Origin of the sequence: Lunatibacter salilacus, from assembly GCF_009797935.1 — a bacterium.
Taxonomy (GTDB): domain Bacteria; phylum Bacteroidota; class Bacteroidia; order Cytophagales; family Cyclobacteriaceae; genus Lunatibacter; species Lunatibacter salilacus.
The window spans coordinates 229,185-286,855 of record NZ_VOLC01000007.1 but is presented as its reverse complement, the minus strand read 5'-3'; the positions used below and the strand labels follow the sequence as shown (position 1 = coordinate 286,855).

General features: G+C 41.7%; 51 protein-coding genes and 1 tRNA gene (2 of these 52 cut by a window edge). 26 read left to right on the top strand and 26 right to left on the bottom strand.

Annotated features, from left to right (window positions below; translation table 11 throughout):
* The 7 genes from FQ608_RS12100 to FQ608_RS12070 all read right to left on the bottom strand — a co-directional run.
* Positions 1-606, bottom strand: the 5' portion of a protein-coding gene (locus FQ608_RS12100) for a DUF6843 domain-containing protein (protein ID WP_158858486.1). It extends 72 nt beyond the left edge of the window; 606 of the gene's 678 nt are visible here — the first part of the coding sequence; the start codon lies at positions 604-606; its stop codon lies beyond the left edge, outside the window.
* A gap of 448 nt (positions 607-1,054) precedes the next feature.
* Positions 1,055-1,558 carry a GNAT family N-acetyltransferase gene (locus FQ608_RS12095; protein ID WP_158858485.1) on the bottom strand — a complete coding sequence of 168 codons (504 nt, stop codon included), beginning with the start codon at positions 1,556-1,558 and terminating at the stop codon, positions 1,055-1,057.
* A 148-nt stretch (positions 1,559-1,706) separates the two neighbouring features.
* Entirely contained in the window at positions 1,707-2,015 is a 309-nt protein-coding gene (locus FQ608_RS12090) for a nucleotidyltransferase domain-containing protein (RefSeq protein WP_158858484.1), read from the bottom strand.
* A gap of 295 nt (positions 2,016-2,310) precedes the next feature.
* The gene (locus FQ608_RS12085) at positions 2,311-3,108 is read right to left on the bottom strand and encodes an alpha/beta hydrolase (RefSeq protein WP_158858483.1); all 798 of its coding nucleotides are present in this window, start codon (positions 3,106-3,108) and stop codon (positions 2,311-2,313) included.
* An 11-nt stretch (positions 3,109-3,119) separates the two neighbouring features.
* Positions 3,120-3,272, bottom strand: coding sequence for a hypothetical protein (locus FQ608_RS12080; protein WP_158858482.1), 153 nt, complete (start codon positions 3,270-3,272; stop codon positions 3,120-3,122).
* Positions 3,273-3,578: 306 nt separating this feature from the next.
* Positions 3,579-3,947, bottom strand: a complete 369-nt coding sequence (locus tag FQ608_RS12075) for a helix-turn-helix domain-containing protein (RefSeq protein ID WP_158858481.1) — start codon at positions 3,945-3,947, stop codon at positions 3,579-3,581.
* A 17-nt stretch (positions 3,948-3,964) separates the two neighbouring features.
* Entirely contained in the window at positions 3,965-4,261 is a 297-nt protein-coding gene (locus tag FQ608_RS12070) for a type II toxin-antitoxin system HigB family toxin (RefSeq protein WP_158858480.1), read from the bottom strand.
* 301 nt (positions 4,262-4,562) lie between these two features.
* On the opposite strand from FQ608_RS12070, the gene FQ608_RS12065 reads away from it, so the two are divergent.
* The gene (locus FQ608_RS12065) at positions 4,563-5,396 is read left to right on the top strand and encodes a phytanoyl-CoA dioxygenase family protein (protein WP_158858479.1); all 834 of its coding nucleotides are present in this window, start codon (positions 4,563-4,565) and stop codon (positions 5,394-5,396) included.
* A 168-nt stretch (positions 5,397-5,564) separates the two neighbouring features.
* Here the strand turns inward: FQ608_RS12065 and FQ608_RS12060 are convergent, their stop codons facing one another.
* The 18 genes from FQ608_RS12060 to FQ608_RS11975 all read right to left on the bottom strand — a co-directional run bounded on the left by FQ608_RS12060 (position 5,565) and on the right by FQ608_RS11975 (position 24,096).
* Positions 5,565-6,119, bottom strand: a complete 555-nt coding sequence (locus FQ608_RS12060) for a hypothetical protein (protein WP_158858478.1) — start codon at positions 6,117-6,119, stop codon at positions 5,565-5,567.
* Positions 6,116-6,592, bottom strand: coding sequence for an RNA polymerase sigma factor (locus FQ608_RS12055; protein ID WP_158858477.1), 477 nt, complete (start codon positions 6,590-6,592; stop codon positions 6,116-6,118). The genes FQ608_RS12060 and FQ608_RS12055 overlap by 4 nt, the downstream gene beginning before the upstream one ends.
* Positions 6,593-6,790: 198 nt before the next feature.
* Positions 6,791-7,321 (bottom strand): dihydrofolate reductase family protein, encoded by a 531-nt coding sequence (locus tag FQ608_RS12050; RefSeq protein ID WP_158858476.1) that lies wholly within the window; start codon positions 7,319-7,321, stop codon positions 6,791-6,793.
* Positions 7,322-7,434: 113 nt separating this feature from the next.
* A complete protein-coding gene (locus FQ608_RS12045; protein ID WP_158858475.1) occupies positions 7,435-8,319 on the bottom strand; it encodes a hypothetical protein in 885 nt (294 codons plus the stop codon).
* Positions 8,316-8,690 (bottom strand): hypothetical protein, encoded by a 375-nt coding sequence (locus FQ608_RS12040; protein ID WP_158858474.1) that lies wholly within the window; start codon positions 8,688-8,690, stop codon positions 8,316-8,318. The genes FQ608_RS12045 and FQ608_RS12040 overlap by 4 nt, the downstream gene beginning before the upstream one ends.
* Positions 8,691-9,095: 405 nt before the next feature.
* Complete coding sequence (locus FQ608_RS12035; protein WP_158858473.1) at positions 9,096-9,599, bottom strand: ClbS/DfsB family four-helix bundle protein; 504 nt, start codon at positions 9,597-9,599, stop codon at positions 9,096-9,098.
* Positions 9,600-9,752: 153 nt separating this feature from the next.
* The gene (locus FQ608_RS12030; protein WP_158858472.1) at positions 9,753-10,607 is read right to left on the bottom strand and encodes an alpha/beta hydrolase; all 855 of its coding nucleotides are present in this window, start codon (positions 10,605-10,607) and stop codon (positions 9,753-9,755) included.
* Between the two features lie 26 nt (positions 10,608-10,633).
* Positions 10,634-11,599 carry a ThuA domain-containing protein gene (locus tag FQ608_RS12025; RefSeq protein ID WP_158858471.1) on the bottom strand — a complete coding sequence of 322 codons (966 nt, stop codon included), beginning with the start codon at positions 11,597-11,599 and terminating at the stop codon, positions 10,634-10,636.
* Positions 11,600-11,777: 178 nt separating this feature from the next.
* Positions 11,778-14,204 carry an ABC transporter permease gene (locus tag FQ608_RS12020; RefSeq protein ID WP_158858470.1) on the bottom strand — a complete coding sequence of 809 codons (2,427 nt, stop codon included), beginning with the start codon at positions 14,202-14,204 and terminating at the stop codon, positions 11,778-11,780.
* 53 nt (positions 14,205-14,257) lie between these two features.
* Positions 14,258-14,950 (bottom strand): head GIN domain-containing protein, encoded by a 693-nt coding sequence (locus tag FQ608_RS12015; protein WP_158858469.1) that lies wholly within the window; start codon positions 14,948-14,950, stop codon positions 14,258-14,260.
* A 439-nt stretch (positions 14,951-15,389) separates the two neighbouring features.
* Entirely contained in the window at positions 15,390-16,205 is an 816-nt protein-coding gene (locus tag FQ608_RS12010) for an enoyl-ACP reductase FabI (protein WP_158858468.1), read from the bottom strand.
* A 109-nt stretch (positions 16,206-16,314) separates the two neighbouring features.
* A complete protein-coding gene (gene recN / locus FQ608_RS12005) occupies positions 16,315-17,967 on the bottom strand; it encodes a DNA repair protein RecN (protein ID WP_158858467.1) in 1,653 nt (550 codons plus the stop codon).
* A gap of 42 nt (positions 17,968-18,009) precedes the next feature.
* On the bottom strand, positions 18,010-18,915 hold the full coding sequence (gene porD, locus FQ608_RS12000) for a type IX secretion system protein PorD (protein ID WP_394351659.1): 906 nt from the start codon (positions 18,913-18,915) through the stop codon (positions 18,010-18,012).
* A 63-nt stretch (positions 18,916-18,978) separates the two neighbouring features.
* A complete protein-coding gene (gene coaBC, locus FQ608_RS11995; protein ID WP_158858466.1) occupies positions 18,979-20,202 on the bottom strand; it encodes a bifunctional phosphopantothenoylcysteine decarboxylase/phosphopantothenate--cysteine ligase CoaBC in 1,224 nt (407 codons plus the stop codon).
* A 6-nt stretch (positions 20,203-20,208) separates the two neighbouring features.
* Positions 20,209-20,523, bottom strand: coding sequence for a DNA-directed RNA polymerase subunit omega (locus FQ608_RS11990; protein ID WP_158858465.1), 315 nt, complete (start codon positions 20,521-20,523; stop codon positions 20,209-20,211).
* A gap of 16 nt (positions 20,524-20,539) precedes the next feature.
* Positions 20,540-21,472: an outer membrane protein assembly factor BamD gene (locus FQ608_RS11985; RefSeq protein WP_158858464.1), complete on the bottom strand. Its 933-nt coding sequence runs from the start codon at positions 21,470-21,472 to the stop codon at positions 20,540-20,542.
* A 76-nt stretch (positions 21,473-21,548) separates the two neighbouring features.
* Positions 21,549-22,262, bottom strand: a complete 714-nt coding sequence (locus FQ608_RS11980; protein ID WP_158858463.1) for a T9SS type A sorting domain-containing protein — start codon at positions 22,260-22,262, stop codon at positions 21,549-21,551.
* 202 nt (positions 22,263-22,464) lie between these two features.
* Positions 22,465-24,096 (bottom strand): OstA-like protein, encoded by a 1,632-nt coding sequence (locus tag FQ608_RS11975; RefSeq protein WP_158858462.1) that lies wholly within the window; start codon positions 24,094-24,096, stop codon positions 22,465-22,467.
* Between the two features lie 50 nt (positions 24,097-24,146).
* Between FQ608_RS11975 and tilS the strand changes: the two genes are divergently transcribed.
* The 5 genes from tilS to FQ608_RS11950 all read left to right on the top strand — a co-directional run bounded on the left by tilS (position 24,147) and on the right by FQ608_RS11950 (position 31,586).
* On the top strand, positions 24,147-25,466 hold the full coding sequence (gene tilS / locus FQ608_RS11970) for a tRNA lysidine(34) synthetase TilS (protein ID WP_158858461.1): 1,320 nt from the start codon (positions 24,147-24,149) through the stop codon (positions 25,464-25,466).
* Between the two features lie 2 nt (positions 25,467-25,468).
* Positions 25,469-25,984 carry a Crp/Fnr family transcriptional regulator gene (locus FQ608_RS11965; RefSeq protein WP_158858460.1) on the top strand — a complete coding sequence of 172 codons (516 nt, stop codon included), beginning with the start codon at positions 25,469-25,471 and terminating at the stop codon, positions 25,982-25,984.
* 84 nt (positions 25,985-26,068) lie between these two features.
* On the top strand, positions 26,069-27,007 hold the full coding sequence (gene mdh / locus FQ608_RS11960) for a malate dehydrogenase (RefSeq protein ID WP_158858459.1): 939 nt from the start codon (positions 26,069-26,071) through the stop codon (positions 27,005-27,007).
* Positions 27,008-27,097: 90 nt separating this feature from the next.
* Positions 27,098-29,827, top strand: a complete 2,730-nt coding sequence (locus tag FQ608_RS11955; protein ID WP_158858458.1) for a hypothetical protein — start codon at positions 27,098-27,100, stop codon at positions 29,825-29,827.
* A 97-nt stretch (positions 29,828-29,924) separates the two neighbouring features.
* The gene (locus FQ608_RS11950; RefSeq protein ID WP_158858457.1) at positions 29,925-31,586 is read left to right on the top strand and encodes a mechanosensitive ion channel family protein; all 1,662 of its coding nucleotides are present in this window, start codon (positions 29,925-29,927) and stop codon (positions 31,584-31,586) included.
* 59 nt (positions 31,587-31,645) lie between these two features.
* Here FQ608_RS11950 and FQ608_RS11945 read toward each other — a convergent pair.
* Positions 31,646-31,716: transfer RNA gene (locus FQ608_RS11945), tRNA-Cys, on the bottom strand.
* Positions 31,717-32,086: 370 nt separating this feature from the next.
* Between FQ608_RS11945 and FQ608_RS11940 the strand changes: the two genes are divergently transcribed.
* The 20 genes from FQ608_RS11940 to ispG all read left to right on the top strand — a co-directional run.
* Positions 32,087-33,346 carry a c-type cytochrome gene (locus FQ608_RS11940; RefSeq protein ID WP_158858456.1) on the top strand — a complete coding sequence of 420 codons (1,260 nt, stop codon included), beginning with the start codon at positions 32,087-32,089 and terminating at the stop codon, positions 33,344-33,346.
* Between the two features lie 34 nt (positions 33,347-33,380).
* Positions 33,381-36,473, top strand: a complete 3,093-nt coding sequence (locus tag FQ608_RS11935; RefSeq protein ID WP_158858455.1) for a TAT-variant-translocated molybdopterin oxidoreductase — start codon at positions 33,381-33,383, stop codon at positions 36,471-36,473.
* A 19-nt stretch (positions 36,474-36,492) separates the two neighbouring features.
* Positions 36,493-37,857: an NrfD/PsrC family molybdoenzyme membrane anchor subunit gene (gene nrfD, locus FQ608_RS11930; protein WP_158858454.1), complete on the top strand. Its 1,365-nt coding sequence runs from the start codon at positions 36,493-36,495 to the stop codon at positions 37,855-37,857.
* 2 nt (positions 37,858-37,859) lie between these two features.
* On the top strand, positions 37,860-38,387 hold the full coding sequence (locus tag FQ608_RS11925; RefSeq protein WP_158858453.1) for a DUF3341 domain-containing protein: 528 nt from the start codon (positions 37,860-37,862) through the stop codon (positions 38,385-38,387).
* A 14-nt stretch (positions 38,388-38,401) separates the two neighbouring features.
* On the top strand, positions 38,402-39,025 hold the full coding sequence (locus FQ608_RS11920; protein WP_158858452.1) for a c-type cytochrome: 624 nt from the start codon (positions 38,402-38,404) through the stop codon (positions 39,023-39,025).
* Positions 39,026-39,028: 3 nt separating this feature from the next.
* Positions 39,029-40,315, top strand: coding sequence for a quinol:cytochrome C oxidoreductase (locus FQ608_RS11915; protein ID WP_158858451.1), 1,287 nt, complete (start codon positions 39,029-39,031; stop codon positions 40,313-40,315).
* Positions 40,316-40,339: 24 nt separating this feature from the next.
* Positions 40,340-41,365 (top strand): cytochrome c oxidase subunit II, encoded by a 1,026-nt coding sequence (locus FQ608_RS11910; protein ID WP_158858450.1) that lies wholly within the window; start codon positions 40,340-40,342, stop codon positions 41,363-41,365.
* Positions 41,366-41,392: 27 nt separating this feature from the next.
* Entirely contained in the window at positions 41,393-43,285 is a 1,893-nt protein-coding gene (locus FQ608_RS11905) for a cytochrome c oxidase subunit I (RefSeq protein ID WP_158858449.1), read from the top strand.
* Positions 43,266-44,345: a COX15/CtaA family protein gene (locus FQ608_RS11900; RefSeq protein WP_158858448.1), complete on the top strand. Its 1,080-nt coding sequence runs from the start codon at positions 43,266-43,268 to the stop codon at positions 44,343-44,345. Before FQ608_RS11905 ends, FQ608_RS11900 begins: the two co-directional genes overlap by 20 nt.
* A gap of 10 nt (positions 44,346-44,355) precedes the next feature.
* Entirely contained in the window at positions 44,356-45,261 is a 906-nt protein-coding gene (cyoE, locus tag FQ608_RS11895; protein WP_158858447.1) for a heme o synthase, read from the top strand.
* Entirely contained in the window at positions 45,261-45,842 is a 582-nt protein-coding gene (locus FQ608_RS11890; RefSeq protein WP_158858446.1) for a cytochrome c oxidase subunit 3, read from the top strand. The genes cyoE and FQ608_RS11890 overlap by 1 nt, the downstream gene beginning before the upstream one ends.
* 19 nt (positions 45,843-45,861) lie before the next feature.
* Positions 45,862-46,632, top strand: coding sequence for a cytochrome c oxidase subunit 3 (locus FQ608_RS11885; protein WP_158858445.1), 771 nt, complete (start codon positions 45,862-45,864; stop codon positions 46,630-46,632).
* Between the two features lie 17 nt (positions 46,633-46,649).
* On the top strand, positions 46,650-46,976 hold the full coding sequence (locus FQ608_RS11880; protein ID WP_158858444.1) for a cytochrome C oxidase subunit IV family protein: 327 nt from the start codon (positions 46,650-46,652) through the stop codon (positions 46,974-46,976).
* A gap of 207 nt (positions 46,977-47,183) precedes the next feature.
* Positions 47,184-47,852, top strand: a complete 669-nt coding sequence (locus FQ608_RS11875) for an SCO family protein (protein ID WP_158858500.1) — start codon at positions 47,184-47,186, stop codon at positions 47,850-47,852.
* Positions 47,839-48,393 (top strand): DUF420 domain-containing protein, encoded by a 555-nt coding sequence (locus FQ608_RS11870; protein ID WP_158858443.1) that lies wholly within the window; start codon positions 47,839-47,841, stop codon positions 48,391-48,393. The genes FQ608_RS11875 and FQ608_RS11870 overlap by 14 nt, the downstream gene beginning before the upstream one ends.
* A 31-nt stretch (positions 48,394-48,424) precedes the next feature.
* Positions 48,425-48,673 (top strand): hypothetical protein, encoded by a 249-nt coding sequence (locus FQ608_RS11865; RefSeq protein WP_158858442.1) that lies wholly within the window; start codon positions 48,425-48,427, stop codon positions 48,671-48,673.
* Positions 48,674-48,738: 65 nt separating this feature from the next.
* A complete protein-coding gene (locus FQ608_RS11860) occupies positions 48,739-52,449 on the top strand; it encodes an ATP-binding protein (RefSeq protein WP_158858441.1) in 3,711 nt (1,236 codons plus the stop codon).
* Between the two features lie 56 nt (positions 52,450-52,505).
* A complete protein-coding gene (locus tag FQ608_RS27475) occupies positions 52,506-55,982 on the top strand; it encodes a hypothetical protein (protein ID WP_234364179.1) in 3,477 nt (1,158 codons plus the stop codon).
* A 77-nt stretch (positions 55,983-56,059) separates the two neighbouring features.
* The gene (locus FQ608_RS11850) at positions 56,060-56,764 is read left to right on the top strand and encodes an SDR family oxidoreductase (RefSeq protein ID WP_158858440.1); all 705 of its coding nucleotides are present in this window, start codon (positions 56,060-56,062) and stop codon (positions 56,762-56,764) included.
* Positions 56,765-56,766: 2 nt separating this feature from the next.
* Positions 56,767-57,671 carry the 5' portion of a (E)-4-hydroxy-3-methylbut-2-enyl-diphosphate synthase gene (gene ispG, locus FQ608_RS11845; RefSeq protein WP_158858439.1) on the top strand. 1,081 nt of this gene lie beyond the right edge of the window, so only the first 905 of its 1,986 coding nucleotides appear in the window; its start codon is at positions 56,767-56,769; its stop codon lies off the right edge, out of view.

Genomic DNA, 57,671 nt, shown 5'->3' with positions numbered 1-57,671 from the left:
TCTATATTTTCCAACTGTAAATGCAGTGAAAATGTATTGCTTTTCATTTTTCGATGTAGTTGTTTGTCCCATAGTTCCGGGATTGAAAACCGCTAATCTATCTCTTGAAGGTTCTGATGGGTTAAGATTCGTAGTATGATTTTCATTGAAATCTCGAACATCTAATACATCAATTTTTTCTCGGCTTCCATCATTTTTAATAAAGTAAAAGTCTTGATTCAAGAGTCCTTGATTTTCACTGAATTTTGTAAAAAGAACTCCGTTGTTAGGAATCCTATAAATTCTACGAAATCCTTCATATTCCTTTTCCTTTCCATCTTTTTGGTCAAATACCACATAAACAACTCCACGAAAGTCTTCTGGAATTAAAAACCTTTCTGGAATAGCGATAGCGTTAATAAAAGCAAAAACCACAAATCCAATAGGAAGTCCAATTACCAATGCTTGATACTTCCAGTTTTTCTTTGATAGAAGACTTAAAATTATTCCAACTCCCATCAAGCCAAAACCAAATAGCATTAGCCAAAATGTCAAAAAGAAAAAAATTCCGATAGCAAATAACACTATTGAAATTCCTAATAAGGTATTTGATTGTGATTTTGTCATTCTTTCAATGCACTACAACTTCTTTCTTGGTCTGGGTTTTCCAGACTCTATATCTAATATTGGCTACCTTGGTCTGGTTTTTACTCCTTTTATTTTAATTCGGCTCTTGCGAGTAATTACAAATCCGGTCACTTTGTTTTACATCTTTAAAAAGCAGCAACCCTCTAAAACTACCTTACTCGTTTTTAAAGATAGGCCTTTCTTTTTTGAGAAAAAATACCCTAATCGCGGTATTTTTAATTACAGATACATTTATTGTTTTAGAGGATATTTAGATAACCTAATGTCGTTTTGTTTAATCTCGAAAAAAGAATACATTAAATGGGTATAGTTTTATCAGAAGTCCACAAATGGGTTGTTTATTAAAGGAAAAATAATTCCGAAATTCTTCGGAAGGATATCGCCTATTATCCAATACTCAAAAACTTATTCTCTTTCAGCGATTTTGTCACCTCAGGAATGCCTTTACCGTTTTTCTTCTCAATTCAAACACGAAACAAACGGTTTCCTCAAATATCCTTTCTTCGATAAACTCAAACCCAAGCCGCTTATAAAACCGGTGTGCTTTGACATTTGATTTTAAGGGGTCAATAAGAATTCCATCAACAGCGGGGTCTTGAAAACATCTTTCAATAGCAAGTTCCATAATCCTTGTGCCATAGCCTTTGTTTAGATTGTTTTCCTCCCCCAGCCAAATATCGATTGCCCTTTTGCTTGGCTCCACATCTCCCCAATAATGGGTTTCTTCCAGAAATGGATCGATGATCTGTAAAAATCCGATTGGCTCCCCATCCAATTCAGCCACCAACTGTTCCCTCCATGCCGGGTTTCTGCGTAGCTCTTCTTCCCAATTCCAATCATCATCAGGATCACAATCAATGACGTGTTGTTTTGTTTCCCAGTATTCAACCAATTCTAGGTCATTTAAGGTAGCTGGCCTTAGTGTTATCATGGCGTAGGTAAGATTTCTACTAAATTAGATAAACAACGATTAATTCAATTTACTTTAATTGGTTTACCTCTATGTCAATTTTTGAAAAGAACCACAGAGGTAACACGGAAGACACAGAGAATTTTCAAAAAAAAAACCACTATTTAAGTTATGCCGCTAACTCAATTCCTGTTTTTTTTATTTCATTGACCAATGGATTTCCTGAATTAAAATCCTCCTTGGAAATTGGATCGATCCTTGAGTCAATTTTTGCTGCCAACAACATTAACTGAACTTGTATGTCAAATCGTATTGAATCATCTAAAGTTTTAAAAATCACTGCTAAATCAATATCACTATCTTCTGTTGATTTCCCTGTTGCGTATGAACCGAATAAATAAACCCGCTCGATATCCGGGAATTTCTCGTTAATCAAGTCAAGATATGTAGTTACTGCGAAATCAATACTTTTATCCATTGAATCAAATGTACAAAAAATCCAAGAAAAGTTGGGTGTCAAATTATGGAATGCACTTTTTCTATTAGGCACCAGAGATCCCGCGCCGTTGGCGCTGGGGGGCTATTGATTTATTTATACCTAGGGCTTCACCCCTGATTTTGCACCTTTGGTGCTAGGCTTTAAAAAAGCGCGACGGCGCGTTGATCATTAACTTGGCCCTGTAGGTCGAAGGAAATATAGGTACACCAGTGCCAAAGATGCGGGATAAAAACCACAACTATCGTTCAAAATATTTACCGTGTATTTTCTCCTTTTAATCCCCTAATATTTCCCGAAGAGATTCTAGATACGCCGCATTATAAGTCATCCCATTATGTCCTTCACCTTTCAGGGTAACCAATGTGTCTGACGCTTTTAGTAGCGGTTTCAGTTTTAAAGACTGTTCGTATGGAATGACCTCGTCATTTGTGCCATGGAAAATCACAATCGGCATCGTACAATCCGGAATGTATCTGTTGTTCTCAAACCTATACTTAAGTAGGAATTCCGGAAAAATTGGAAACATATTCTTCATCATATCAACTAAGCTGTAAAATGGAGCTTGGAGTATAAGGAGTTTGGGATTGTTCGCAGAAGCCAGCTTGCTTGCTGGTCCGGTTCCCACTGAATATCCCAGGATAATAATATCTTCCTCATTGTATAACTTCTTAATGTAATCGTATGCGATTTGAACGTCAGAAAATAACTGGTCTTCGCCCGTAATCCGGCCATCACTTTTTCCGTAGCCCCTGTAATCCAGAATAAACGTATCATAACCAAAATTGTCATAGGTTTCCCCGACTCTTCCCCAAGCTTCCAAGGATCCGGCGTTACCATGAAGGTAAAATATCAAGCCTTTGGAATTGACACTTTTAAAGAGGAGAGCATGGAGATTTACGTCTTCTTCGACTGGAATATTAACTTCTTTAAAATCCCCATCGAATTCAAATTCATAATCCGCATCCAACTTTCCAGGAAAGAATAATAACTTCTCTTGGAGCACATACGCAAGTAGGCATAATAGGATGTATAAGCCTGAAATAATTAGCAGAATTTGAAAGGTACTCTTCATGGTATTTCGACTTATAGATACTTTTTATCTGAAATCATTTCCTGATAGTTATCGGTAAAGATCTTTTTATTTATTTTGATAAATTCACTGAGTTGATTGGCCAAGAGAAAAACAGCTTCTTTGTCGGCAATAGTTGCATTTCGAAAACTCAGTTTTTGGTCCATATAAGCATATTTGTTTATCATTGTCCGAAGGAATCTCTTTGACAAGCGCCTCTAATTTATGATTATATTCATAAATCTCCTCCTCGTATTCGTTGATTCTTCTTAAATGGTTTGGTAGATGGTTTCTTAATGCCGGAGGAAGACGTAACCAACATCCTGAAAAACAACGGCAAGCTGGGGTGAGTTTGTGGTGACAAATCTGTCAGGGCAACGCCACACTGTTTACCGTATCCAATTCGATTTTAGATTTTACTTTCACTAATAGAGGCCTTATATTTTCCAGCGCTGATTTACATGCCGTACTTTTTATCTGACCAATTTATAATCATTTATTAATAGTCCCGGCGAAAGATTTAACCTTTTTGTAAGATTTCTAATCATATCTACTGTTAACTTCCTTTTGCGGTTTAAAACCTCAGAAACCCTACTCTTACCACCAATTGCATCCACTAAATCTATTTGCTTCAGTTTCATTTCTTCCATCCTAATCTTGATGGCTTCTATTGGGTCCGGTGCTTCAATCGGGTAATTTTTCTTTTCGTATTCATCAACTACCAATCCAAGAACATCCGCTTCATCACTTTCGGGAGTTCCAATTGCAGCATCGAAGATAACTTCCAGTCTTTTTAAAGCAATTTTATAATCCTCCGCTGTTTTTATAGGTTTTATGGTCATTTCCTTATGGTTATAATTTATATGGTATTTGCGTCAATTTTATCGTACTCATCATGAGTCCCGATAAAACGTATAAAGATCCATTGTTTTTCAAAATTTATTTTAGCTACTAGTCTGTACGAGTTACCTTTTATATTAAATACAATTCTGCTATCTTTTAAAATACTGGCATTTGCGTAGGCTTCTTTAACATCATTCGGAGTATTCCAATCTGCATTTATCGCCGTATCATACCAGGTCTTTAGATATTGCTCTGCATCAGTATGTTTCTCCCAATATTCTCTTAGTGTACTTTTCGAAAATATTCTTTCCATGTATTCGTAAATATTCTGTAAATATAAGGTAAAATTCTCATTTTGGGAACCCATTTTTTAAGCTGCGATTATGCACATTTCTTTGATGGTTTGCTAGTTTACGAAAACTTTTTAATTTTGCAGTATGCGAATGACTGTAATGTTATAAATTCTCTTTTCTGGCTTAGTTCTTAAGCAATACGCTATTTTCTTTACCTAGCGTACCTTTTCTATTATTCGATAGTCTATTAACAATCTTCACCAGGTCGATTGGGCAGCAGATTTCTGATGCCCAAATACTGGTTTATAAATCAAAAACATCATGTCGGAAATCCTAAGTAAAAATGAAATTGAGCAGTTTATTCTTGACGGCTTTGTGCGCATTGATAATGCGTTTTCTCAGGAGGTCGCGGGTGCGGCTTTGGATATTCTATGGGAGGATCTACCTTGTGACAGATCAGATCCGACTACTTGGACGGAACCTGTTATCCGTTTGGGAATGTATACGGATCAACCTTTTATTGATTCCATCAGCACGCCGAAGCTTCATAATGCTTTCAATCAGTTGGTTGGAGTAGATAAATGGTTTCCTTGCCGGAGTGTGGGAACATTTCCTGTCCGTTTTCCCTCTAGTCAGGTCCCGATTGATACCGGGAAACATGTAGATGCAAGTTTTCCGGGAACCGATCCGGGTAATTATATGGAATGGCGTGTCAATATAAAGTCAAAAGGGCGGGCATTATTGATGTTGGTTTTATATTCTGATGTCAGCGATGCCGATGCACCAACGGTCATTTATAAAGGTTCTCATCTTGATGTTGCTAGGGTTTTGTCTAAAGAAGATGATTGGGGTCTTTCTTTTATGACCCTTGCAAACAAGTTAGAGTTATTACCCAAAAGGGAAGAGGTTTACGCAACTGGCAAGGCGGGAACTGTATACCTATGCCATCCCTTTCTGGTTCATTCAGCACAAGCCCACAGGGGAAATATTCCCAAGTTTATGGCACAACCGCCTTTGTTGTTAAAGCGGGAATTGTCTATTGGGGATTCTGATGTCGATCATTCGCCCGTTGAAAGGGCTATTCGTTTAGCGTTAAAAAAGCAGGAAAGAGGCGGACACTACAAGAGGCTGTTTTTTGACAGCCTCTTTTTTTAGAAATTATATTCAATATGAAGTCCTGGTTCTCCCCATTTGAGATGAATTTAAATAGTAAGTGTGGCATTTTTGGCTGGTTGTCTGTGTGTCGTCGTATAATGGATGTTACGGAAACGGGTTTTTAAGACTTTTAGAGATTAGGTGGGAGACTAACCCTAGATTCTCCTTTTATGAGTTATTTACCAGTTCTTTATATTTCAAATTGATAATCTTGATCCGTTTTGACCAGATTTGCCAAAGCAAATAAGCCTGTGTAGAAACCAGCAGTAACAGAAATGCGAAACTCCAATAGTGTCGAATTTCAAAGACATCCATTGCGGATAGAAAGTATCCAAAAAGAATTAGAATTGCAAGAATCCTCGCTGAAATAGATAGATAGGCATATCTTCGAAGTTTAAGCAGATAGTTGCTGAGTGACTCTAAAATATTTATGCCGTTAATCGGATTGTTGGTGACCTGGTATCCCAGTAGATTGTGGATTAGCAAGAGGCAAATTGCTACTACAAGAAGACCATTCCATATTCCCGATCTAAGGTGACCATCAAAGAAATCATAGTAGACTGCCAGAAAAGCGGACCAAGCAATACTTTCTATGATTAATTGAGTTTTGATTCTTTTCAAGACCTTATGTTTGTTGACGCCTAACAGGCCAACCAGTGTTTCTTTGCTGATCTGCTCGTCCGCAAAAGAAGCGTTACTCCATTTTAATTCGTCTAAATTCATAACTTTAAATTTAACAGTTCTTTGATTTTTTCTTTTATCCTATTGAGTCTTACACCCACATAATTTTCATTAATACCAATGATTTCGCTGATTTCCTGATAGCTTAAGTCATCGAGATAGAGTGCCACGATGGCCCGGTCCGCATCATTCAACTGTCTTATAGCCCAAAGTAGCTGATCCCTTTGGTCATGATCAACATCATTTGATTTGTCCACAAAGTCTTGTTGATCTTGCAGTGCTGAAAAGGCGAGTTTCTGCTGTCTGAAGGTAGCGATGGCGGTATTTAGGCCAATGCGGTACATCCATGTGGTGATCTTTGATTTTCCCTGAAATTTTGGATAGGCTTTCCAAAGCTGATAAACGATATCCTGAAACAGATCCTCACGCTCTTCTCTAGTATCCCGGTATATGTGGCATATTTTGTGAATAAGTGCCTGATGGCGAATTATCTCTTCCTGAAATTTTTCTTTCATATGCCCGTATTCTATTTTTCAAATGAGTTGAGAAAATGGGGAAAAACTTACAGTTAAGTTAGAAAATGTTTGAAATATAATGTGGTGGACGATAGAGGCGTTTAAATGGAGGCATCCCCAGCATAGCCGGAAACCGATTTGTTTAATTTTCTTAAAAATGTACCTGGAGAGATTTCGACTTAGTATATAGCTTTCTAATTAGTTAGGCCGTCTATAATGCAGTTGGGCTAATCCTTTGTCAAACTGTTTCACAGAAATCAGGTCCAACCGTTGTTCCGGCCGACCGTCCTTGAAAAGCTTTGTTCCGTCACCCACAAAAATGGGGATTATTGAAATAATAAACTCCTCAACCAGGTCATTCCGCAAAAGCTCGTTTACAATTTCCGCACCGCCGTCACAGAAGATATTTTTTCCTTTCGTTGATTTTAAGGTTTCAATCAGGTGTTTCAGCTCCCCAGTATAGAATTTAACATGACCTTCATCCGGTCTTGGGGTGCGCGTAATAATGTACACATCTTTATCAGCGTATGGAAAGTCGACACCCATTGACAGTACTTTGTCGTAGGTCCTTCTTCCGACGATGACAGTATCTACGGTCTTTACGAACTCCGAATACCCATAATCTTCCCCTTCCTGTTCGACCATAGAAAGAAAATCAAGATTGTCGTTCGGCTGTGCAATGTAACCGTCCAAGCTTGTTGCGATAAATAGGAATACTTTTCTGTTCATAATAATTTTTTCCTCTTTATATGAAGGACAAAATTGTATCCAAATACCATTACAAATGATGATACCCTTGAGTTACCAGTCGTTTTGAAATCCACCCAATCGATTTTTTGTTGTTACAATTTAACCTTCAAACTTATAGCATAAAAGGATTGCTGTTCAAAATTTCTTGTCGGATTTTCTCCGTTGGTGTAGTCCAATCCGATTTTCGCTGACTTGTTGCCGTCATCTTCTGAGAAGAAAGTATAATTAAAACTACTGGTAAAGTACTTATGGTAGGCCGCTGTCAAATCAGCTACAGTTTCTCTAAAGTTGTTTCTATACTGCCAGTCCAAATAGAATTCGAATTTACCTCTCCACAGTTCATTCTGAGGAAAAAGAGAAACTTCGGACGTTATTCGAAAGACCGCCCTATAAATACCCCCCGATGAGGCATCGATTTCTGTATTTATCCGGTTCTCATTTTCCAACCCGATATACGGCGTATAGGAAAACTGAAAGGCCCGACCGAAATTTGACCTATTGTTTGGAATCCAAAAATAAAGGGGATTCATCGCCTTGCCCTTAAAGAGTGGGGTGAAGTAGAAGTTACCTTGGAAGGAGGTATTGTTCTTGATTTTGTCTTCATTGTACTTTACAGCGGTAATGAAAATGGGGGACCATTCTTTTTGGGGAAGCTTCCTGCTTTGCCATTCCGAAGAAACCCCGACCTGCCAGTTGTCCTGCACTCTATCAATTAAGGTGTTTTTATGGTATTCAAAATATGGGTTTAAAGTCAGGACAGTATTGCTGCTTTCCAGCAGGTTAACCCCAATGGCGGCGTTGAGCAGCCAAGAGGCTTCCTTTTCTTTTGGTTTTGTAAAGGTAAAAATTGCAGGTTCAGCCTTGGCGTTTGTACTTTGAAAGGACTGCCTCAATGTAAATCTATCCAGAAAACTGTCTTGACTGCGTACCGTAAACGCTACACAAATCAACAGTACGACCGTAAATAAAAACTTCATATTTTCGACTTTACCAGTTTTAAACAGTCATTTACCTTCTTCAATTTCTCACATTCCGATACGGTGATAGTTTTGTCTGAATCCAATTCTGCAATAATTTTTTGAAAATAGTTTTTTAGGGCTCTTTTATGGTAGAGACTTAATCCAAGGTCATATTTCAAATCACTGTCATTATTGAATTTTTCGGGTTCAAATCCACTAATATCGGATAAGGCCAGATAGACATGATGCTCAATATATTTGTTTTTATCTTCCTTGTCAGTCAGTAGCTTGATCAACTTATTCAAATCGTCGGATTCGCCAGATTCAACAACTGCCTTGAGCTTTTCCAGATCTTCATCTGTCAGGGATAAATAGACTTTATGTTTCATACGCCTGGTCGTTTGTGTTTCCAAAGCCAAAGATTAATAATATAAATATAAATAGATGGTTTATCATTATAAAAAACATTATCAAGAATTTTAATGCCACGAAATTAATCACAGCGATGGCAATTGCATCAAGCCCATTTTGCGGTAAAGTGGCCCATCCCGGGCGTGGATATCTTAATACGGAGGAATGTTTTCAATTTGCGGAGATGCATATGCGGCATCATTTCAGACCAAAGAAACAGATTGATAACTACTTTAATCGGATGTCTAAACGGGAGAAGGAAACTGTGTGATCATTTTTTATATGGATCACCGCAATATTCCGTTCCTTAGATGATCCTTTTTTTTTAATAGTAACCTTCTTATTCTTAACGTCTGTATTTTCGAAATGTCGTCAAAACTAAGTCAGCGCACCTTTTTTGCTCTCTTAATTAGTTTCAAGGCCCAATCGTAATGGCTCGAAGTGGCAGAAACAAGATAGGCACCCAAGGAGGTAGTTCCCGTCCATTTATATCTTTTCTTTTCAAATAATTGCTCGTCAGTGAGGTTCTCAATTATCTTTCGTATTTCCTCATAACTGGATTTGAAATGTTTTTTTGCTTCTTCAAGACCTGTTTTACTATATTTCTCCCTGATTATTTTGTTCAGTTCAGGCATAGTTTTCCAGGTATATCCTTTTGCGGGTATTTCTGGCTTCCCTCCATCTATTCCGGTTTTGTACCAGCCCAAGGTCATTTTATGCCACTCATAAAGATGCATCAGCACATCTCTGATATTTCTATTCAATGTTCCCGGTGGAAACTCCTTGTGTTGCTCTTCGACTTCCATAGAATTTATGAAGTCATTCAATTTATCGAAATTTAGTTTGCTTAGGTGCAGCAGTTCGGATTTAGTTTGAGGTCTTGGCATCTAATTTGAGATATTTTGTCTATTGAAAACGAACGCAATATTCCGGGCATTATCAGGTACGCTTCCAAATAGGGAGAAAATGAAAATTATCGTTAATACAAATCCTAGAATGACGACTCTATCTACAACCATAATTCCATGTATAAGAAACATTCAATTCAAAATACCCTTATCCACCGGCCTAAACAACAACTGGGAAAAATTATACAGCCCGTTTTTCCACACCTTAAAGTCATGGCTTCCCGGTTCTATATGGTAAATATGGGGCACATCGTTTTTGACTAAGTATTCGTGGGTTCGTTCGCTGAACCGGATTAACCGATCCTCGTCCCCGCAGGATAGCCAAAGCAGTTTTAAAAGCTCACGTGCTTCCTTGGGGTCTGGAACCAGAAGTGCGGGCTCCTTGGTGTTCGGAGCGGAAGAAAAGCCTCCAACCCAGGCAAAGGTATCCAGATTGCCAAGTCCGAAATTTAGGGATTGACCACCACCCATTGACAGCCCCGCAATGGCTCGATTTTCCCTGTCAGTAAGTACCGGATAATTTTCTTCTATAAATGGAATAAGGTCCTTCAGCAGGTCATCCTCGAATGTAGCGAATGCCGCAACCTTTTCTCTGTCCATAATATTTCCCATCGCCCGGTCATTCTTCATCGCACGTCCGTTGGGCAATACGACAATCATGGGTTCCAATTTTTTCTCCGCATAAAGGTTGTCCAAAATGATATGGGGAATTCCTCCCCTTAGCCATTCTTCCTCATCTCCTCCAATGCCGTGCAGCAGGTATAAAACCGGATATTTTTTGGTCTCAGAATAGGCCGGCGGCAGATATACAAAGCCTCTCCGGATGGTGTCAACGGTTTGCGAGAAATAGTTGATGGTGTCTAGCCGCCCCTTTGTTATGCCACTTCTTTCCTGGTCAAAATCAGCCGGGGGTTGATAGTTGGGTTTTTGACAGAAGGCATGCTGAAGCATGGATAGGCTAATAAGGACAATTAAAAAGGATTTCATAAAGATACTAATAGGTTTGTTAGGTTTTATTCTTGATTTAAAAAGTCTTCATTTGCTCGCAAGCTAGGTGTAGAAGCTGTTGGGAAATCAGATGGCACGGGAAATGTAACTCTCCCGGTAGCCAGCCATTCCGCTACCCGAACTACGGTAGTCTGATATCCGGCACACTGATAGGCTGGAGGGTAGGTTTCTCCTTCCCAAAGATGTCCCAAACTTGAATTATAGACTTTTCCTTTACCATACTCCACCACCCATTCCACAGGCCACATTTTTTGGGTGCTTGTGCTGTCGTAGGCATAGGAAAGGACTTCCAATTTTTTGGCATCCCCTCGTGGGAAATAATAAACCTCCGTATTTACCGTTTGCCAGGCCTCAGGATATCCCTCATTGATCGGGTGTCTGTTAAGGATCTGAACTAATGCGTTAAACCGCTCACCATGTCCGGTACCTTTTCCCTCGCCGGGACCGTATCGCAAGATGTTTCCGGATGTATCGATTTCCAATGAGGTCCCTACGTCTTGTGATCTCCAACCCAAACCAATCATTTCGTCATACTCCTTCCAATGTGAGAATGCATTGTTTGCTGAGTGTAGGATATATAAGCCACCTCCATTCTTAACGTAACCCTCAAGTGCTTTTTCGGCTTCCAATGGCCACTTAATTTTTTTATTCTGAATGTTGTTGGTGTTTTGGATGATGACGTCATAATTGTCAAAACTCGGCAGCCAAGCCATCCTTGCCGCACTGTCTGCTGGGACGGTGCTAATGTCAACTTTAAAGAGATCACTCTCTTCCAATATCCATTTAGTGACAGCCGTGGTCTGCTTCCAGTCATGGTTGCTGAATCCATCCACAATTAGAACGGAAATCGATTCGTTCTTTTGGGCTTGGATTTTAGTAGAAAATAGAAAAAAAAATAGGAGAATAAAAACCAGCCTGTAAAAATAAGGGATGGATTCTCTTGTCGGAAAAAGGTTTCGGGTCACCGTCATAGGGTTTAGTTTGGATAGGAATGTGTATTTAATCCATCTCAGGGTTAAATATATCCATTTATCCGTAGTCGACCAAGTAAAAAATTTTCCAAAAAATTGAGATTAAAATCATCCAAAGCCCTAGGAATGCGACGATTGCGAAAGATTGCAGGTTATGAGGGGGGACTTTTACGGTTGCTCATTCATTTTTAATCGATTGGATGGGGTTAGCCAATGCTGCTTTTATCGCCTGACCTGAGACGGTAAATGCACCTACTAACCCAGCGACCAAACCTGCCATCCCAAATACCTGCCAGGAAATACCATCATGATAGGCAAACCCATCCAACCACTGGGTCATGCCATACCAGGACATAGGAACTGCGACCAAAAACCCGAACAACACCAACTTCAAAAAATCCTTGCCGAGCAAAGTGACAATGCTGAATACTTCTGCACCCATTACCTTACGTATGCCGATTTCCCTGGTTCTTTGGGCTGTCTCAAATGTAGTCAAACCCAAAAGTCCCAACATGGAGATCAATACCGCCAATCCAGCAAAAAATGTAAAGATGGTTTTGACTTTACCCTCAGCTTCGTATTGGGCATCAAAACCTTCATCTACAAATCGAGGCTCAAAGGGGAAACCCGGTCTCAACGCTTCCCATTCCTCTTTCAGGTAATCCATCGTTGCAGCTTTTTGACCGGGATTCAGTTTGATGCTGACCAAATTATTTCTATCCTCAGGAATCATAAATACAATCGGGACAATGGGCTGGTGTAAGGATTCAAAATGAAAATCTTTTATTACTCCTGTCACATAGCCTTTTCTGGATCCATAATTAAAACGCTTCCCGATAGCCTCATCCGGATTACTCCAACCAATAGCCCGAACAGCGGCTTCATTGAGAACAAAGGCCTCTGTGGAGTCAGTTGCCTGCAAATAATCAAAATCCCTACCTGCTACCAGTTGTATACCATATGTGTGGATAAAATTGTGACCCACATGGACATCTGAAACCCAAACATCTATAGAGCTCAATTCCCCGTTTAACTCTGCGGAAGTACCCTGAGAGTCCAATAGCCTACCAGAAGGAACTCTACTCGACACACTTACCTCTTGAATACCCGGTTGATTTTCTAACCTGTCCTTGAACATTATATAATTGTCGTTGATTGCAGGACTGGCTGGCAGGACGACGATATCTTCTTTTTTGAATCCCAAATCTTTTGACTGCATAAAATCCAGTTGGTGGATCACCACCATGACTGCCACGATCAACATAACGGAGATGGCAAACTGACCGATGACCATGACTGATCTAAATCGTTTATGTCCTGAGCCTGCTTTAAATACCCCTTTCAGTACTTTGGAAGGGGTAAAGCCGGACAGAAATAAGGCGGGGTAACTTCCTGCTACCAACCCCACGATTATTACCATTCCGGCAAGCCCAATTAGATGTTCGGGTTGAAAAAGAAGGTTTATTGTCAGCTCTTTTCCAGTGAAATTTGAAAAGATTGGGAGAAATAAAGGAACTAGAATTAGAGCGAAAACTAAGGCAATACCTACCATAATAAAGGATTCTCCCATAAATTGCTTTATCAAGCCGGATCGTTCTGCTCCCATTACCTTCCGAATTCCCACCTCCTTCGAACGCAGAGATGACCTTGCGGTGGATAGATTCATAAAGTTGATGCAGGCAATCAGCAGAATAAACAGCGCAACGGCCAAGTAGGTAATCACATAATCCATGTTTCCGTTAGGTTCGATTTCTGAGTCCAGGTTCGAGTGCAGATGTATACTCGTAAGTGGCCAAAGGGATAATTGGGTTCCCTTTGACGCCGGCACTCCGGCTTGCATTTCCCCCATGTGCCGGTCAATCAAACCTGGCAACTTAGCTTCCAAACTGGCTGGGGTTACACCTTCGGCAAGTAGGAGGTAGGTGGAAAAGTTATTGGAGCCGTAGTTTTTCATCATCTCATCTGCTCCTCCATAAAAATCCTCAACAGGACTCATTGAGGCTAAAAAGTCCACTTGGAAATGGGAATTAGACGGAACATCCTCCATTACTCCCCTCACTTCAAACATTGATTTTAGACCGGGCAGTTCCAGTTGCAACATTTTACCCATAGGTGATTCGTCACCGAAATACTTGTACGCCATGGATTCAGTCAAAATGATCGCATCACTGAATTCGGCTAATGATTCTGGGTTTCCGGCTAATAATTTCCATGAAAAAACATCAAAAATCCCCGGATCTACAAAGAAAAGATGCTCTTCAACAAATGAGTTTAGCTCATGGGTTACGAGCGGATTGAAATTAAAAAGCCGCACGGCATGCTCCACATCATTTTCAAAATCAGATTTGATTAGCGGACCAAAGGGCGCCGCCGCATGCCCGATATTTAGGCTGATATCTCCACTTTGATTAAACCACATCCTTGAAACCCGCACAATTCTGTCCGCATGTTCGTGGTATCTGTCATAACTCAGCTCATAGCGGACAAACAACAATATCAATATGCTTACAGCCAATCCAACCGCCAGGCCAAAAATATTGATAGATACATACAGCGGATTTCTTTTAATATTCCGAAGGGTGATTTTTAAATAATTGATGAGCATAGCGGCGTTGGTTAAATTGGTTTTGTAGCGGCCTGTGTTATTTTAAAAAAGGCCTATCGTTTGACCACTTTCGATGATCCGGAAGTGGAGATGGAGGCTATTTCGGGATTGCCAGTATAATAGACATTGCCCGACCCGGAGGCTTTTACTTCCAAGCGTTCAACCCTCCCAAAATGGGATTGTCCTGAGCCCGACTTTCTTACACTTATTGCATCGGCGGACATTTTTTCTGCCCTAAAATCCCCGGAACCTGACTGCGAAAGCGAGACTTCTCCAACAGAACCACCTGTAGCATTTATTCTACCGGATCCACTCATTACCGCTTTCAGGTAATCTGCGGTAATTTTTTGGAGGCTGATGTTTCCTGATCCGGAATTTTTAAGACTAAGGGATCCGGATGTGATGTCCGATTTTACGTGCATATTTCCTGAACCTGAGCTGTATAAGCCTTCGATGTTCTTTACCGTCACATACACGGTCAACCCAATTTGGCGGTGGTTGCCTTTTTCTAAATATACCTTCAGCGTACCATTTGATACTTCCGTGATTACTTTGCTTAACGGTATATTTTTGGATTCGAGTCTTACCCCGTCTTTATTTCCAGTTTGTACAACTACATCCCAGCTACCTCCAGATTGGATTTGGGTGAAGTTGCCTGGGGTGCGGGTTTCGGATTGCTGGGCCTGAACTCCGAATGATAGGAAGCAAAACGAGAGCGAGAAAAGGAGAAATTGGAAGATTTTCATGTGAAATTATAGTTTGTTTATTTCACTTCCATTTTCACAGATTGTGCCAACTGAATGTATCCAAAATATAGCATTTTCAAGCAATTACGGCGGATTCTATTGTCCGGTGTAAAATGTTTTTGGTCGTGTACGGACAAATTAACACGAGAGTCAAGATCATCTGAAGAATTGAGGAAAGCTATCTATAAAGACTTGTTTTTCAGTGCTGATTTGAAAAAATTCAATTCATTAGTAGTATGGGGTTGGCCCGGCAGGGACTACCGGGTGGTCTATGGATATCAGACAATCTATTCGGTACGTTGGAGAGGGAAGGAGAGTAAATTAGAAAATGAAATATCACGGGAAGACTATTTCTTAGTTTTCATATTGAAGAATAAAAAGCCTTACGGAATGAAAAATGATAAAAAAAGCCGGAATCCTATCAGATCCCGGCTTGTCCTTATTTTGTGAGGTACTTATCTACGATGGTCTGGGAAATCCCAGCAAAGGAATAGCCTCCGTCATGAAATAAATTCTGCATGGTCACCATGCGCGTATAGTCTGAAAATAGGGTGATAATGTATTCAGCACATGCCTCTGCCGAAGCATTGCCTAGTGGGGACATCATGTCCGCAAAATCAAAGAATTCATCAAAACCGTTTATTCCGGATCCCGCGGTGGTTTTTGTGGGCGATTGGGAGATGGTATTTACTCGAACCTTTTTCAGTAGGCCGTACCGTTGTCCATAATTTCTGGCAATACTTTCCAAGATCGCCTTTGCTTCTGACATGTCACTATAGAAAGGGTACGACCGCTGTGCGGCTATGTAGCTAAGTGCCACCACTGAACCCCATTCGTTAAGTATATCTTTTTTTTCCGCAATCTGTAACATTTTATGAAACGAAATAGCGGATACATCATAGGATTTTTGTACCCAATCATAGTTGAGATCACCGTATGACCTGCCTTTTCGGACGTTGGGGGACATGCCGATGGAATGGAGTATAAAATCAAAGTTTCCGCCCAAAAATTCCTTAGCTTCGTCGTACAACTTCTCTATATCCTCCACGGAGGTAGCGTCAGCGGGAATTACGATAGTATCACAGGCCGTGGCCAATTCATTGATAGCACCCATTCGCATCGCAATCGGAGCATTTGTAAGTACAAATTTAGCTCCCTGTTCCTTAGCCTTCAATGCAGCCTGCCAGGCTATGGAGTTTTCGTCAAGGGCACCGGTTATTATCCCCTTTTTTCCTTTTAATAAATTTTCAGGCATAGTATATGTTTATTTTTGGATGATTATTTGGTAGTGGGTACCGCAAAACTAATTAATTTTAATTGATTTTTTCTATAAATGCGGCACATATGGGGAATTACGGCAAGAATTAGCCTGCCAAAAGTTCCTTTGCACTCTGAAAAGCACTTGCCGATGGATTTGCTCCTGCAATCATTTTGGCGATTTCCGTCAGTCTATCTTCGGGTGAAAGTAATCTGATTTTACTGATCGTTTTCTCCTGACTGTTGTCCTTATAGACAAAATAATGCTGGTCGCCTTTGGCAGCGACTTGAGGTAAGTGGCTGATACATATTACCTGATGTTTCTTAGATATTTCCTGCATCATCTTTACCAGCTGAAGGGCAATCTCCCCGGAGATCCCAGTATCAATTTCGTCAAAAATCAAGGTGGGCAGGGCCACCTTATCGGCCATGATGTACTTAATGGCAAACATCAACCTTGCAAATTCCCCGCCTGAGGCCACTTGACCGATTGGCTGTGGGGGTACCCCTTTGTTTGCGGAGAAATAGACTTCTATGGCATCCGTACCTGTGGCATCAGGCAGCATTTCTTTACGCTGTATGTTTACCCTAGCGTTTTCCATACCCAGCTGCTGAAGCAGCACCCGTAAATCTTCCGAAAAGGTGTCCATACAGGCTACCCGTTTGCCTGACAATATTTTCGCCTGTTCCATCAAGTGCTTTTTGGCCGCAGCAAGCTGATCCTGCATTTCCTGGAGCTTTTCCTCCAAGTGGTCCACCTGAAATACCTTATCGGTCAATTCCTCGGCTAGAGCTATCAAACCCTCCTCAGAATCTATTCCGTGTTTCTTCTGCAACTGGTATATTTTGCTGAGCCGTTCGCGCACGTTCTCCAATTTTTCAAAATCCACCTCCAGTCCGTCATCCTCTTTTGCCAGCGTATACTGTATATCCTGTATTTCTATCCAAGCACTCTGAAACCTGTCCCTCAATTCGGCAAACTGCTTTCCAAAATTCCCCAAATCCTGCAATTGATGTGCAACTGCTCCCAATGCCTTTAGAGCTCCTAATTCTTCATGATCCAGATAGGTGTTGGCCTCATTGAGTTTGGCCTTGATTTCTTCGGCGTGCTCAAGAAGGGATTGCTGTTCTTCCAATTCTTCCTGGTCACCTGCCACGAGGTTTAACGCAGCCAGTTCGTCAAGTTGAAATTTGTTGTAATCGGCTTCTTTTTGAAGTGCCTGAGCTTCTAAGGTCAGTTTTTCAAAAGCCCTTTTCGCTTGGGTATATGCCTTATATGCGATTCGGTAGGAAGATTGTTCATCAGCCGTTTGGGCGTAGTTGTCTACAAGCGCCAGTTGATAGGAGGAAGCTCCCAGTAGTAAATTTTCATGCTGGGAATGAATATCCATCAGCGTTTTCCCAAGTGTTTTTAGGGATTCGAGACGTACGGGCGTATCATTGATAAATGCGCGACTTTTGCCCGAAGGGGCAATTTCCCGCCGGATGATACAGGTATCCTCATAATCCAGGTCTTCCGACTCAAAAAATCCATGCAACCCGTAGGATCTGATTTGAAACACACCTTCAATTACGCATTTGGTTTCATCGTCGTAGAGGGATTTGGTATCGGCACGGTTACCCAAAAGCAACCCTATAGCGCCGAGCATGATTGACTTTCCCGCACCAGTCTCCCCGGTGATCATATTGAGCCCCTTTGATGGATCCATCTCCAGCTGTTGGATCAACGCATAATTGGTAATACTTAAATGCGTTAGCATGGTGGTTTGGTTTATGGTGCCTTAAAAAGTTGTAAGTTACAATCAACCTTTCAGAATATCATTGTATTTTCTGGAGTTGTTGGGGTCTACACGGAGTAAAACTTCCACCGCCTGTTGGCGGATTTCCAAGGGGGCACTTTTAAGTACTTTACTGATTTCGTCGGATTTGGCATCCATAAAGCTGATAGTAAGGATACTGTTTGGCTGGACCTGATTGGCTTCGGATACTTTCTGGATTGCCTCTAGGATGTTTTCATATGCTTCCTGGGGGTTGGTGGTTAGCAAGTCCAGTCCCATGCGGTGGTACAGATAGTACGCATCCCGAATAGGAACCAAAACCTGTGAAGCATATAGGTCGTTGGACAGCCAATATCTGTTCCTTTTATCCGAAGGGTTTTGGTTCCATCCCGGACGGGGTGACTGCTGTGCATTGGCTACAATATTGCTGGCAATCTCAAAATAGGGATTGCCGCCTCTCGGCGAAAAAGAATCGTAATCCAGCCCCAATGCGATATAGGCATAAAAGGACAACAGTGATGTCACGTTGTTCAGATATGAGAATCGGTTAAACTCCATAGGCTGTGATTCCACGTACTCAAAGGTCCAATTCCTGTCCGCAAAATTGAAAAGTAAGGTTTCGTAGTTTGATCCATAGACGGGCCGAACCGTCTGGATCTGCACAGTGGCAGAAAACAAGCCTACTTGTGGCATGTCATTGATGGTGATCAGTAGGTTACCTTTGATTCGTTCTTCTTGGCGAAATTCATCTTCAATCCAACTCCTGCCGTTCAAATACTGCTCGAAGGCAGTCTTCATGTTGGCGAATACATCCCTATCTTGGGTTCTCGCACGCTCGCTGTTCACTATTACGGTGAAATTCAACTGCTGCGCGGTAACCGATACTCCTGATAGAAGTTGTAGCCCCATCGCACTCGTAAAGAAAATCATCAGAAAATGTTTCATAGCTAGCTATTTAGTGATATCTGCGCCGATACTAAATATAAAACGAATTTATATCTGTTCCTGTTTGTCCAGGTGGGTTTTTATTAAATCAACTACCTGTTTGGCAATTTCCCGTTTAGGCAGTACCTCGGAAACCAACGAGGTATGGTCTTTAAAAAAATATGTCACTTTGTTGGTATCAGTTTTAAAACCAGCGCCTTTGTCCTGAAGGGAGTTGAGCACGATAAAGTCAAAATTTTTCTTTCCAAGCTTTTGAATGGCATTTTCCTGTTCGTTCTCTGTTTCTAAGGCAAATCCCACATGAATTTGCCCTTCCTGCTTAGATCTACCGAGCGTGAGGGCTATATCCACATTCTTTTTCAGAGTAAGTGTGAGACTTTCCCCAGATTTTTTTACTTTTTGGGAAGAAACCTCGGCAGGACCGTAATCGGCAACAGCTGCGGCAAATACCACGCAGCAGGCAGTCGGATGAATCGCTTTGGCGGCCTCATACATATCTTGTGCGCTTACCACCGGAATGACGTCAATGTTCGGGTGTACTATTTTCAAATTGGTAGGTCCCAATGCCAGATGGACCTTTGCGCCCCGTTCTGCGGCTTCATGGGCGATGGCGATGCCCATTTTTCCACTTGAATGATTGCTGATATAGCGCACCGGATCAATGGCTTCCTGGGTGGGGCCTGCGGTAATTAAGAATACTTTACCCTTCAAGTCCATCTGAGACCGAAACGATATAGATACCTTATCTATCATTTCTTCCGGTTCCATCATTCTTCCTTGGCCGTGAAGTCCACTGGCCAGCTCCCCTGTACCTGCTTCCAGGATGGTCACTCCGTGACGCAGAATGGTATCAAAGTTTTGCTGTACACTAGGATGCTTATACATGTCCAGGTCCATAGCGGGTGCTACCATGACAGTGCATCGGGCGGAAAGGTAGGTAGCGACTAGTAGGTTGTCACTTTGGCCCTGAGCCAACTTTGCCAATGTATTGGCACTTAAAGGGGCAATAAGAAAAAGGTCTGCCCAAAGGCCCAATTCCACATGATTATTCCATTCCCCTGATTTTCTGTCAAAGAAATCTACGAGAACGGGATTCTTTGAAAGAGTAGACAGGGTCAAAGGGGTAATAAAGTCAAGAGCAGAAGTAGTCATAATGACTTTTACTTCTGCTCCTTGTTTTATAAGCAATCTAATAAGTATGGCGACTTTGTAGGCAGCGATACCGCCCGTTACACCTATAAGAATCTTTTTACTTTGTATGGACGACGACATGCGTGATTACTCAGCCACTTCTTCGTCAGGGATTCGGAATAATACTTTTTCTTCCATAAATTCCTCCATCGCCAAGGAAGTTGGCTTTGGCATTCTTTCATAGAACTTGGAGATCTCGATCTGCTCCTTGTTTTCGAATACCTCCTCTAAGTTGTCTACCGTGGAGGCAAACTCGGAAAGCTTATTGTTAAGCTCTTCCTTCATGTTGGTCGAAATCTGCTTGGCTCGTTGGGAGATCACAAAAATAGATTCATAAAGATTCCCGCTTTTCTCAGCGATTTTTTCCAAATCACGTGTGATGATTGATTGTTGTGCAGCCATGTTATTGATTGAATAGTTAATTTTCTACGTTTCTTAATGCTTCGCTAGCTTCTTTGTTTCGGGCTTCCTCTTCCTCGATTATACGTTTGGCTTCGGCAGTTCTTTTTTCGTAATCTTCCTTGAGACGGTAATGGGACTCAAGTTCTGTTTGCGTGGAGGAGAGTAGGTTGTTTACTTTTTTCACATACCCGCTTTCCGGATATTTTACTTTGAAACTTTCCCCAAACGTCATGGAATCTTTTAGCCGTTCTTCCTTTTTGTCAAATACACTTCTTTGTGCGTATGAAACGCTAACTTCGACTAGCTTAAAGGCCAGCTCCTCATTGTATTTGCTATCTGGGTAAGATTTGGCAAAGTTTTGGAAATTGATAATACAGGCTCTGTAAAATTCCCCGGGAAACAAACCTTCTGTAAGGCGGTAGTACATTTTTGATTCCTCAAAGGCTTTCTCTTCAAAACGTCTCTGTAAGTCATCTATCATGCTGAGGGCCCTTTCATAGGAATCAGATTCCGGGAATCTGTTCATAAATAGCTGTATGGCATTTACCGCATCCCTGCTGCTTCTTTGGTCCAAATTATAGTCCGGAGAATCTAGGTATAGCGAGTAGGAGTTCATAAACAATGCCTCTTCTGCCAAAGGACTTCTATTATAGGTGTCAAAAAAGGTTTTGAAATACCCAGCAGCTTCAATGTACCTTTTTGTCCGAAAATGGGAATAGGCATAATTAAATTCAGCCAACTCTGCTTTTCCGCTTCCCCTAATTACCGGTAACACCCGGTCATAAAGTATAATAGCTTTGTTGAATTCCTTTTTATCGTAATATCTGTTTGCAGCGTCGTAGAGATCATCCCAGTTGGTGCTTTTTTCCAATTTATAGAACTCTCCGCATGAAGATAACGCTCCAAGTAGGATTAGGGTAGTGAAAAGGAGGATAACTTGTTTTTTCATAATTAATCGGCAAATATAGGGGATTTTTTACTCGTTATCAAATGACTGAAAGATCGTGGGCGAAATCAGGGAGGCGTTACCTCTTTACAACGAGTTTCTTGGTGACAATATTCTTGTCATCGATAAAAATAGTATATACATATACACCCGGATTCAGATCCGTAACATTTATTTCAAGGGTAGTGTGTAAAGGGTCAAGCCTAAAATCATATATGGGGTTGCCAATAAACGTGTTGACAACCACTCTTGCTTTCACCGCGGGGTTTTTGATTTTATAATCCAATTGAGCCACCCGAGTTGCGGGGTTGGGATAAACGCCGCCGATTTCGATGTCTTTGTGATTAAAATAATTTTCGTCTTCTTCGCTGGCGACATTGTACACTCCTTCGATAAGGAACATGTCCCTTGAATTGTCGGTGTTGTAGAAGTGAAGGTCAAAAGTTCCCCGTGTTTCAATAATGCCCAAGTCAAATTCCACATATAAATCTGTGTAAACTTCACCTGGCTTTAGATTGATTTTGATTTTGGAGGCCTCCTTTACCGGGTCAAAGCAGGTTCTGTCCAAACATATCTTCATGGATTGGGAAGAACCGATATTTCCGCGCAAATACCGTAGGAAATATTCTTTTTCTTCATCTGAATCATTTTGGAGAATGAGGGACTTTCTTTGGGAGGTGTTAATTTTACCGTTGAATTCGATCCTCTCACTTAAGACACGTACCTGTCTAGCCTCAGCCATAGGCTGCGTCAGCAGAAGGAGGGTGGTCAAAAACAAAAAGAGAGATTTCATGTAAACAGTTTAGAATAGGCGATAAATGATTTTAGTTTTGTTGATCGATTTCCAGTATATACGTATAAAAATACCAAATAGGTTCCGGTTTATAAAATGTTATGGGTTAAAAAACGTTAACTTTTTTGAAATTTTTTCCTGATTGCCCCGTTAATTGTTCCAACTTAATAGTCAAATATCAATATAAGTGCTTTCTGTCCCGTTAATTGGCAGGGTTGTCGATAATTATTTGTACTTCGTCATTTTTCGGGTAGGGTAGGGTTACATCCGGTTCGTTGAAAAAATTAAACGGATCTTCTTCTCGGATACGGGGAGTTCTCCATGCGTTGATCATGGCCATCGTCGGACGTTCTTCGATTCGCCATATAAAACCCTTAAGAGATTTCTCGTCCTCTTTTATCATATGGGGCGGTGTAAAAGAGGCCTCCGGCTTGATGGTATGCGAAATTTTGGACACCTGATTGTCCTGAAAGTGCATGATGATCCTCCCACAGAGCAACTTATTTATGCCTCGGATAGTCGTGTCATTTTCCAACGCGAAATAAAGGGACTCTCCATTTCCTTCTACGTCCAGTTTACTCATGTCCCCATCCAAAAAATAACCTGTCATTTTCCTTCCTTTTATCTGGTTGTAGTTTGAGACAGTATCTTTGGTAATGGCAAAACTATTACTTCTCAACAAGGCTTTTTCGATATTCTGGTTGGAGATCAAAATCTGAATGCTGTCCGCTGTAATCTGACTCTTGTGGTTCCACATGACCGGATCATTATACAGGTAGATGGTGGAGTCTGCATACCGGTAAACCATCGAATCCGCTCTTCCCGCCATTTCGGACTTGATCATACGCATGTCTGGGAAGGCTAACAAAAACCGCTCTTCAGGATCCTCACTGTCCTGCGAAATCAGTGTATCAGCTATCATAAAAAGAGTATCCTGTTCAAAGTATTTTCTGACCAAAGCATTTCCGATTACCTTGGAATATTGCGTTTCTTCCCAATATTTACCTTCCTCACCAAAGATTTCTATTTCCCGTTCCTTATTATATATACTGACATTTTCTATCGCCTCATAATATTGGTTGGCTTCATCGTAGAAGAGAATTTCTCCATAGACAATGCTTGTTTCGGTCTCTACATCGCCATCATAAAACCGGAATAGTTTATTTTCGGTATCATAAAAGCTCCCCCGTTTGGCGTTAAGCTTGTTTCCGTCCGTGGATTCCACATTGGTAATTCCTTCGGTCTCCGCAGTTTTGGGGATGGTGAAGTAGAAAAGGATATTGGATTTGAGGATATAATCGGGGTTTTCGAGAACCACATTTTCCGTAAAGGTGATCTTTTCAATCTGGGTTTGGTATAGGCCTTTTTCACTCGTAAGCACGTTGGTACTGTCTACCACCTTTCCCGAATTAAAGTAGTTCGCTTCAGCGGTTTCCCGGTCATAGTCCAAATAATCGGTGTAAAGGGTAGTCTCGTTGTTTTTAAAGATTACGTTGTTGCGAAGCTTGGCCAGTAAGGTGTTGCCATCATATTCCGCATATCGACTGGTTACCACAATTGGATCTTCCTGATCAACTATACGCACACTTCCAAAAAGCTTGGCCAAATTTTCCTGCCCATAAAAATGTGCCGAATCGCAGTAGATCAAGGAGTTTTGGTGCTTCAAAATTACATCGTCTTTGAGTCGGTCAAATCCCATTCCACTCAAAAGCCGTTCAGCATTGATAATTGTCAAACGGCCATCGGAATTTCCTGCTCCCTGAGCCAGGGCATGGAGCAAGAGTCCAAAGAAAATTACGGGAAATACCGTTAAAAACAATCTTAATTTATCCATGCTTCTTTTAAACCTGAGGCAAAATTAGTAGAAATTGGTATTTTTGGGTTATGTTGGACAGATTTAAAACTCATATTCATTCTTCGGGACTACTGCACAAAGGGAAACATTACCTGCTGGCCATCAGTGGTGGGATAGATAGTGTGGCGCTTGCTTACCTGCTTTCGCTTGCGGGATTTACTTTTAGCATGGTCCACTGCAACTTCCAGCTTCGTGGCGCAGAAAGTGAGGAGGATGAACAGTTTATTCGAAATCTGGGTGCCAATCTAGTAATAGACGTAAAGACCAAGCGTTTTGATACATTGCCTTACAAAAAAAACTTTGGTGTCTCCACGCAAATGGCCGCACGGGAGCTCAGGTACGCTTGGTTCGAGGAATTGGTGCGGACTGGTCAAGGGGATGCGGTTTTGGTAGCGCATCATGCCGGGGATCAGGTGGAAACGGTCCTGCTCAATTTGTTGAGAGGAACTGGCATAGAAGGTGTCTATGGGATGGCGGAGCATCGGGAAGGAATTATTAGACCTTTGTTGCCTTTTAATAGAGAAGATATTACAGCTTTTATGGGAGCAGAAGGCCTGGCATGGCGGGAAGACAGTTCTAATGAGAAAAGTGAATACAAACGGAATGTGTTGAGAAACGAGGTGTTGCCATTATTGAAAGATACGTTTGGTGATGTCAACCAGCAATTGGCGAACAGTTTTGGACGTATCAAGGACACTGGACAGGCCTTCTTTTATTTTTTTGAAAGCTGGAAAGCAGCGCAGGTAAAAGTTGCAAATCCTTACGAATATCTGGCCTTTGCGTCTCTGGAGGGGATACCCGGCAAATCCTCCATACTTTTCTATTGGCTTAGGGAGTACGGGTTCAATTTTGCGCAAGTTCGAGAGATTGTGCAGGCCATGGATGCTGGGGCCACTGGGAAAATTTTTGAAGGAACAGGTTTTATGCTAAATATTGATCGGGAGCATCTCATCTTGGGACCTAACCGTAAAACCTTTGAAGGGCTTAGGGTAGAGGCGCATGACGTAGAATTAACGTTGGAGGCTGATTCGTATGATATACTGATTTTGGGCGAAGGGCAGGCACTGGACAAGGATCCGAAAAATGCAATGCTGGACAGGGATTTGTTGACTTTCCCCCTTCAGATCAGAAATTGGGAGGAAGGAGATAAATTTAAACCTTTGGGGATGCGGCATTTTAAGAAAATCAGTGATTTTTTAATAGATTTGAGAATCCCTTATATTCAGAAACAGCACATAAAGGTACTTTGCTCGGGCGAAGACATAGTATGGCTGATCGGGTTTCGCATAGATGATCGGTACAAAATCAGTTCGTTTACTAGGCAAGTAATGTATATCAAACAAAAGTAATCATGTACAATCCATTTAAAAAGACTTATTCGGAGGCTGAAAAGCGGCAGTTTGATTTTTTGTCAAAAATCAAATTTTTTGAGCGATTAAGGTATTCTGAACTGGTTCATTTTATTCCAGCCATACACGAAAGAAAATACTTGAAAAATGAGGTGGTTTTCTTTCGCAATGACCCCAGTCAGGCATTATATATTATGGATAAGGGGAGGGTTCTGTTAAGTATAGACATCAAAGATTCTTTTGAAACCATTTTGACAGTGAATGCGGGGACTGCTTTTGGGGAGAATTCCTTGCTGGAGGGGTCAAAACGGATTTACACGGCTATTGTGGATTCTGAAGAGGCTACGTTATGGGTAATTCCAAACTATGCCATTTTGGAGATATTTGAAAGTAATCCCAAGATTCAGGCAAGAATGCTCACCTCCCTTTCCGAATTTTACAATCAGAACAACAAGCGCTTATTTTCCTCCTACCAAAATTCTTACGGGTTTTTTAAACTTGGGCAAATGTTTGAATAATATAATGGATCACTTCCTAAAAAGGGCTTTCTTTAATATCTTAGCGCAAATTTTTAAAAAATTAAATTAAACCAAACATATATTATGACTAAAGTAACAGTAGTGGGTGCGGGAAATGTCGGAGCAACTTGTGCCGATGTATTGGCGTACCGCGAAATCGCTGAGGAGATCGTATTAATAGATATCAAAGAAGGTGTAGCTGAAGGAAAAGCTCTTGATATTTGGCAAAAGGCACCCATCAACGTATATGATAGCCGCACGGTAGGAAGCACCAATGACTACACCAAAACCGCAGGTTCAGATGTGGTAGTCATTACATCTGGCCTACCACGAAAGCCAGGAATGACTCGGGATGATTTGATCGAAACCAATGCGGGAATAGTAAAGATGGTTACTGAAAATGTAGTGAAGCACTCCCCGAATGCGATCATTATTGTCGTTTCCAATCCGCTGGACGTCATGACCTATCAGGCACATATCACTTCGGGATTACCTAAGACAAAGGTCATCGGAATGGCAGGTATCTTGGATACCGCCAGATACCGTGCGTTTTTAGCCGAAGCGTTGGACATTTCCCCCAAAGAAATTCAGGCCATCCTTATGGGAGGACATGGAGACACTATGGTTCCTCTTCCAAGATATACTACGGTTGCGGGTATACCGGTTACTGAACTCATTGACAAAGACAAACTGGATGCCATCATCGAACGAACCAAGTTTGGCGGCGGAGAATTGGTCAAGCTGATGGGGACCTCTGCCTGGTATGCGCCTGGCGCGGCTGCAGCCCAAATGGTGGAATCCATCGTTAAAAACCAAAAGCGTGTATTCCCAGTCTGTATCAAACTAGACGGCGAGTATGGAATCGATGACTGTTACCTAGGAGTACCTGTGATTCTAGGTAAAAACGGTGTTGAGAAGGTGATAGAACTTGACCTCAACGACGAAGAGAAACAATTGCTGGAGGTTTCTAGGTCACACGTCAAAGAAGTAATGGCTGTGTTGGACAAACTGGGAAGCAAATAATACGATCTCAGATAAATTCTTTTAAAAAATCCCAATTTTAATTGGGATTTTTTTCGTTATTGGCATTACGGTAAATCTAAAGAACAGCAATTGAATACGTTGAAGACTATATTGGTCATTGTTTTAGTGGTAATGTTGTCGATTGCGGCATTTCTGGCATTTAATAATGATTTCTTTTTTAAAAAAACCGATCCCCTTAGCTTGATTCCATCCAACGCGGTGATGGTTTTTGAAACTCAGGAACCGGTGTTTGCCTGGAACGAGATCGTCACCCAGCCTATTTGGGAGCGACTTTCCAGTATTCCGGCACTAAAATCAATGGAGCAGCAGCTCATGCATTTGGACAGTCTTACCGGGAAATCGGGGAATTTGGACAAAGCGCTCAAAGGACAGCAGTTTGTGCTTTCCCTACATCCGATTGGTAGAGATGATTTTGATTTTCTTTTTGCCATAGGATTTCAAGAGGTTGACTTGCTGGAGGATTTTTTATCCCAAACAAAGGGTAGGGTAGCTGATCCTTCCCGTATCAAAACCCGTAATTATAGCGGCGTCACCTTACATGAATATCCGCTTTCGTCCGGGAACGCAGTTTTTACCTTTGGGGTGTATGAAAACATCCTTTTAGCCAGTTATACATCTTTTTTGGTGGAGGACGCCATTCGTTTGGTTAAATCCAACGAATTGAGAAATTTCAAAGAATCCCACGCCGTACTGTTTCAGTCAGAGGAGAGAGCTGAGGGAATGGGACTACTTCGAGTAGGGTCCTCCGGCATGTCAAAATTATTTGCTTCAGCAACCACTGACCGAACAGATGATTTTTCCCGGCAGCTAAACGATCTTCAATTGGCGGCAAATTTCCGATTCGCTTTTGAGGAGGGTAAGGTTAACCTTTCCGGGGAATTGCTGCCACTATCCGGTGAGCAATTTATGAATACATTCACTCCTGGTAAAAATTTCGCGGAATTTAATGCATTAATTAGTAACCGCACCGCAATCTTCCGGCACCACCATTTAGCTCAATCCGAGAACCTGCATCCCCGGTTACGCGACATATCGCAATTTAGAAATACCATATTGGCCGAAATAGAAAGCCAACTGATTTCCCGCGGTTTTTTCGACAAACTATCCGGTGAGGTAGGATTGATGGTTTTTGAAGGTTTAAATAGGGAGGAGTTGGAGAAAGTGCTGCTTATTCCAGTTACGGATGTAACCGCTACATTGAGCATGCTGGAAGACTTTTCCGTGCAGCTTAATCAGGGCGATCGTGAGTTGCTAGTCAAAGACAGGCACCGGGGACATGAGTTTTTCCCACTTGGGCTGGAAGAATTCCCCATGCATTTGTTTGAAGGTAGATTTGAAGGATTCAGTGAGACAGTAGTTTCTTCGATTGGGGAATATGTCATATTCGCCAATTCAATCAGAACGTTGAAAAACTTTTTGGACGACTATGGAAATGACAGCATGTGGGGCAAATCAGTTTTTCAAAAGAAATACTTAGAAAGTATCCCCAATACGGCTGTATTTAGTCAGCTTATTGACGTCACCAAATTTTACAACCTGATGTTGCCCACACTTACCCCAAATTGGCAGTCTGTTTTTCAGAAATATGCGCAGGAGATTCAGGCTTTTCATATGATATCTTTAATTATTACCGCTGAAAACGGAAAGGTGAATGTGCAAGTATCATTTGATTACCAATTGGATCCGATTCGTAAAACAACGGACATTTTACTTACCCGATCTCGGGAAGTATCCTTTAACCGGACCCTGGTATATGGGCCAAAGGTGCTGGAAAACTTCACCGATAGGAGCAAGGAATATTTGGTTCAGGATGAAGATATGACATTACATTTGGTTAACAGTGGAGGAGATAGGGTTTTTTCAAGAGATCTTTCGGGAGCGATCTTAGGCCAGGTGTTTCAGGTGGATTATTACAAGAACGATAAGCTACAGGTAGTCTTTGCCACCAGGGATGGGATATATGGTTTTGATCGGATTGGAGAGTCGTTGCCGGACTTCCCCATCGTTCTTCCTGAGGGACGGAAGGTTGCCCATTTCAATATGGTGGACTACGATAAATCCAGGGATTATCGTTTTTTTGTATCCGACGAATCAGGGGATCTTTTTATTTTTGACCAGCGTGGACAATTACTGGAGGGGTGGAATCCCAGGAGGTCCACAGGGCGCCTTGTGACTCCTCCAGCCCATCATCGAATCCCTGGTATGGGGGACTTTATGGTTTCTTTTCATGAGAATGGGAATCTTGAAATTATGAACAGAAGGGGTGAGTCCAGAATCGGGTCCCCAGTCCGCTTGGGTGAATCGGTATCTACCGAGTATGGACTGACAGACAGAGGAGGGAGTGTTGCCCAGCTGGTCACCATCAATGATGCCGGGGAGCTTGTTAAAGTGAATTTCAGTGGGGAATTGACCTATAGAAACCAGTTGCTCCGGCCGGATAGGGAAACTAAATTCAATATAGTACCCAACCAGAATGGCGATAACTTTTTAATAGTAATCCATGAATTTAACAAAATCAATGTTTTGTCACAGGATGAAGAACCTCTTTTCAATTGGAATATTATGTCGGAAGACCTGTATTTTCAGTTGTTCTCGTTTGGCTATCAAAAGGATATTTTTGTGGTAATCGACCGGGTGCAGGAATTCGTCTATTTATTTAATTTAAAGGGTGAATTGTTGAATTCCAAGCCGTTGAATGGAAAGACTCCAATATCCGTCAGCTTTTCAGGAAGTAGAAATGAATTTTTGATTCATACGGTTTTTGAAAAGAGCTTGATGGAATTTAAGCTTCCGATGTAACACTGGGAAGACCGATTTAATTTTGCTTACCTTTGTGCCGAATTTAACTGTCTCAAACTGGGGTTTGCCCATTTAATAAAAACACAGTAAATAAGAAATGAAGAATTGCATCTTATTCATGATGATGGCAGGTTTTTTCCTGTTACATCCTTTTTTATCATCCGCCCAATTCCCCGATTCACCCCCAGGCTTCCTAACAGATTCTTCGGCTTTCGATGATTTTTCAACTCCATATAATACGACTTTAACTTTCTTTCATAATTTACAGGAGGGTAATTTCAAACCGGAAATATCCGCAAAGGCACTGGATGTAAGTAGAATGGGTGGTGCCAATGCCAATTCCCTAGCTGTAAAGCTAAAACAGATTTTTGATGGTAAGGGCGTTTACGTGCGGATAAATGAAATTCCCAATGAGAGGAATTATATCGACTCCCTTGCAAACAATGACCAAAAATATTTCTTTGACAAGACTATTTTACCAAACATTTACCTTGAAAAAGTTGGGGATAAATGGCTTTTCTCAGCTTATACAGTTTCCCATATCAATGATCTTCACCAGGAGACATACCCTTTTGGCACTTCCAAATTATTGAATTTTCTTCCTAAAATTGGAAACCAAATTTATTTTGGATTACATCTGTGGCAGTTGGTTGGGCTGTTTTTCCTGCTTCTTATGGTGTTTTTAAGCCATAAGATTTTTACCATCATTGTAGACCGCGGCATCCGGTATGTATTGGTGAGGTCAGGGTATGGTGGATTGGCGGAAAAGTTCCTATTGCCAGTGGCGAGGGTGGTAAGTATATACTTGATTGTTGCTTTATTGGCCATATTTATAAGAGTCCTTCAGCTTCCGATTTTTATCGTTTCTTGGGTCACACTGTTATTAAATGGGCTTAAGCCTTTTCTCGTGACCATCATCTTTTACAAGTTAGTCGACGTTCTTTCTTCCTATTTGGAGCGAATGGCTGAAAAAACAACGTCAACTTTAGATGACCAGTTGGTTCCGTTGGTTAGAAAGACGCTTAAAACATTCGTTATCGTAATTGGTTCCCTTTTTGTCTTAAAGGATGGCCTGCGGGTAGACATCGTCCCGTTTCTGACCGGACTTTCTATAGGAGGACTTGCTTTTGCCCTTGCGGCGCAGGATACACTGAAAAACTTTTTTGGGTCTGTTATGATTTTTATAGACAAACCGTTTCAGGTTGGTGATTGGATTACCAGCGGTGAGGTGGACGGGACGGTCGAAGAGGTGGGATTCAGATCCACCCGGATACGGACATTTCGAAATTCCCTAGTGTATATACCCAATGGGAAAATTGCGGACGCCACCATTGACAATCACGGGCTAAGGCAATACAGGAGATTTTACACTACCATTACCATCACCTATGACACCCCCCCAGAGTTGATAGAGGTCTTCGTGGAAGGATTGAAAGAATTGGTTCGCAAACACCCAAATACTAGAAAAGATTATTATAACGTCTATTTGAACAACCTGTCAGCTTACAGTTTGGATGTCATGTTTTACGTATTTTTTGAAGTGCCCACTTGGCCCATAGAGCTAAAAACGAGGGAAGATTTGATTTTGGGCATCATACGGCTTGCCAATAATCTTGGCGTTCGTTTTGCCTTCCCAACCCAAACACTACATATGGAAACCTTCCCGGAAAAAAAAGGATTGATGCCTGTCTATGAAGAGGGAAAGGCCATTTACCAGCAGCGGTTGGAAAAGTTTATCCAGCAGGAATCCGGCAAATAAGGTGAGTAATTTTGTCGTAAATGAAAAAGAGCATCCGGATATGGATGCTCTTTTTTGTGAGGTCGAGAGCGGATTCGAACCGCTGTACGAGCTTTTGCAGAGCTCTGCCTAGCCACTCGGCCACTCGACCATTCTGTAATCGGAATGCAAATGTAGTCATTATTGAGTTTTATATCAATGGACACCCTACATTTTTTAATTAAATAAATAGAGGACACATTCTTTACAATATCCATTTATGAAAAACCATAATAACGAAGGAATTGCAACTGCAGAGAAAATTAATTAGCAGATAAAGTTTATTTATATTCTTTCTAAATAAATGATTATTAAAAACCAATCTCCTTAACCATCTGATTTACAATAAAATAACATATTAAATCCTGATATGCTCAATTACATGCTGTTCAAATTGGTAAGTTTGAAAAATAGAAGTTGGGTAGTACATTTGTGGGGAATTTCAATGTCGTGGAATAAAATTGAAAAAATTAAATAAAACTATGTCTATCAAACGCTCATTCTTAGGGGTGCCTATCCATTTAGGAACATTGTTGCTGGCTTTTTTCCTCGTTGGAGGCGTGGATGCCTATGCGGTAAACCCCGATGTATCGGATAGTGAAGATGCCATTCAGGCAGGGCAGGCCTTGTTCAATGCGAACTGTAAGACCTGTCACAAGTTGGACCAACGGTATACGGGTCCGGCATTACGTGGTGTTACTGAGCGTAGAGAGTTGGATTGGGCTAAACAATTCATCGTCAATTCCCAGCTTCTAATTCAAAGTGGTGACGCTGCCGCGGTTGCGCTATACAGGGAATACAATAACATTGTAATGCCTTCACATGACTTTCTAAGTGATGGTGATGTGATGAACCTGTTATCCTATATTGAATATGGGGATACCGCTGAAGCTGCTACCGAAGCTGGTGCCGTCGGTGAGGGTGGAGCTACTGGGGGCGGAGGCGTTCCAAGCGAATACCTGACCATCATGCTGGTTGTTTTAGTATTCGTTCTGTTACTTATTCTGGTAGTATTGGGACTGATCGTTTCCGTTCTCACCAAATACATGAATTCCAGTGACAAGTTGGATGACGAGGATAAGGCATTTATCAATCAGAAAGGGAGTGTAAAAAAGTTGTTGACCAGTGATGGGTTTATTGTAATTGTAACAACTATAGTACTTGCCCTAGTAGTGAAAACAGCTATTGACGGCATCTACGGTGTAGGAATTCAGCAAGGCTATGCACCTGCACAGCCAATTGCCTATTCCCATCAACTACATGCCGGCCAATATGAAATTCAATGTCAATATTGCCATACCGGCGTGGAAATTGGCAAGTCAGCCAACATCCCATCTGCGAATATTTGTATGAATTGCCACATGCACATTCAGAATGTAGGAGGACAGGAGGGGATTTCTCCTGAAATTGCGAAATTATATGATGCGTATGATAATAATAGGCCTATAGAATGGGTGCGGGTACACAACCTTCCTGATTTGGCTTATTTCAACCATTCCCAGCACGTAGTAGTGGGTGGCATAGAATGCCAGACCTGTCATGGTCCTATCGAAGAGATGGAGGTTGTATATCAGCATAGTGCTTTGACGATGGGTTGGTGTATAGACTGTCATCGTAATACAGAAATCGCCTCTCAGGGAAATGAGTATTACGACAAGTTGGTCCTTTTGCATGCCGACTCTAAAGATGCACTGAAAGTAAAGGATATTGGCGGATTGGAATGTGCTAAATGTCATTATTAAAAAAATAATCTTACGAAAATCTTTTCAATAAGAAATGAGAGATAATAAAAAGACGTACTGGAAAGGGTTAGAACAGTTGACCAACGATCCTGAATTCGTAAAACATGCGGATAAGGAATTCGCCGAAAACCTCCCGCTTCATAAGTCCAACGAGGACGGAAGTGCATCCAGAAGGGATTTCCTGAAAATGATGGGTTTCAGTTTAGCGGCCGCATCTTTGGCAGCTTGCGAAGCTCCTGTCAGAAAGGCTATTCCTTATGTTACCAAACCTGTGGATATAGATCCCTCCGTCCCTAATTATTATGCTTCAACCTTTGTTTCCGGTGGAGACTATGCATCGGTGGTTGTTAAAACCAGAGAGGGTAGACCAATCAAAATTGACGGTAATACGCTCTCTCCGATTACCCAGGGAGGAACAAGTGCTATTGTAGAATCTTCTGTATTGTCTCTATATGACAAGCAGCGAATTTCCGGCCCCCATATCAATGGTGAAAAGGTCACTTGGCCCAACTTCGACGTTGATCTGTCATCTAAACTTAGTTCTGCAGGCACCGTCAAAATAGTGACAAACACCATCCTTTCTCCCTCTACAGAAAAGGCATTGGCTGCATTCGCAGAAACCATGGGTAATGTTGAAGTAGTTACTTATGATCCAATATCAAATTATGGTATTACAAAAGCCAGTGAAACATATTATGGCGTAGGAGTATTGCCTTCCTATTATTTTGACAAAGCCTCGGTCATTGTAAGTTTTGGTGCTGACTTCTTGGGTACTTGGATCTCTCCTATAGAATATTCCAAACAATACAGTAAAGGACGGAAAATCTCGAAGGAGAATTCCAACATGTCCCGCCATTTCCAATTTGAATCCAACCTGTCTCTTACTGGTGCCAATGCGGACTACAGAACTCCCATAAGGGCATCTCAAAGCGGGCTGGCTGTATTGGCATTATATAATTTATTGGCTAGAAAAGCCGGAGCCGCCACAGTAAATGCTCCGGCCATTGAAATCAACCACCTGTCCAAGGCTGCGGATGAACTCTGGGCGAACCAAGGAAGTGCTTTAGTAGTATCTGGGTCAAATGATCCAAACGTACAGGTAGTGATTCATGCCATCAATGATTTACTTCAAAGCGCCGGCAACACGCTTTCGTTAGCCCAGGCGGCTCATTTCCGAAAAGGAGACGATGCTAGAATGAATCAGTTAGTTACTGAATTAAATGGAGGTAGCATAGGAGCTGTTATTTTTTATAATTGCAATCCTGTTTATGATTTTGCAAGAGGAACGGAATTGGCAGAGGCTATAGCCAAAGCTAGAGTTTCAGTATCCACAAGCGAGGCCATGAATGAAACAGCCGCTAAAGTCCAATATCTTGCTCCAGATCACCATTTCTTGGAGAGCTGGAACGATTTTAACCCTAAAGTAGGGGAGTACAGTTTATCCCAGCCAACTATCTCTCCACTGTTTGATACACGTCAAGCTCAGGAAAGCATGCTGAAGTGGGCTGGAGTATCAACTCCTTACTATGATTTTTTACAAGCCAACTGGAGAGAAACCTTTTTTACCTCCGGTGAAGTAAGTGGAGATTTCCAACAGTTTTGGGATGAGTGTCTCCACAACGGAGTATTTCATGTTTCCAATGAAGGGCTCGGTGAACCTGCCTCTTTGGGAGATATTAGTGCTTCCGCCGCAGCTATTGGAACCAGCTACAGAGGAGATAACACTGGGACTGAACTCGTGGTTTACGCCAAAGTCGGAATTGGATCCGGTGCTCATGCCAACAATCCATGGCTACAGGAAATGCCTGACCCGATCTCAAAAGCTACCTGGGACAATTATTTAACTGTATCCCAAAAGTGGGCCAATGATAACGGCTTGAAGATGTTTGAAGGTGCTACCAAGTTGGCAAATTTGACTGTAAACGGGAAATCTATATCAGTTCCCATTTTGGTCCAGCCAGGTCAGGCAGACGGCACTGTTGGTCTTGCGTTGGGATATGGAAGGACTGATGCCGGTCGTGTTGCCAGCGGCTTAGGAGTCAATGCCTATGCCTTGCTTGATAGCTCCAAAGGCTTCGTCAATTACGACGTCACCGAAGGTGTGACAGTTGAATTGACCGGAGATAGTTATAAAATTGCTCAGACACAAACCCACCAGACCTACATGGACCGTAATTTTGTGGTTCAGGAGTCTACGTTGGGTGAATATAAAAAGGATGCAAGTGCCGGCAGGTACCATCCGAAAGTTTACAAAGAGGGGGAATTCTTCAAACCTTCCAAAATCTCGCTTTGGGCAGGTCACAAGTACAGCCAACATCACTGGGGTCTTGCCATCGATCTGAACTCCTGCACTGGTTGCGGAGCATGTACTGTAGCTTGCCAGGTTGAAAACAACGTAGCCGTGGTAGGAAAGCAGGAAGTTCTCAATAGAAGGGAAATGGCTTGGATAAGGATTGACCGGTATTACAGTTCTCCAACGGGAGCAACTAGTAATAAGGAGTTGGAGCAAGCGGCTGATAATCCCGAGGTAATATTTCAACCCATGATGTGCCAGCACTGCAACAACGCTCCATGTGAGACGGTTTGCCCGGTGGTAGCGACTACGCACAGTTCAGAAGGATTGAACCAAATGACATACAACCGTTGTATCGGTACCCGATATTGCGCAAATAACTGTCCGTATAAAGTACGACGGTTTAACTGGTTTAAATACCACGACAACCAAGATTTTGCCGGATATAACGTGGCTCAAAACGATGATATGGGCAAAATGGTATTGAACCCTGACGTTACGGTGAGATCCAGAGGCGTAATGGAGAAATGCTCCATGTGCGTTCAGCGTATTCAAGCAGGAAAATTAACAGCCAAAAAAGAAAGAAGAAAAATCCAAGACGGTGAGATCAACGTGGCCTGTGCGGTTGCGTGTCCTTCCGAGGCATTGGTATTTGGAGATATGAATGATCCTGAATCGAAAGTTTACCAAATGCTTAAAATCCAGGAAAATACAGATTCTGCTTTTAAGGAAGTAAATGAGGAAAGAGCCTTCCATGTGTTGGAGGAAATCAACGTCAGCCCCAATATTTGGTATTTTACCAAAATTCGAAACAAGGATATAAACGAAGCTTAACATTTTTAAACAATAAAATATGCAGGTATCTTCATCCATTCGCGAGCCGCTGGTTACCGGTGGTAAGACATACAAGGACGTTACCAATGACGTGTCCCGACAAGTGGAAGGCAAACCGACACTTAGCTGGCTCTTGGCCCTTGGCGGTTCGTTGGTTGTACTTCTATTAGGGAGCTTAGCTCTAGTTGCCACCCTTTGGGAAGGCATCGGTATGTGGGGTCTAAACAAAACTGTAGGCTGGGCTTGGGATATTACCAATTTCGTATGGTGGGTTGGTATCGGTCACGCCGGTACGCTAATATCTGCCGTATTGTTGCTCTTCAGACAGAAATGGAGAACTTCCATCAACCGTGCTGCCGAAGCAATGACGATCTTCGCCGTTATTTGTGCTGCCTTGTTCCCGCTCATTCACATGGGCAGACCTTGGATCGGTGCTATTTGGGCGCTGCCCCTTCCTAATACCTATGGTTCTCTTTGGGTTAACTTCAACTCACCGCTTCTTTGGGACGTTTTTGCGATCTCTACGTATTTCGCCGTTTCTTTGGTGTTTTGGTACATCGGTCTTATCCCGGATTTTGCTACGATCAGAGACAGGGCAACAGGGATGAGAAGAACGATTTACGGAGCTTTGAGTTTTGGCTGGGATGGTGCCGCAAAGACATGGATGAGATACGAATCGGTATCGTTGATCTTGGCAGGTCTGGCAACTCCTTTGGTACTATCGGTTCATACCATCGTATCCTTTGACTTTGCTACCTCCGTAATTCCAGGATGGCACACGACTATTTTCCCTCCTTATTTCGTTGCAGGTGCTATTTTCTCCGGGTTTGCTATGGTGCTTACCCTGATGATAATCACCCGAAAGGTTTTCAAACTTCAAGATTATATCACCATCGGACACATTGAACTGATGAACATAGTGATTATCATCACCGGTTCAATAGTAGGCATTGCCTATATCACTGAGTTTTTCATCGCCTGGTATTCTGGCGTAGCTGCTGAGCAGTATGCTTTCGTAAACAGGATGTTTGGACCATATTGGTGGGCATACTGGTCTATGATGACCTGTAATGTAATCTCTCCACAGTTGTTCTGGTTCAAGAAAATTAGGACTTCCATAGTGGCCACATTTATATTGTCCATTGTCGTGAATATAGGAATGTGGTTTGAGCGGTTTGTTATCATCGTGACATCTCTTCACAGAGATTTCCTACCATCATCTTGGGTTATGTTTTATCCCACAATCACTGACGTTGGAGTATATTTGTTTACGTTTGGGTTCTTCGGTACGTGTTTCTTGTTGTTTGCCAAATTCTTCCCAGTGATTAACATGGCGGAGGTAAAGGCGGTACTTAAATCTTCATCTGAAAAAGTAGTTAAATAATCATGGAAAGAGATAGTAATTTTATTTTAGGAATCTTTGACGATGAGGATGTATTGCTGAATGCCGTTAAGGATGTAAGAAAAAGCGGCATTAAAATACATGAGGTTTACTCCCCTTATCCTATACATGGTTTGGATGAAGTCCTCGGATATAAACGAAGCAGGTTACCCATTGCTGCCTTTATGTTTGGCCTTTTAGGAACAACTTTGGCCCTTACCATGCAATTTTACATGAACAAGTTTGACTGGCCGATGATCATTGGAGGAAAGGATTTCGCTTCAATTACCTTTGTGCCGGTTACCTTCGAACTTACAGTTTTGCTTGCGGCATTTGGCATGGTAGGGGTATTTATGGCAACTAGTAATCTTAAGCCATGGGGTCAGCCCAGAATCTTTGATCTTCGCAGTACGGATGACAAGCATGTCATGGCCATTGATATCGCCAACAATGCATCTTTGACAACTGAGGCAATTAGCGATGTGTTAAAAAACTCGGGTGCTACGGAGATAAATCGTAAAAATTTTGAATAGGTAATTGATAACATATGAAAATTACAATATCCACATATTTAATGGCAATTGCTGGTGTTTCAGTAGGATTAGCATCCTGCAGTGCTTCCGGTGATTATCCGGGGACTGAATATGCTCCGCAAATGTACCATTCGGTAGCCTATGAACCGCTCACCCAAATCAAAAATGAAGAAGAAGGCATGTGGCTTTCAAACCGGGAAGACGGTAAGGGTGAGTTTTTCAATAGTAACATCAATAATCCGAATGGCATGAACATGCGGGAACCTGTACCCAATACAGTTCCAAGAAGCAATAACGGCACTCTTCCGTATCGATTGCGAGTCGCAGATCTTGAAGGAGCTGCTTTAGTTGAAAATCCAATTGAATCTTCAGATGAAGTACTGGCCCAAGGTGGTCAACTCTACATGCAATATTGTTCCGCATGCCACGGTCCGGCTGGAGAAGGAGACGGAAAAGTTGGAGAAGTAATTGGTGGTGTTGCGAACCTGAAGGGTGGTGCCTATTTGGAGCTTTCTGACGGACACGTTTTTCACGTCATTACTCATGGTAAAGGAAGAATGGGTCCTCACGGATCCCAGATTTCAATCGAAAAAAGGTGGAAAATTGTGCACTATGTTAAACAAGAAATCCAGAAATAAGAAATGGCACAAGGAACTAATTATAACTTAGATCAAAAATTTGATTTTACCGCCGGTCTTAAGAAAACGGTGATTACGGTTGGAGTGGCGGGAGCCGTTCTTCTCGTGTTAGGGATTCTTCTTGGAATGTTTGGTGGACACGGCCATGAGGGAGATGCTGATCACCATGCCTTTCATTGGAGTCAGCGACTTTTCGCCAATCTTTGGATCAATAATGTTTATTTTACAGGAATAGCCATTATCGGAGTTTTCTTTTTTGCAATTCAATATGCCGCTCAGGCTGGATGGTCGGCTCCATTGGTTCGATTGATGATCTCTTTTGGTCATTGGCTGCCTATTGCCGCGGTATTGATGCTTGGAACATTCTTTATAGCCAATCACGACTTATTTCACTGGACCCACAGCTATGTTTACGACAAGGGAACGGAGACCTATGATAGGATCATAGACGGAAAAGGAGCTTTCTTTTACTGGCCTTTAGAAAAGGGTACCTTCCCGGTTTTCTTTATAGTTAGGATGATTCTGTTTTTTGGGTTTTGGGTTTTCTTTTTCAATAAATTGAAAAATCTATCCCAACAGGAAGATTTACATGGTGGTAACAGCTATTGGTATGCGATGAGAAAATGGTCTGCCATTTTCTTGGTTTTCTTTGCCGTTTCATCTTCAATGAGTGCGTGGGATTGGGTAATGTCCATTGATACGCATTGGTTTTCCACCTTGTTTGGTTGGTATGTGTTTGCATCTTGGTTTGTTGCCGGTTTGTCCGCTATTACCCTTTTTATTCTCTTCCTAAAGGACAGGGGATATCTTGAAATGGTTAACCAAAACCATATTCACGATATGGGTAAATATGTTTTCGCATTCTCCATTTTCTGGACTTATATCTGGTTTTCGCAGTTCTTGTTGATCTATTACGCCAATATCCCTGAGGAGTCTGTTTATTTTATTGAGAGACTCTCCAGTGATGTGTATGGATCGTTCATTTATGTAAATATAGGCTTAAACTTTGTGTTGCCGTTCTTTGTTCTAATGACACGAGATTCGAAGAGACATGGTGTATTTCTAAAGCTTGTATGTACCTTGATTCTATTTGGACATTGGATAGATTTCTTCCTAATGATTCAACCCGGTACATTGGGACATAATGGAGGTATTGGATTAATGGAGATAGGTTTGTTGCTAGTCTATGCTTCGGCTTTTGTCCTGGTGGTTTTGACTAATCTTTCCAAAGGAAATTTGATAGCCAAAAATCACCCCATGTTAGAGGAAAGTCTTCATCATCACATTTAAATTTTATCCGAAAAATTAAATATTATGTACGGATTTCTTATTGCCATCGGTGTTGTTCTGTTACTGTCCGTTATTTGGATGGTGTACCGAATTCAAACGCTTATTTCTGTTGCCAAAGGTTCTGATAAAAAGATACAGACGACCTCTAATAAGGTTAATGCTGCACTGTTTGTGGTTTTTTTAGTTGGTACTTTTGTCCTAATGACCTGGTATTCTATCAAGGAATTCAGCAATTATCAATTGCCAATAGCGTCTGAACATGGTGTAATAACTGACAGGCTTTTCTGGGTTACAATGGCGGTTACCGGGTTCATTTTCATTTTGACTCACATCCTGCTATTCTGGTTTCCTTATAAATATCAATACAGAACCGATAGAAGGGCCTCTTATTATCCAGATAACAACAAACTGGAAGTTATTTGGACTTTAGTGCCTGCTGTTGTACTCGCGTTGCTTGTTATCTCCGGATGGAGAGCATGGACAGACATCACTGATCCTGCTCCAGAGGGAGCTCACGAGATTGAATTATTGGGTTATCAATTTGCATGGGAAATTCGATACCCAGGAAAGGATAATATTTTAGGCGATTTTGATTATCGGCTAATCAACGCTACTAATTCAAGGGGCGTAGATTTTTCTGACCAAAACTCTAGAGATGACTTTCCATCGCAATCAGTAGTTATTCCCAAGGGAGAACCGGTTCTTTTCAAAATTCGCGCAAGGGACGTTCTACATTCTGTATTTGCCCCTCATATGCGTCTTAAAATGGATGCAGTGCCCGGAATGCCTACCCGTTTTTGGTTCGTACCCACCAAAACTACCGCTGAAATGAGAGCAGAGCTAGGTGATGAAGAATTCGAATACGAAATAGCTTGTACAGAGGTCTGTGGTAGTGGACACTTTTCTATGAGGAGAGTGATTACTGTGGTAGAACCTGAAGAATATAGAAAGTGGTTCAGTGAACAAAAAACTTTTGTAGAATCCAATCCAAGTTTAGTTTTGGATCTTCCAATAGAAGATAAAAAATTGGCAGAGACTGCAAACCAATAAGGATATTAATATTTAATCAATTAAAATATGTCGGTAGCTAACGTTTCAGCACATGATGTTTCAGCGCATGATGATCATCATGACCACGAGCATGAAGATGGCTTTATAACAAAGTATATCTTCACTCAGGACCATAAAATGATCGGTAAACAATTTCTTGTTACCGGTATGTTTTGGGCACTGATTGGTGGATTCTTGTCCATTTTGTTCAGATTACAATTAGGCTTTCCAGATATGAATTTGGAATTTCTTAGACCTCTTTTGGGCGGTTGGATTACAGAGACAGGCCAATTGGATCCCAATTTCTATTTGGCGCTGGTAACCATGCACGGAACCATTATGGTGTTCTTTGTATTGACAGCCGGATTGAGTGGTACATTTTCCAACTTTCTGATTCCACTTCAGATTGGAGCCAGGGATATGGCTTCTGGTTTTATGAACATGTTATCCTACTGGTTCTTCTTTACCTCTGGAGTCATTATGTTCATATCGCTATTCCTCGAGCGTGGTCCAGCTAGTGGGGGGTGGGTTGTATATCCTCCGTTGTCAGCTTTGGAGCAGGCTATGCCCGGTTCAGGTTTGGGGATGACGCTGTGGTTGGTTTCCATGACGTTTTTTATTGCTTCATCTCTCTTGGGTGGTATAAATTACATAACTACAGTTATTAATTTAAGGACTAAAGGCATGTCCTTTGCCAGATTGCCTCTGACGATCTGGGCTTTCTTCCTTACTGCGGTAATCGGTCTATTATCATTCCCGGTTCTATTCTCTGCCGCATTGTTATTGGTGTTTGACCGTAGCTTTGGTACTAGTTTCTACTTGTCTGATATCTATATCGGTGGTGAAGCCCTTCCAAATACAGGTGGTAGCGCAGTTCTATACCAACACTTGTTCTGGTTCCTTGGTCACCCTGAAGTTTATATTGTACTCTTGCCTGCTTTGGGAATTACCTCAGAAATCATAGCAACCAATTCTAGAAAACCTATTTTCGGATATAAAGCCATGATAATTTCCATGCTTGGTATTACCATACTTTCTTTTGTTGTATGGGCACACCACATGTTTGTCTCAGGGCTTAATCCTTTCTTGGGCTCGATATTTATGTTCTTGACATTGATTATCGCAGTCCCTTCAGCAGTTAAAGTATTTAATTACCTGACTACACTCTGGAGAGGTAATTTGAGATTTACTACTGCGATGATGTTTTCTATTGGTCTGGTATCCTTCTTTATTTCTGGAGGTCTTACAGGTATATTCTTAGGAAACTCTGCCATTGATATTCAATTGCATGACACCTATTTCGTTGTAGCCCATTTTCACCTGGTGATGGGATCGGCTTCGTTCTTTGGATTGATGGCCGGAGTTTATCATTGGTTCCCTAAAATGTTTGGAAGGATGATGGATGAGAAATTAGGTTCTATACACTTTTGGTTGACTTTCGTAGGTGTGTACATGGTCTTTTTCCCCATGCACTACATCGGTATCGCTGGGTTTCCGAGACGATACTATAGCTGGTCCACCTTCTCCTTCACGGATATGTATACCGATTTGAACATGTTTGTATCTGTAGCGGCTATCATTACCTTTGCAGCTCAGTTTATCTTTCTGTTTAACTTCTTCTACAGCATGTTTAGGGGTAGGATTGCTTCGCTTAATCCATGGCAGTCCAATACATTGGAATGGACTACTCCATTACATCCTAAACACGGTAACTGGCCGGGTGAGATACCTTCGGTCTATAGATGGCCCTATGATTATTCAAAGCCTGGCGCTAAGGAAGATTTCATTCCACAGACTGTTCCTCTTTCCGTTACTCCGGAATCGAACTTGCCTCATGAGGAGAAGTTGGTGAATTTGGAGAAAGAGATTATAGCCGAGGAGGAGCAGGTTTTGGTTGCTAATGAATATAAAGGATCGTAAAAATATAGATAGCTTCCGTCGTATCAGTTTGATAACTACGGCAGCTATTTATTTTCTAATATTGGTTGGGGGGATAGTCAGAAGTACCGGATCTGGTATGGGATGTCCCGATTGGCCAAAATGTTTTGGGAGCTGGATTCCACCTACTAGCGTGGATCAGCTCCCAAATGATTATCTGGAGGTTTATGTCCAACAGCGTCTGGCCAAGAACGAGCGATTTGCGGATTTGCTGGCTTCCATCGGATTCTCTGAACTGGGCCAGCAGATTTTGCAGGACGAAAGTGTTGCTCAAGAGGAGCCTTTCAACGCAACCAAGACCTGGATCGAATATATCAATAGACTTATTGGAGCCGTAATCGGGCTTTTGGTTTTGGTTACAGTTTACAGGGCGATCTTGATATGGAAATTAGACAGAAAATTTACGTATTTGAGTATAAGTGCGCTTATCTTGGTTCTATTTCAGGGTTGGATAGGATCCATAGTCGTGTCTACTAATCTCCTGCAATGGATGATTACCGTTCATATGCTACTCGCCTTGGTGATAGTTTGTCTGTTGTTGTATATTTATTTCTTAGCCTACCAATCGGGCCGTCAAGCCTCAATCGGTGATATTGAAAATCAATCATTGGGCTATGTGATAGCAGTTTGTATGTTGCTAATGGTTATCCAAATTGTATTGGGAACGCAGGTTAGGGAAGAAGTGGATGAAATAGCGAGAAAATTTTCTCATACATATCGGGATTCTTGGATTGAGGGGTTGGGAACCACCTTTCTTATCCACAGATCTTATTCCTTGTTTATTTTGGCCTTACACCTTGTGTTTGGATATTTGGTATTCAAACAAATGAATAAATCTTCGTTGATTTATCAATTGACATTTTGGTTGTTAGCAATTATAGTACTGGAGATTCTCTCGGGAGTAGGAATGGCTTATTTCGGGATTCCCGCCTTCTTGCAACCTATACATTTACTGTTTGGGACATTGATTGTAGGTATTCAGTTCTTTATTTGGTTAGAAATCAGGCATAGTAAGTATGTCTTTAAAAAAATAGCTTCTTAATTCTATAGAAATGAGTAGTATAAATATTAGTGATAATGTATTTCAAGTGACCTTAGGTGTTAGGTTGAAGGCTTATTATGACTTGCTGAAATTCAGGCTCTCTGCTTTGGTAACGTTTTCTGCAGTTTTTGGATTTATCCTTGGTCATACATCGCCCAGTTTTTCGTGGGCAGGACTTGCCGGGTTGGTTTTTGGAGGATTTCTTATCAGTGGAGCATCGGGAGCTGCCAACGAGATTTTGGAGAGAGACCTGGATAAGTTGATGAAGCGGACCCAGGGAAGGCCGCTACCGATGAATGTTATTTCCTTGGTAGAAGCTCAATGGTTTACATTGATTACGGCACTGACAGGTATCGGAATGCTCTGGCTTTTCACAAATCCGCTTACCACCTATCTGGGTATATTAAGCATGATTTTGTACGTGTTCGTATATACTCCACTGAAGCGTGTAGGACCTATCGCGGTATTGGTGGGGGCTATACCTGGAGCAATGCCTCCCTTATTGGGTTGGGTAGCCGCCACCGGGGCGATCACCTATGAGGCGATGATTATTTTCGGAATCCAGTTTGTCTGGCAATTCCCCCATTTTTGGGCAATTGCCTGGGTAAGTGACGATGATTATAAGCGGGCAGGTTTTAAACTATTGCCCCTGGGCGGTAAAAAGGATCTCAATACAGCTATCCAAATTATGATTTATACGCTATTCTTATTGCCCTTGGGTTTACTGCCAACCTATTTTGGATTAACGGGAATTAATTCGGGAATAGTAGCGACACTTTGTGGGGTGTTGTTCTTGGCTCAGACCTTTTCTCTTATGAAGGATTGTTCCAGAAAATCAGCACTGCGGATCATGTTTGGTTCCTTCCTTTATCTACCTATCGTACAAATTGCTTATTTATTAGATAAAGTTCAATAATGGAAGAGAAATTAGCCTATATAGAAGGTGCCGAGCAGCCGCTGGCAATGCATCCCAAAAAGTTTGCATTGTGGTTGTTTATCGTTAGCGTTGTGATGATTTTCGCATCGATGACGTCAGCCTATATTGTCCGTATGTCAGAGGGAAACTGGCTTGAGTTTGAGTTGCCGGATATATTTTGGTATACGTCAATTGTGATTATCCTGAGTAGTATCTCCCTTCATTGGGCATACTTGTCCGCTAAGAAAGATTCATTGGATCAATTGCGTATTGCATTGCTTGTAACTGCTATACTGGGAGTGACATTTTTGATTGGTCAGTGGTACAGTTGGGTGGCACTCGTAGATCAGGATGTGTATTTTGTGGGCAATCCGGCAGGCTCCTTTTTGTACGTTTTTACCGGTTTGCATGCAATACATTTAATTAGTGGTGTGATTTTTCTAATTATTGTATTAATTTCGTCCCTAAGATTTAAGATCCATTCCCAAAACATGGCTCAAATGGAAATGTGTACCACGTATTGGCATTTCCTTGGAGGACTTTGGTTGTATCTGTTCATGTTTTTACTGCTGAATCATTAAATAAAATAATCATCAACTTATGTCATCGACTGCTATCGAAATCAAATCAAAAAGAGGGGTATGGGGAGGTGGAAACGAACCACTGAAGGCGAGCTATGGTAAGCTTATGATGTGGTTTTTCCTCCTGTCAGATATTTTCACTTTTGGAGCATTCTTAATCACCTACGGCGCTATTCGCATGAGTTACCCCGCCTATGAGGGTGCATCTGCGGAATTCGTAAGTTCCAATGAATATTGGCCAATTCCAGAGATGATTTTTGATGCCCTTCCATTATTACATGGAATGCACTTTCCGCTCGTTTTTGTAGGATTGATGACCTTTATACTCATCATGAGCTCTGTTACCATGGTATTGGCTGTGGAAGCAGGTCATAGAAATGACAGGAGTGACGTGGTAAAATGGTTATTATGGACTCTGCTGGGAGGGATTACCTTCCTTAGCTGCCAAGCCTGGGAATGGTCTCACTTTATCCATGGAACGGACGAAGGCACCATGTTGGAATACGTAAATTCGCTTAACCGTCTAGTTTCGGAGACTGTCTTTGGAGCAAATCTTCTGGTAAATGAATACGGCCCTGCCCCCTTTGCCCAACTATTCTTTGTTATCACCGGATTCCACGGTTTCCACGTAACCATCGGCGTAGTATTGTTGTTCTTGGCATTTTACCAAGCAGCTGTTGGTATCTACGAGCAAAGAGGGCATTATGAAATGGTCGAAAAAATCGGATTGTATTGGCACTTTGTGGATTTGGTTTGGGTATTTGTATTTACCTTTTTCTATTTAATTTAAAATAAAATTTCTGCACTATGGCACATGATCATAATAACGGGTTGGAAGTAATTCCAAAAGATCCAGCGAAGATTAAAAAGATCTGGATGACTGCGTTAATATTATTGTTAATTACCGCTTTTGAATTTGTCCTGGCCTTTACAATGGACAGAGGAGTTTTATTGTATGCTTTATTTATCATTCTTACGATTGTAAAAGCGTACTATATCATGATGGAATTTATGCATTTGGGGGAAGAAGCAAAACCATTGTTTTACTCCATTATAGTTCCTATCATCTTCTTGATTTGGTTGGTTATAGCTCTGATGAAAGAGGGAGCGGAAATATTCCAAATGCGCTGGTAAAACCCACTGGGTTCAAGTTATCTAAAATAGGTTGAAGTGGAATCTTCAACCTATTTTTTTGTTTATAATGGTATATGAAATCGAGCAAGACGAAAACCTCGCACACCGGGATGATTATCATATATGAGAGATTCCCCCGAAAAAATCGGGGCAGGCTATCCGATGAATCGGGACAAGTCATGGCCGCTGAAAAACAATTATAATTACATGAAAGAACTGAGGGTTTTACAATTTATGGTATTGGTATGCATCTTGATGATACCAATATTGATCATTCTATTCCTGAAAAATTTCTCGTCCAACACTTATTCCATCCCTATATTGTATGAAAACGGAGTGGAGGATCCTTATCAGGAATGCGACCTTCCCTCAGGACAGCAACATGTCATTCCTGAGTTTAGGTTTTATGCCCAGGATAGTTCAGAAGTCGGAACGCAGGAAATGAAGGGAAAACTCACTATAGTTGATTTCTTCTTTACCAGTTGTCCAAGTATATGTCCGGTGATGTCGGCAGAGATGGAGCGTGTGCAGGATGCGTTCAGAGATGAGGAGATGGTGCAGATTTTCTCTATTAGTCTGGATCCTGGCTTTGATACTCCTGCGGTTTTGGCCGAATATGCTGACTTTCATGGAGCCAAGCCGAATAAATGGTTTTTCCTGAATGGACCCCGTGAACAAACCTATGAACTAGCCCGTTGTGGATTTATTCTGCCCGCTTTGGATGGGGGGGGGAACCCGGATGATTTTGTTCATAGTGACAAATTTGTGCTGGTAGATGAGCAGGGAAGAATTAGGGGATACTACAGTGGCACTAATAGAGAAGGAGTAGACGAGTTAATTCTTGAAACAAAAATTTTACTTTATGGACAGCAATAAATTAGCCTATTCACCCAACGATAAACAGATGCTCCGTTGGATTTCGGTTATTTCGATTTTAATACCCATTGTTGTTGCTGTGCTGTTGTTTATGCCATCGAAAATGGATTTAGGAACAGATTGGGTGTATTTTCTTCCACATCTCAATGCCGTCATCAATACCGCGGCAAGCATCGCTTTGGTTCTTGGTGTTATTTTCATAAAGAGAGGAAGCATTGGGTATCACCGCGCAGCGATGACCACGGCTTTTGGTTTGGGTGCGGTATTTCTGGTTTCCTATGTAGTCTATCATGCAGCAGCGGAAAGTACGTCTTTTGGAGGAGAGGGTTGGATAAGAGATGTATATTATTTCCTTTTAATATCCCATATTGTGTTGGCAGCGGTAGCCCTTTTCCCAATATTACTGGCATATTATTATGGATATACCAATCGGATAGAGAAGCACAGAGCAACAGTAAAGTATGCGTTTCCAATATGGCTCTATGTGACGGTCACCGGAGTAATAATATACCTGATGGTCAGCCCCTATTATCAGCATTAAACTAAATCCACTTATTTGACGTTTATTTGATATGAGTACTTTTGCCAAAACGATATTTATTTCTCTGGTTTTATTTGTCTTTCAACTTCAATCGGTAATCGCTCAATGCGCCATGTGCCGGGCTGGTATTGAATCAAATGTAAGTGATGGAGACACCTCTGTGGGAGCAGGGCTGAATATGGGAATTCTGTATTTATTTGTCGCACCTTATCTCTTAATGATGGTTATTGGCTTTTTTTGGTATAGAAGTGCCAAAAGGAAAAAGAGGCTTTCGCTATAATTCCTATCCGATAAAGATGGAGAGCAAAGTTTGTTGAAGGCTTTGCTTTTTTTATTTTTATATGCATGTTCAAAAAAAGAAAGTATATCAGCCTATCGGCTATCCTTTTACTGGGAATATTTTTCTCTGTTACGTTCCAATGGAAAAAAGATGAAGGCACGGAAGCTTTCAGAAGGGACCTGGAGCATAAGCTAGGAGGTATTTTGGGGGAATTCGATGAGGATTATATCGAAATCCTGTTAAATAACAGAGCCGATACGCAGGTTTCTTTTACCACGTTAGATAGGGATACCAAACATCCTTTTTACCTTTTTTCAAATCAGGGGGACTTAATGTTTTGGTCGGAAATTTCCATGATTCCCAGCCACGGTGAGTTTCAGTTGAATAGGAAATTCCAGCTGATTGAGAATGCCAAAGGGGTTTTTTTTAGCAAAATACGAAAGCTGACCCGGAATCAACAGGAATTTTGGGTGTTGCAGATTTACCCTTTGTCCTATAAGGTAGCACTCCAGAATGACTATCTTCCTAGTGGCAGCAATTACTATCTTTTTGGAAATGACCGATATTCTGTTTCTAATCAAAAAGAACCTGGTTATGCGGATATTCACCATAACGAAGATTATCTTTTTTCGATCAATTACCGGGTGGGCTACGATTTGCCTGGCACTACAAGCAATCGGACATTGATTGTTTTCTTTTTTTCGCTTTTGAGTCTTGTCATTATCCTAGGTGTGGATTTTGTCCAAACTATTTGGAGGAAGGGAAATCGTCCGCTTGCCATTTCCTATGCAGCACTCATTCTGTTTAGTATTCGCGGACTAATGCTGAAGTTCAGCTTTCCCCAAGACTTCTTTGAGACAGGTTTATTTAATCCGGGAAACTATGCCTCGTCCGTGGTAAATCCCAGCTTAGGGGATTTGCTTCTTAACGTCATCTGCATCTTAATTGTACTGGGACTCATATTGGCGTCGATAGGTAGCAGTAGGATTCTGGTTCAGTTTAATCAACATAGGAGAAAAATCCCCAGTGGACTTTTGCTTGTTGTTGTTTTGATACTTTCCACACTGTTAATGGTGATATTTTTTGACTTGTTTCTTGACATCGTAAAAAATTCCCAATGGAACCTTAATATTCAATCCCTACCTACTTTTACTTACTTTCATGCTATTAGTCTGATTATTGTGTTTTTAGGCGGAGCGGCCTACGTGGTGTTTTCCATTATTGGGCTTAACTTAGTGTTGAACAAAAGCTCCCTTACCAAGAAGAGAGCACTCAACATCCTTCTTTATTTATCTGTTCCCATTGCCATCGGATTATTTTACATGGACAGGGTAATAATGGTAGCCTATTTGTCCCATTTTGTTTTGATAGGGGCCATTATCACCTTTGATCTTTATGACAACATTTTCAAGTTGGACCTAAGCACGTTTATGATTTTATTTTTTGGATGTTTTGTAGGGGCTACTATCACAGGTGCGGCCGCCTATCAACATGCAAGGCTGGAGTCGGTAAGTGAGAAGCAAAAGTTTGCCAATCAGGTGATGATTGAGGATGACTTGATGGGCGACTATATGATGGGTGAGGTGATGGATAATGTACGGGGGGATAATTTTATTATAAATAGGCTATACGATCCCTCTATTTCAAAGGAACCAATTGCGCAAAAGATTAAGAAAATCTATCTGACTAATTACTTGGATCAGTTTAGTTCAGCTGTAATGGTATTTAATCGGTCTGGTGAAAGTCTTACTAGGCGAGAACGAGACCACACGCTAGACGAGTATAGAAATTTGTATATGAAAAGCGACTATGCCACGACTGTGCGTAATCTCTACTACGTCAAAGGTGGGCTACTGGGTAGGCCAAATAGATATGCCGCGTTTATCAGTATCTATAAGGATTTCAACTTTTTGGGTACCATCGTTATAGAACTTACGCAGCAAAGAATACTACCCAGCAGCGTATTTCCAAAGTTGCTGTTTGATAAACAATATGTTCCTGAGATCAATGAATCCAATATTGATTACGCTGTGTTTTCAGGAGATTATCTCCAATTCAGCACCGGTATATTTAACTACCGTAATCCGGATATGCAATCAGTGCTCTCCGATCCCGTTTTGCTAACAAGGGGAGTGAATTTTGGAGGATACCACCATTATGGTGTTCAAAGTGAGGAGGGTACTGTTTTGGTTTCATCACCATCCTATCCCATATATTTTATATTAGCGGATGTTGCATTGTTCTTTGTTGCCTATCTGGTGTTGATGCTTTTATCCATTTTAGCTTACATGCTTTCCTTTGGACTGAAACATCTCAAATTTAACTATACGACTAAACTTCAGTTTTACCTTAATTTCGCCTTCTTTTTCCCCATGTTGGTGACCAGTGTGGTTGCGGTGGGTTTTCTGTCAAGATCCTACACAGAAGATCTTCATAGACAATACATGGATAAAGCTTCCATTATACGTGACAACTTGGCCAATTTCCTAGAAGCACAGCAAAATGGAGTTATCGATGAAGATGAAATAGAAGAACTTACCAATGAGATATACGGCCTAGCAGCTACGACACATGCAGACATCAATATCTACCTCCCAGATGGTAAATTAATTGCTACCAATCAACCTAAGATTTTCGAAAAGAAAATTTTGACCAAATACCTGAATCCTAAGGCATACGCTGCAATTATAGAAGCTGAAAACAACCGAATTTTGTTGGACGAAAACGTGGGGGAATTAAATTATAAGTCGGTGTACATGGTATTGCGGGAAAGTGACAGACAGCAAATTCAGGGAATCATCGCCATTCCCTTTTTCGAATCCGAAGATGAACTCAATGACTTGGTAGCAGATGTCATCAGCAACATTCTAATTATCTTCGTGGTTTTGTTTATTATTTTTCTGGTAATATCCTTCGTGCTGTCCAAAAACCTTACCTACCCGTTCCGGCTGCTGACCCAGAAACTTAAAGTGACAAACTTGGAAAGTAATGAATACATGAATTGGCCGTCGAAGGATGAAATAGGCCTATTAGTCAATGAATACAATAACATGCTTGCCAAACTGGAGGCGAGCAAAAAAGTGTTGGCATCGAATGAAAAAGAATCAGCATGGAGAGAAATGGCCAAACAGGTGGCACATGAGATTAAGAATCCGCTGACCCCTATGAAGCTGACCCTTCAGCACCTTTTACGGCTACAGTCAATCGGAAGCTTAGATGACCCCAAAATGCTGAAAAAGCCCATTGAAACGCTGATTCACCAGGTGGATACATTAAGTGACATTGCTACTTCTTTTTCTACATTTGCAAAAATGCCCTTGCCTCAAAACGAAGAAATAAATTTTAGGGTGGTACTCGGGGAGGTACTTGAACTGTATAAAAACAGGGAGGATGTAATTTTCACCTTTAAGGACGAAGCTTCCGAAAGCCCCGAGATATTTATTATGGGTGACCCCAAACTTTTTGGAAGGGTGATCTCCAACTTAATCATTAATGGCATTCAGGCAGTAGACCAATCCAAAGTGGCGGAAATTACCGTAACGTTGACGACGTCAAACGGTTCCTTGATTCTGGAGATCAGGGATAATGGTAAAGGAATCCCGGATGATCACAAAGAGAAGATATTTATCCCAAATTTCAGCACCAAGTCGGAGGGGTCAGGCTTGGGCTTGGCCATAGCCAAACGTGGTGTTGAGACCGCAGGAGGCAATATTTGGTTTGAAACCCAAGATGCGATAGGGACCTCGTTTTATCTTAGTTTTCCGCTATTGAAATAGTGTTGGGATTTGTGCGACATATTTTATTACTTTAGCCCGTTGTTAGAGAACAGGTTATGAGTGCGGCACGATTTTTTTTTTATGTTTTTTTGCTCCTTATTGGATGGGGGAATTATTGCCACGCACAGGAGGCTTCCTGCAAATGGATTCCTTTTCTTCCAGTGGGTCAGTCCCAACCCCTAGATTCTTTGTCAGTATTGGAGTCTTCCATTCGGGTTACGAATTCACAAGGTGACAGCCTGAAGTATTCTTATGACCTAAATAGTGGGGCAATTTCCTTTCTCGAAGAGCCACCTTCCAGTTTAGATTCTGTGCTGGTTTGTTATCAGGCCTTTCCCTTTGCGCTCCATCAGCGGTTTAGCAAACGTACCCTGCTGGAAGCATATGACTCAATGGCTTTTTTTAAGGACAACCGTGTCCCTGCGAGTGCCTCGTTTGATTTTAGAGAAGAGGTTTTTTCCTCTGATAAGTTAAACCAATCCGGAAACCTAACTCGGGGGATTTCATTTGGAAATAGCCAAAATGTGTTTGTGAATTCCTCCTTAAACTTACAAATGGATGGGGAATTGACGGATAATCTTCAAATCAGAGCCAGTATCACCGATCAGCATGTCCCATTCCAACCGGAGGGTAATACCCAACAGATCCAGGACTTCGACAATGTACTGATCGAATTGTACAACGATAACATCAACCTCGCTGGCGGAGATGTAGTACTTCAGCAGCGTACCTCCGAGTTTTTGCGTTATTACAAAAATGTGCAGGGCCTTCAGTTTACCTCCGATTACAAAGTCAATGAAACCTGGAAGGCATCTTCACAAGCCAGCATGTCCATTGCCAAAGGAAAATTCGCCTCTATCCCCGTGGAGATTTTGGAAGGGGTACTAGGTCCTTACCGCATTCGTGGGCCTGCCAATGAACGGTTTGTTATAATCATGGCCAATTCCGAAAAGGTTTTTCTCGATGGGAAACAGTTAAACCGAGGGTTTAACAATGATTATATTATCGACTATAACCAAGGCGAAATTACCTTTACGCCAAATGTAATCCTGACACAGTATAGCCGGGTCCGAATAGATTTCGAATATGCCGAACGTAACTTTTCCCGGTCCATCCTGACAGCCAACCATATTCAGGAATCTGACAAAGTCAGTTTTTATCTGAATTACTACAGAGAAAAAGACGACAGAAACCGCCCCTTATTCTTTGAGTTGTCCGATGCGGACAAACGGCTTCTGGCCTCTGTAGGGGATGAAACAGACAGGGCGGCTATTCCTAGGATAGACAGTATTCCGTTTGATGCGAATCGGATTTTGTACCGTAAGGTAAAAGCAATCAATGATTTAGGAGAAGAAATTCTTTATTACGAGTATTCCACGGATGCAAACCAGGCTTTTTTCGCCATAAGCTTCACGGAAACCGGACAGGGTACAGGTAATTATCAGAGAAAACAGCAACTTGCCAACGGTGTAGTTTACGAATATATAGCACCCATAAACGGCAGACCCCAAGGAAATTTCTCCATACATTCCCCCTTGCCAGCTCCCAACTCCAAACAAATGATGACCGCAGGGACACGGATTAAGCTAAGCCGCCACGAACAGGCCTACACTGAAGTAGCCGTGTCTAATGTGGATGAGAATTTGTTTTCGGATATAGACAATGAGGACAATAAAGGATATGCCATCAAATCAGGAATCCGATCCGAAGGAAGAAAATTCAAAGGAATGGAAGGATACTTGCTAAAGAGCAATCTTGAGTTGGAATACAATTCTGCCAGCTTTTCCTTTATTGACCGGTTAAGGTATATTGAATTTGACAGGGATTGGGGCCTAAACCCCTTAGACCTTCAGACTCCCCAGCCTGAAAGAATCGGTCAACTTTCCATGGAGTTTGAAAAAAGTAGGGATGAGTTTTTCGGCTACAGGTTGAATGTGAGGAACAGGGGAGGGATGCTAAATGGGATTCAACAAACCGCCCAATTCCACCAAAAACTGGGAAAACGGATTATGCTCCGCAATGAGTGGTTTTCGCTAAACAGTCAGGTAACTTCAATGGAGAACCTTTGGACTCGATATAACGGAGAAATCAATTACCAATCCAAATGGCTGGTTCCCGGCTACAAAATTCAACTGGACAGGAATGAGATTCGGGCTGCAGAGACAGACTCCATCGTAAGTACGGCCATGAATTTTTTAGAACACCAAGTTTTTATCCGGTCAAATGACACCCTGGATTATTCGTTTTTTGCTACAGCAACTTGGCGGGAAGATCAATTGCCGGTAGGAGGCCAACTGGTCCCGGATACGAAAGCCTTTACGAACCAATATGGGTTTCAGCGTAGAATGGGGACTCATGATCTGAAGAGTACCTTCACTTATCGAAAACTCATGCACCTAGCCCGTGAATTACCAGAAGAGACCACTGTAATGGGAAAACTCGACTATCAGGGTTCCATTGCCAACGGTGCTATTCGGAATGAATTGGGCTACGCCCTTGGAAATGGGAGAGAGTTGCGCAGGGAATTTGTATTCCTTCCGGTACCCACCGGGGAAGGTACCCATACATGGCGGGATGACAATGGGGACGGGGTACAACAATTAAATGAGTTTTATCTGGCTATAAACCCGGAGGAAAAAAATTACATCAAACTATTTGTGCCTACTGATGATTATATCCAAGCATACACTACAATATTTAATTATAGACTTACGGCCAAGTTTCCGGACAGTTGGCGGGATGAAAAGGGCTTGAAATCGCTTCTGGCTAAGTTTTCCAACAACACAAGCTGGAATGTGGAGAAAAAAATCAGCAGTACTGATTTTTTGAGCCGCATCAGTCCTTTCACAGGTAGCATTGACAATAAAGATTTGATTTCCACCCGGCAAAGCTTTAGATCGTCCTTTTTCTTCAACCGCTCATCTCCTAAATTTGGAGCGGATTTTTCGATTTTTAATAGCCAGCATAAGCAGCTGCTTTCCGGAGGTTTTGAGGATGTGATCCATCAGGACAATCGAATCAATACCCGCTTTAACATCACCAAACAAGCCAATATTCAGGTATTAGCAAGTCAGGGATTACGACAGGCCGCCTCGGATTTTTTGGACAACAGAAATTACGCTGTCAGACAACACAGCCTTGGTCCCGAATTGGCCATTCAGCCCTCTACCTTTTTTAGATCATCTGTTCAATACAGTTATACCCAAAAGAAGAATTTGTCAAACTTGGAAATGGATGAGAAAGCACTGTTGCATCAGTTAGCTTTAAATGTCCGTTTTGCCAGAGCTATCAAAACCACCTTGAATACTCAGGTAAAATATACCTACATCGACTACAATGGACTACCCAATACTCCGGTCGGGTATGAAATGTTGCAGGCACTTACTGCGGGAAATAATGTTATATGGAACATTAATTGGCTTCAAAAAATCGGGGAGGGGCTACAACTGACCATGGTTTACGAAGGCAGAAACTCCCAAGGGCTCAACCGGATAGTGCATACAGGGAGGATGCAGGTATCTGCGCTGTTCTAATATAGAATAAACGCGGAATTCTTGTAACTTTGCAGGTGTTAAATTAGTTGTTATACTAATAATTGAAACACAAATAAATGTCAAAGAGTATATTAGTAACAGGCGGAACCAAAGGAATAGGAAAAGCAATCATTTTGAGATTTGCACAACAGGGGTTTGACATTTATACCTGTGCCAGGAATCAGCAGGATCTGGATGACCTAAAAACTGAGCTTAATCAAAAATTTCCTGAGGTCACCGTATTTGTCAAAGGAGCGGATCTTTCAGGTAAGGAACAGACGAAAGCCTTTGCGGAAGAAGTGAAAAAGCACTGCGTACCGGATATTTTAATTAATAATACAGGGATTTTCATTCCGGGAGCCATTCACAGTGAACCTGAAGAAAACTTTGAACTTACATTGCAGACCAATTTGTTTTCCGCCTATTACCTGACCCGCGCATTTACCGATGAATTTATATCCAGAAGATCAGGCCATATTTTCACGATTGGCTCGATAGCAGGACTGACTGCTTATGCCAACGGAGGGAGCTATGCAATTTCCAAATGGGCCATGTTGGGTTTTACCAAGTGCCTTAGGCAGGAACTTTTGCCCCACGGCATTCGGGTAACCTCCGTTTTGCCCGGTGCCACCCTCACTGCCAGTTGGGAAGGAGTGGATTTACCGGCTGAGCGATTTATCAAGGCGTCTGATGTTGCCGAGATGGTATGGTCGGCTTATAACCTTTCTGCCCAGTCTGTAGTTGAAGAAATAGTAATCCGCCCTCAATTAGGTGATATATAATCATGGAATCCAAGACACTGATAGAAAAGATCAATTACTGTAATAGCCTGACGGCTTTTTCAAGGAGGAAAACCATTCCCGTACAGATCGGTGATGTAGTTGTCGGTGGGGACAACCCCATCGTGGTGCAGTCGATGACTACAGTGGATACAATGGATACCCAAGGGTCTATAGAACAAAGTATCCGTATGATAGAAAGTGGGTGCCAATTGGTTCGGATCACCGCTCCAAGTATCAAGGAGGCGGAAAATCTAAGACACATCAAAGACGGACTTTTAAAAAGGGGGTACAACACACCCCTTGTAGCCGATATACACTTTACTCCAAATGCTGCGGAAGTTGCTGCGGGTATTGTGGAGAAAGTAAGGATCAATCCCGGCAACTATGCCGATAAGAAGAAATTTGAGGTATATGACTATTCTGATGAAACCTATCAAGCAGAATTGGATCGTATTAGAGAGCGTTTCTTGCCTCTGGTAAACATTTGTAAGAAAAACGGTACCGCAATGCGGATAGGGACAAACCACGGATCGCTCTCTGACCGGATCATGAGCAGATATGGTGATACCCCGTTGGGAATGGTGGAGTCAGCACTTGAATTTTTGAGGATATGTGAGGATGAAAGCTATTACAATATTGTGATTTCTATGAAATCCTCCAATACCCAAGTAATGGTTCAAGCATACCGATTGCTCGTACAGAAGTTGGATGAGGGAGGATTTAAGCCTTATCCCCTTCACCTCGGAGTCACAGAAGCCGGAGAAGCGGAAGATGGGAGGATCAAATCAGCCGTTGGGATAGGAGCCCTCCTAGAAGATGGGCTGGGAGATACAGTCCGGGTATCGCTTACCGAAGATCCAGAATTCGAAGCGCCTGTGGTAAAGTCACTTATAAACAGGTACGAAAA

Excerpts from the sequence above, each read along its gene's own strand:
- FQ608_RS11990 (WP_158858465.1), bottom strand. The coding sequence starts at position 20,523 with ATGGCTGCACAACAATCAATCATCACACGTGATTTGGAAAAAATCGCT.
- coaBC (WP_158858466.1), bottom strand. The coding sequence starts at position 20,202 with ATGTCGTCGTCCATACAAAGTAAAAAGATTCTTATAGGTGTAACGGGC.
- FQ608_RS11980 (WP_158858463.1), bottom strand. The coding sequence starts at position 22,262 with ATGAAATCTCTCTTTTTGTTTTTGACCACCCTCCTTCTGCTGACGCAG.
- FQ608_RS12015 (WP_158858469.1), bottom strand. The coding sequence starts at position 14,950 with ATGAAAATCTTCCAATTTCTCCTTTTCTCGCTCTCGTTTTGCTTCCTA.
- FQ608_RS12035 (WP_158858473.1), bottom strand. The coding sequence starts at position 9,599 with ATGCCAAGACCTCAAACTAAATCCGAACTGCTGCACCTAAGCAAACTA.
- FQ608_RS11915 (WP_158858451.1), top strand. The coding sequence starts at position 39,029 with ATGGCACAAGGAACTAATTATAACTTAGATCAAAAATTTGATTTTACC.
- FQ608_RS11880 (WP_158858444.1), top strand. The coding sequence starts at position 46,650 with ATGGCACATGATCATAATAACGGGTTGGAAGTAATTCCAAAAGATCCA.
- nrfD (WP_158858454.1), top strand. The coding sequence starts at position 36,493 with ATGCAGGTATCTTCATCCATTCGCGAGCCGCTGGTTACCGGTGGTAAG.
- FQ608_RS11900 (WP_158858448.1), top strand. The coding sequence starts at position 43,266 with ATGAATATAAAGGATCGTAAAAATATAGATAGCTTCCGTCGTATCAGT.
- FQ608_RS12090 (WP_158858484.1), bottom strand. The coding sequence starts at position 2,015 with ATGGATAAAAGTATTGATTTCGCAGTAACTACATATCTTGACTTGATT.
- FQ608_RS12065 (WP_158858479.1), top strand. The coding sequence starts at position 4,563 with ATGTCGGAAATCCTAAGTAAAAATGAAATTGAGCAGTTTATTCTTGAC.
- FQ608_RS27475 (WP_234364179.1), top strand. The coding sequence starts at position 52,506 with ATGAGTGCGGCACGATTTTTTTTTTATGTTTTTTTGCTCCTTATTGGA.
- porD (WP_394351659.1), bottom strand. The coding sequence starts at position 18,915 with ATGATTTTCTTTACGAGTGCGATGGGGCTACAACTTCTATCAGGAGTA.
- FQ608_RS11965 (WP_158858460.1), top strand. The coding sequence starts at position 25,469 with ATGTACAATCCATTTAAAAAGACTTATTCGGAGGCTGAAAAGCGGCAG.
- FQ608_RS12030 (WP_158858472.1), bottom strand. The coding sequence starts at position 10,607 with ATGAAATCCTTTTTAATTGTCCTTATTAGCCTATCCATGCTTCAGCAT.
- FQ608_RS12045 (WP_158858475.1), bottom strand. The coding sequence starts at position 8,319 with ATGAAGTTTTTATTTACGGTCGTACTGTTGATTTGTGTAGCGTTTACG.
- FQ608_RS11885 (WP_158858445.1), top strand. The coding sequence starts at position 45,862 with ATGTCATCGACTGCTATCGAAATCAAATCAAAAAGAGGGGTATGGGGA.
- FQ608_RS12010 (WP_158858468.1), bottom strand. The coding sequence starts at position 16,205 with ATGCCTGAAAATTTATTAAAAGGAAAAAAGGGGATAATAACCGGTGCC.
- FQ608_RS12050 (WP_158858476.1), bottom strand. The coding sequence starts at position 7,321 with ATGAACAGAAAAGTATTCCTATTTATCGCAACAAGCTTGGACGGTTAC.
- tilS (WP_158858461.1), top strand. The coding sequence starts at position 24,147 with ATGTTGGACAGATTTAAAACTCATATTCATTCTTCGGGACTACTGCAC.
- mdh (WP_158858459.1), top strand. The coding sequence starts at position 26,069 with ATGACTAAAGTAACAGTAGTGGGTGCGGGAAATGTCGGAGCAACTTGT.
- FQ608_RS12040 (WP_158858474.1), bottom strand. The coding sequence starts at position 8,690 with ATGAAACATAAAGTCTATTTATCCCTGACAGATGAAGATCTGGAAAAG.
- FQ608_RS11850 (WP_158858440.1), top strand. The coding sequence starts at position 56,060 with ATGTCAAAGAGTATATTAGTAACAGGCGGAACCAAAGGAATAGGAAAA.
- FQ608_RS11975 (WP_158858462.1), bottom strand. The coding sequence starts at position 24,096 with ATGGATAAATTAAGATTGTTTTTAACGGTATTTCCCGTAATTTTCTTT.
- FQ608_RS11925 (WP_158858453.1), top strand. The coding sequence starts at position 37,860 with ATGGAAAGAGATAGTAATTTTATTTTAGGAATCTTTGACGATGAGGAT.
- FQ608_RS12025 (WP_158858471.1), bottom strand. The coding sequence starts at position 11,599 with ATGACGGTGACCCGAAACCTTTTTCCGACAAGAGAATCCATCCCTTAT.
- FQ608_RS11920 (WP_158858452.1), top strand. The coding sequence starts at position 38,402 with ATGAAAATTACAATATCCACATATTTAATGGCAATTGCTGGTGTTTCA.
- FQ608_RS12055 (WP_158858477.1), bottom strand. The coding sequence starts at position 6,592 with ATGAAAGAAAAATTTCAGGAAGAGATAATTCGCCATCAGGCACTTATT.
- recN (WP_158858467.1), bottom strand. The coding sequence starts at position 17,967 with ATGCTAACGCATTTAAGTATTACCAATTATGCGTTGATCCAACAGCTG.
- cyoE (WP_158858447.1), top strand. The coding sequence starts at position 44,356 with ATGAGTAGTATAAATATTAGTGATAATGTATTTCAAGTGACCTTAGGT.
- FQ608_RS11875 (WP_158858500.1), top strand. The coding sequence starts at position 47,184 with ATGAAAGAACTGAGGGTTTTACAATTTATGGTATTGGTATGCATCTTG.
- FQ608_RS11950 (WP_158858457.1), top strand. The coding sequence starts at position 29,925 with ATGAAGAATTGCATCTTATTCATGATGATGGCAGGTTTTTTCCTGTTA.
- FQ608_RS12060 (WP_158858478.1), bottom strand. The coding sequence starts at position 6,119 with ATGAATTTAGACGAATTAAAATGGAGTAACGCTTCTTTTGCGGACGAG.
- FQ608_RS12075 (WP_158858481.1), bottom strand. The coding sequence starts at position 3,947 with ATGACCATAAAACCTATAAAAACAGCGGAGGATTATAAAATTGCTTTA.
- FQ608_RS12085 (WP_158858483.1), bottom strand. The coding sequence starts at position 3,108 with ATGAAGAGTACCTTTCAAATTCTGCTAATTATTTCAGGCTTATACATC.
- FQ608_RS11860 (WP_158858441.1), top strand. The coding sequence starts at position 48,739 with ATGTTCAAAAAAAGAAAGTATATCAGCCTATCGGCTATCCTTTTACTG.
- FQ608_RS11890 (WP_158858446.1), top strand. The coding sequence starts at position 45,261 with ATGGAAGAGAAATTAGCCTATATAGAAGGTGCCGAGCAGCCGCTGGCA.
- FQ608_RS11905 (WP_158858449.1), top strand. The coding sequence starts at position 41,393 with ATGTCGGTAGCTAACGTTTCAGCACATGATGTTTCAGCGCATGATGAT.
- FQ608_RS12020 (WP_158858470.1), bottom strand. The coding sequence starts at position 14,204 with ATGCTCATCAATTATTTAAAAATCACCCTTCGGAATATTAAAAGAAAT.
- FQ608_RS11940 (WP_158858456.1), top strand. The coding sequence starts at position 32,087 with ATGTCTATCAAACGCTCATTCTTAGGGGTGCCTATCCATTTAGGAACA.
- FQ608_RS12070 (WP_158858480.1), bottom strand. The coding sequence starts at position 4,261 with ATGGAAAGAATATTTTCGAAAAGTACACTAAGAGAATATTGGGAGAAA.
- FQ608_RS12080 (WP_158858482.1), bottom strand. The coding sequence starts at position 3,272 with ATGGACCAAAAACTGAGTTTTCGAAATGCAACTATTGCCGACAAAGAA.
- FQ608_RS11935 (WP_158858455.1), top strand. The coding sequence starts at position 33,381 with ATGAGAGATAATAAAAAGACGTACTGGAAAGGGTTAGAACAGTTGACC.
- FQ608_RS11910 (WP_158858450.1), top strand. The coding sequence starts at position 40,340 with ATGTACGGATTTCTTATTGCCATCGGTGTTGTTCTGTTACTGTCCGTT.
- FQ608_RS12095 (WP_158858485.1), bottom strand. The coding sequence starts at position 1,558 with ATGATAACACTAAGGCCAGCTACCTTAAATGACCTAGAATTGGTTGAA.
- FQ608_RS11865 (WP_158858442.1), top strand. The coding sequence starts at position 48,425 with ATGAGTACTTTTGCCAAAACGATATTTATTTCTCTGGTTTTATTTGTC.
- FQ608_RS11870 (WP_158858443.1), top strand. The coding sequence starts at position 47,839 with ATGGACAGCAATAAATTAGCCTATTCACCCAACGATAAACAGATGCTC.
- FQ608_RS11985 (WP_158858464.1), bottom strand. The coding sequence starts at position 21,472 with ATGAAAAAACAAGTTATCCTCCTTTTCACTACCCTAATCCTACTTGGA.